Source organism: Vibrio sp. 397, from assembly GCF_033339395.1.
GTDB lineage: Bacteria > Pseudomonadota > Gammaproteobacteria > Enterobacterales > Vibrionaceae > Vibrio > Vibrio alginolyticus.
In genome coordinates this window covers 57672-115342 of sequence record NZ_JAWOUN010000012.1, presented here as the reverse complement: position 1 = coordinate 115342, position 57671 = coordinate 57672, and the positions used below count along the sequence as shown (strand labels likewise).

The following is a 57671-nucleotide window of genomic DNA, read 5'->3' as shown; positions in this document are numbered from 1 at the left end:
TATTTGCTTCGATCTTTAAAGGAGATCGCAGTAAAGAAGCTAAATTGGCTTGGATGATCGTGATTGCGACGATTCCAGCTTGTGTGTTCGGCTTATTGATGAAAGACATCATTGAAGTGTATCTACGTAGCGCTTACGTCATCGCGACTACTACGATCGTATTTGGCCTGTTGCTATGGTGGGTAGACAAAAACGCTAAACTCGTTGCCGATGAATACCAAACGGGTTGGAAGAAAGCTGTATTTATCGGTATTGCTCAAGCCTTAGCGATGATTCCTGGAACTTCACGTTCAGGGGCGACCATCACAGCAGCGCTTTACCTTGGCTTTACTCGAGAAGCGGCTGCCCGATTTTCGTTTTTAATGTCGATCCCAATCATTACATTAGCTGGTAGCTACTTAGGCATGAAGTTAGTGACCAGTGGTGAACCTGTCCATGTTGGTTTCTTAATGACTGGCATTATCACATCGTTTATCAGTGCGTACATCTGTATCCACTTCTTCTTGAAGATGATTTCACGAATGGGCATGACACCGTTTGTGATTTACCGTCTCATTTTGGGCGTCGGTTTGTTCGCTTTTCTATTAAGTGCATAATTGATGTTAACGAAAAACGCCCGCGAAATCCGCGGGCGTTTTTGTTTGTTCGTTACTTCTTAAGTGCTGCTTTCACTGCTTCAATACGTCGTTTTTCTTGCTCGTCACGAATCGCAGGGCCTTTAAAGCCCTCTTTGATAATGGCTTGAACGTCAACTGCCGCTGCTGCTTGGTAGGCTTGCCTAAAAATATCCGCCTGTGGATATGGTTGCGTTTCCAGTCCTTTACGACCAGCGTGATCCGCTTGGCAGCAAAGCAAGATATCTTGCAGACGTTCGGACTTACGCCACACATCAAGTTTATTGAGTATTTTAATTATGGTTTGTGGTTTAAGTTCAGCCGCGCGATGAATATTGGAGTGCTGTTCGCACACCATCAAGGCTAAATCACGAAACTCATTTGGTACCCGGACACGTTCGCACAGCTTTTTGAGCAGTTTTAATCCTGTATGGCAATGCATTTTGTGGCTTGGCCATTCGCTCTCTGGCGTCACGCCTTTACCCAAGTCATGCACTTGGGCGGCAAACCTGACGGGGAGTGAGTTACTCAATTTTGCGGCTTGCTCTGCCACCATCAAAGTATGGATGCCAGTATCGATTTCTGGATGCCACTTCTCAGGTTGAGGTACGCCAAATAGTGCATCAATTTCAGGTAACACCACGGTTAATGCACCACAGTCTCGTAGAACCGATAAGAAAATATCAGGGCGAGGAGTAGAGAGAGATTTATGCCATTCTTGCCAAACACGCTCGGGAGTCAGTGTGCTCAGCTCTCCGAACTCTGCCATGTGACGCATTAACCGCATAGTTTCGTCGGCAACCGTAAAGTTTAGATCAGCAAGCTTTGCAGCGAAGCGAGCGACACGTAAAACGCGTAGAGGGTCTTCAATAAAGGCGTCTGATACATGGCGTAGCAGTTTATCGTTGAGATCTTGCTGGCCACCATATGGGTCATGGATCGTGCCATCACTCTCCATTGCCATCGCGTTAATGGTTAAATCACGACGTATCAAATCTTCTTCTAAGGTGACGTTTTGATCGAAGAAACATTCAAAACCAGTGTAACCAGAACCTGACTTTCTCTCTGTTCGTGCAAGGGCATGTTCTTCTTTACTTTTGGGATGCAGAAATACAGGAAAGTCTTTACCAACGGCGGTGTACCCTTGGGACAACATCATCTCAGGCGTCGCGCCTACGACCACCCAATCATTGTCATAACTATCAATTCCGAGCAATTTATCTCGAACTGCGCCACCTACTAAATAAACTTGCACGAATTACCTCTTAATTTATGGATATGCCGTTGGACATTGTAGCAAGCAATGGTACTTTTCTTTACTCCCGAGAGTAGATGCGGCTATGTTTATATTATATCTGACTATTCTCAGGTGGTTTTTTAGCTGGAGAGCCTAATGTATAAGGACTTTTTTGGGTTTGTCGAACAACCATTTTCGATTGTTCCAAACTCACGTTATTTGTATTTAAGCCAACGTCACAAAGAGGCAATCACACATCTCCAAGCTGGGCTAGGCGATGGCGGTGGCTTTGCTATGCTTACTGGCGAAGTAGGTACAGGCAAAACGACCGTCGCAAAAGCGATGCTGGCGAATTTGGGTGATAACACCAAAGCGGGTCTTATTCTCAATCCCACGTTTTCGAGTAGAGACTTGCTCGAAGCCATTTGTGATGAGTTCAAAATCACCTATCCGCCAGACGCAAACCTCAAACAGCTAAACCAGGTTATCCATCAATATTTGCTGCGTAATTATCGTTCAGGCTGGCAGACATTGCTGGTCATTGATGAGGCTCAACACCTTGCTGCCGACGTTTTAGAGCAGTTGCGCTTGTTGACTAACTTGGAAACCGATACCAGAAAACTGCTCAAAGTGTTGTTGGTCGGGCAGCCTGAATTGCAGCGGTTATTACAAACAACACAACTACGCCAACTTGCCCAGCGTATTACCGGGCGTTATCACCTGTTGCCGTTGGATGAAAAAGAGACAGAAGATTACATCGCATTTCGACTACATACAGCTGGTGGCGACCAGCAACTGTTTAATCGTGCTTCTTGTAAACTTATAGCCAAATACAGTCACGGTATACCGCGGCTCATCAACCTTATCTGTGACAAATCCCTCAACATCAGTTATCACCAGGGTAATGTGGTTGTGGATAAGCAAACCGTTCAGCAGGCCTGTGAAGAGGTGATGCAGTTTCAGGCAGATATTTATCAGCAAGATAAAAAAGAGCGCCGGACTTTCCGTTGGCCTGCTTGGGGCTCTGTCACGGTAGGCCTTATTGCTGCATTAAGTACGGGGTGGGCGATCGTGAATTATATGCCAGCTCAAGCGACGTCAGTGTTGACACAAGTGACGGAGCCAAGAGTAGAGCCAACACCAACCGTCGTCAGCCAACAGTTAACGGATGAGCAGCGTAATTTATTGTTAACACAAAAACAGTCGAACCTCGCTGTAAATGATTTGTATCGTTTGTGGGGGTATCAAGCATCGGTTCGCGATAATCTTTGTTTGTCAGAACCGCAGTCGACTATGCGTTGTGAGCGTAAAATGGCGACTTGGCCGCTGTTGATGCAACAAAATCGCCCTGTGATCTTGGAGTTGAATTATCAAGGTGATGTTGGGTATGTCATTCTATATGCCGTCGGTAATGATCAAGCTGAAGTGCTCAATGGTAAGCAGCGTCTCCGTCTGCCAATTTCATGGCTAAAGCCGTTGTGGCAGGGCAATATTATCGAACTGTGGCATGCTCCGCTGAATGAAACATTACGTTTAGACATGGAAGGCCCTGCGATTGAAGTATTAGACCGATTATTAGCAGAAGCGGTGAGTGAGCCACTGCTTGAAACGTCTATTTTTGATGGTGCGATGAAAGAGCGAGTCGAATTATTTCAACGTTGGCAAGGAATTGGTGTCGATGGTATTGCAGGTAAGCGAACGCTAGACCGACTTCAGCAAAATGTTCAGCCAGATGCGCCTCAACTGGCGAGAATAGAAAAGGAGGACGCATAATGTCAGCTGTGAAACATATAGGTCTGTTCTTGCTGCCAATCACTGCTTCTGCTATTGGAGTCGCTTGGTACTTAGATCTCTTTGCACCGAGTGTTGAAGTAGAGACAACGTCCCCGATAGAAAAGGTCGAAGTGGTATCACCTTTCAAAGTATTGGACTATCCAGAGAACACCCAGTTGGCCCAATTGCCAAGAGAGTGGCCAAGTGCAGAGCTATCGCGTGATTTTGGTACATTTACCACCCCCGATGAATACACGAGCCATACACCAAGCAGAGATGAAACACGCAACTCAGCATCAACCCAAACGACTTCTGCTGCTGAAGAGGACCTCGGGTTGTCTTTGGATGATCTGGATTTATCCTCATTATCTCCTGATTTAGCTAGGAAGGTCGAAAATGCCTTATCCCGAGATGATGACAATTCGTCATCACAAACGGCACGCGTGAACGATTTAGAGCACAACGCTCACCAGTGGCAAGGGCGTCTACCTGCGCTTAATTTGCAAACCCATATGTACGCTAGTGATGAAAATCGCCGTTGGGTGAAAATTAACAATGTTGAGTATCATCAAGGGGATGTCGTTGATGATCAGGTCACTCTAAGAGAAATACAACCGCAAGCTGTGATTGTTGAGTTCCAAGGTGAGCAAATTCGTATACCAGCGTTGTATGAGTGGAAAGGGTAACTCTTGTAGAAACACATCAAGCCAGCGAAATCATATCGCTGGCTTTTTATTTTTCAGAGCATCTTTTGCATCTATTCTGGTGATGATTTTTAGATACTCAAACAAGCAAAATATAGCTTTTCTCAGTCGTTTAAATAGCACCAATATCATTCATCTATTGATAGCGCGATTCCAGTCAGCGTTGTGTAAAAAGACACCATCTTCACGAACTTCGGAGTAATGACTTGGTCCACGTTAGACCCCTTCACATAATAGGAGTCTAAACAGAGACACATGCGTATTCTGATTTTTTCTTTAAGTATTGTTGCATCGACAAGCTATGCAGCAAAGCCAGACCCATTCCCAGTTACACCAGATAGTTGCGGGCAAGATTTCATGGTCAGTGCGACGAATCCTTACGTGAGTAGTACCGGTTACTCAATATTGAAAGAAGGCGGTAACGCTGTTGATGCTATGGTCGCGATGCAGATGGTGATGTCTGTCGTTGAGCCAGATATGACCGGAATTGGCGGCGGGACTTTCGCGCTGTTTTATCAACATGACGAGAAAAAATTTCTGGCCCTTGATGGTCGAGATGAAGCACCCTCTAGCGCGAACCCTGAAATGTTTGTTGAGAATGGGGAAGTACTCAGTCGCAACGAAATATTAGGCCCTCGTTCTGTTGCGGTTCCGGGCACGTTGCGGTTGCTTTACACCACTCATGAACAATACGGCAAGTTGCCATGGGCAGAGCTGATTAAGCCGGCGATTACATTGGCGAGCAATGGGTACGCGATGAACAGCTACACCTACGACATCGTAGTAAGAGAGCAAAGCCGACTCGAGCAAGATCCGGAAGTGAAAGCCTTGTATTGGCAAGGGGACGATATTAAGCCGACGGGAACCTTGATGAAGAACCCTAAGATGGCTGAGACGCTGAGGAAGATCGCGCAACAAGGCGATAGTTACCTTTATGGTGGTGAGCTTGGTCAGCACATCGTAGAGACGGTTAATAGTCGTATTGACGACCAACACGAGAAGTTGTCTTTAGAAGATTTTAAACATTACCAAGTGAAGCAGCGTGACATCATTGAGAACGACTACCGTGGTAATAAAATCGTCTCTTTTGGTTACCCAGCTTCGGGCGGTGTGATGGTCGCTCAGAGTCTTGAACTGCTTGCACCCTATGACATTGCCCATATGGCGAAAACGGATGTGGAACCTTGGCGTCTCATGACTGAAGCGATGCGAATAGCAAAAGCCGATCGTATTGCGTATGCCGGAGATCCGGATTATGTGGAAGCGCCAGTTGAACAGTTATTGTCTAAAGCCTATCTAGATCAGAGACGTGATTTAATCCCTGATAATGGCACTTTAAAAGAGGATCCAAAAGCAGGACAGATAACGCAAACTCAGTATGCGCAATATCAAGGCTTCGAGAGCAAAGATACAGGGCATATTTCTATCGTCGATAGAGATGGAAATGCAATTGCGATGACCAGCACGGTAGGAACGGGTATGGGCTCGGGTGTGATGGTCGATGGCGTTATCTTGAATGCGCAGATGGCTAACTTCTCACCTCAGCCAACGGTTAACGGCAAGCCTACGCAAAACTCAATTGAAGCGGGCAAGCGTCCACGTTCGGCTATTACGCCATTAATGGTGATGGACAGTGATGATAACTTGCGTTTGGTGGTTGGGTCACCAGGTAGTTCACAAATCCCGGGGTATGTACTCAAAACCGTGGTTGGGGTGCTGGATTGGAATTTATCAGCGCAAGAGGCTATTGACTTACCAAACATCCAGTATGGCACTAAGATAGACCGCACCAAGTCTTATGACCCAACTGGTTTGCTGGTGGAAAAGAAAACGTTCGCAGAAATGTTGGTGCCTGAGTTTATGGAGCTTGGCTACCCAGTGCACGTTATTCCAGTGGTAAGCGGTTTGAATGCAATTGAGCTAAAAGATGGCAAGCTTTATGGCGCAACGGATCGTCGTCGAGCCTCTAGTTCAATGGGGGAGTAGTACTCACTTCTATCAAACGAAGCAAACTAAAAAGCCAGTCAATATCGACTGGCTTTTGCGTTCTTTTTAAAGATAAAAGCGTAAGGGTTTATGCCCAACCCGCAGGAGAGCGCTTTCTACGAGGCATGACATGCGGAAGAATCAAACCAAATAGTAAACCTAAACCTGCAACACCGCCGCCATAAGTGAAGTACTTAAGCAGCATGTCATCTTTTTGTGTATCCAGCTTTGCGCGTAGCTCGCGGTTTTCTGTTTCAACAGAAGTAAGCTGATCACTGATCTCAGAGTATTTATTTTCTAGATCTGAAATTTGTTGGTTACGTGTTTCGAGAGAGGTAACAAGACCTGCTTTCTCTGCATCAGAAGTTTGACGAGCATTAGCAAGCTGCTCTTTTACTTCGGCTAGCTCTTTCTCAATGCGAGGAAGGCGAATTGCCATGCTCTCTTGGTTTGTCACAAACTTGCTTTGTACCCAACCAGTGCGACCACGGTCATCACGAACTTGCGTGTAGCCAGTATCTCGGTTGGTTTTAATCAGTTGTACTTTAGAACCGGCGTTAACACTACCAATAATACGGTAGGTGTTATTTGGACCTGAGTGCATAAAAGTGAAGAGGTCATCAGAAATATAACGGTCTGCTGCTAGGGCCGCTGGCGCTGCTAGCAAAGTAAACAAAACCGTGATGATTAGTTTTTTCACAGTAAATCCCTTAACGATTTTTCTTGGAGACAGCGTTGGCACCGAATGATTGGAGCCGGAAATAGACGAATAGTATGCAGTTTCAAACTTCGGTGCAACAAAGAAGGGAGGCAAAGCCTCCCTTTCTGTGCGTTTGAGTCAATAATGACAAAGCGCTTACATTCTATTGACGAGTGTCTTAAGCGAACATCGCTTGAAGTCCGTAGAAGAATACTACGGCCAATAACGCACCCGCTGGTAGTGTAACGATCCATGATGCCACGATGTTACGAACTACGCCTAGGTTCAGTGCTGCGATACCACGAGCAAAGCCAACACCGAGAACCGCACCAACCAATGTTTGAGTGGTTGAAATTGGCAGGCCTGTACCAGACGCTAGAACTACCGTACATGCTGTTGCTAGCTGTGCTGCAAAACCGCGGCTAGGCGTTAGCTCAGTGATGCCTGTACCAACGGTTGCCATTACTTTGTGACCTAGTGTTGCAAGACCGACCACGATACCAATACCACCAAGAGGTAGAATCCACCAAGCGATGGTGCTTTTCGTGCTGATTTCGCCCATGTGTTCAACAGTCGATACGACAGCAGACAGTGGACCAATGGCGTTTGCAACGTCGTTTGAACCGTGTGCAAATGCCATCGCACAAGCGGTGATAACCATCAGAACGCTGAAGATACCTTCCACGCCAGAAAAGCTGCGGTCTTCTTCGCGATTAGCGAATTTTTTCTGGATGTATACGTAGCCGCCAATCATCACAAGTGCTGAAACTGCTGCTGCCCACATCCAGGCTTCACCATTGGTCAGGTGAAGACCAACGTGTTTTAGACCTTTTTTGATGGTTACAAGTGCAATCACCATTGTTGTGATGAACATGTAAACAGGTACAAAACGTTTCGCATTAAACAGAGGGTTCTCTGTATCAAAAATCAGGCGTTGTGCGCTGACAAAGATAACGTAAGCAAAGAAACCTGAAATCACTGGCGTAATAATCCAGCTACCAACAATGCCTTGAACGCTGCCCCAGTCAACCGCTTCAGTACCTACAGATACGCATGCAAAACCAATGATTGCACCGATGATTGAGTGAGTCGTTGATACTGGCCAGCCCATGTAAGAAGCAAGAAGCAGCCATGTACCTGCTGCTAAAAGCGCAGACATCATGCCGTAGACAAGAACATCTGGTTGACTAGCAAATAAAGAAGTTTCGATTACACCTTTACGGATAGTGTCGGTTACTTCACCGCCTGCAAGGTAAGCACCTGCAAATTCGAAGATCATCGCAATGATGATAGCTTGTTTTACAGTTAGCGCTTTTGAACCTACAGATGTACCCATCGCATTAGCAACGTCGTTCGCGCCAATACCAATCGCCATCATGAAACCAAAAATCGCTGCAACAATAATCAGGACAGTGCCGTAGTTCGCAAGGATATCCATCGTAATACCTAGTTGTTTTATAACAAGCGGAACAAAATTTTACGCGCGCCAAACCATAAGACGATGAAAATAGCCATCGTCCCTATGACACGTGTTAATTATGCTCTTCGTTATGTCGTTAACTTTATGTTTTAAGATCGAGATAGCATGACTTCCAAACGAGCACCTACGCGCTGCGCTTGGTCGGCAATACCACCTACCCATTCAAGAATCTTGTACAGGAACATGACATCGATAGGGTTCATGTCAGCTTCAATCACCATCAACTGTTGGCGAAGTTCAATCTGCATGGCATCGGTATCATCTTCGATAACGTCTAATTGATGAATCATTTCAGCGACGAGCGTCACTTCACGGCCTTTGAAGCCGGTTTCTAGCAATTCATCAAGTTCATTGATTACCTTTTGCGCCTGATCGGCAGCATCAAGACAACGTTGAACGTAAGCGAGGAAGTTTGGTTGGAGAGCCTCAGGGATGACAAGTTGACGACCATATACACGGCCAGCAATGTCTTTTGCCAGGTTTGCAAGTTTGTCCTGTTGAGTCAAAAGCTCAAGCATGTCAGTACGGTCGACTGGCATGAACAAACCGCGAGGCAGTTTTAGACGGATTTCACGTTTCAGCACATCCGCTTCTTTCTCTAGGTGAGAAATTTGTGCACGGATTTCTGCTGCTTTTTCCCAATCACCCTTTGAAGATACTTCAAAGAATTTCACCAAGTGTGAACAACATTCGTTGACACACACAACGTGGCGTTGCAAAGGCTTAATTGGGGACTTTGCAAATAACCCCATAATTGTATTTACTGGCATGGTCATTCAACCTAATAACTATAACCTTAAAAAAACATACACCATTTCTGAGTGCTTGGCGAAATGTTGAACGATGGCTATAAAGGCGCGCATGGTAACGCATTAAATCGCTCATTAAAACTGTTTTAGATCATCATTCCGGCGATATTTCTCTCTTGCCGTGTGAGAAATTACGCAATATCCTGTTTCTATCTGCTTTGAAAGGTATAGCTATGGAAACCGAAATAGAACTGAAGTTTTTTGTTTCTCCTGAATTTTCAGAAACTTTAAAAGAAAAAATTTCTGAGACAAAAGTACTTCAGCATAGTTGTCGTGACTTGGGTAACACCTATTTTGATACTGCCGATAAATGGCTCAGAAAGCACGACATTGGTTTAAGAATTCGCCGTTTTGATGATGTATTCGTCCAAACCGTAAAGACAGCAGGACGCGTCGTCGCAGGCTTACATCAAAGACCAGAATACAATGCTGAGCACACTAGCGACGAGCCTAATCTGTCGCTTCATCCTCTAGATATTTGGCCTCCAGGTAAAGATGCAGAAACGCTGCAATCCGAGCTTATGCCATTATTCTCGACCAACTTCACACGTGAACAATGGCTGATTGGCATGCCCGATGGCAGTCAGATTGAAGTTGCTTTTGACCAAGGCTTAGTTGTAGCCAAAGGTGAAGACGAAGAAGAGAAGCAAGAGCCAATTTGCGAAGTTGAACTGGAACTTAAGTCTGGCCAAACCGAAGCTTTATTCACACTGGCACGCAGCTTTTGCGAGCAAGGTGGTATGCGCTTGGGTAACTTGAGCAAAGCGGCGAAAGGTTATCGACTTGCAAGCGGTTATGCGGGTGATGAAGTAAAATCATTGGCACTTGTGGACAGTAGTCCGACGGATACCGTTGAATTTTGCTTGATCAACTCTTTAGAGCACGCTTTGTCTCATTGGCATTATCACGAGCAAATTTATGCTGAGCGTGACAGCGTGGAAGCACTGCGTGAAATCAGTAATGCCATTCGTTTCATTCGTCAAACATTGACCATTTTTGGCGGGATTGTCCCTCGTCGCGCGAGCGCGATTCTGCGCCAAGAGCTTAAATGGTTGGAAGAAGAACTGAGTTGGTTGGATGAGCATGCACACCTTGAAGAGCTTTTAGATGACAAAGGCAATGTGCTGCGCAAGTTGGATGCACGTAAGTTCTTAGTATCTGAGTTGACTCAGCAGTTACAAGAGTTGCCAAGCCGTGAAGAAGTGCTAGGGTTGCTCAATTCCGCGCGTTACACAGGGTTACTGCTGGATCTAAGCCGCTGGATCTTAGCGCGCGGTTGGCAGCCATTTCTTGATGAAAAAGCACGTGAAAAAATGGCAAGTAATATCATGCCGTTTTCAGTTACTCAGCTCGATCGCACTTGGGCTGAGCTAATGGAAGCTTTCCCAGCAGAGCGCGATTTGACGGCGCAAGAGTACGTTGATCAGCGTTATCGCTTATTGCGTAACCTCTATACTGGTATTGGTTTCGCGAGTTTGTATAACTCGGATGAGCGTAACAGCTTCCGTTTACCATGGGCGGATCTGGTGCATGGTATCGATGATCTGCTAATGCTGAACCACTTGCTCCCGTTGGTTGATATGCTGGAAGACGCAGAAAAAGAGCAGTTAGAACGCTGGTTGCACCGTCAAGAGCGCTCAATTTTGCATGCAATGGATCAAACCCGAGCGATCAGTGTGGAAGTACAGCCTTATTGGCGTGAATGATCGTTCTGGTGGTAACGACAAAAAAATAGGACCGCATGGTCCTATTTTTTTGTCTCTGTTTTACGTTGTTGTAGCTCTTTTTCCATGAAATCGAGTCGTTCTAGTATTTGCGCTTGTTGGGTTAGGAGCTGCTCGAGCATACGTTCTTTATTGATTGAACTGTGCGTCTGTTGTTTCGTTGGAGCAGTAAGGATAGAGGTGATAAGACCCGAGATCATACCAAAGATACCCACCCCGCAAACAATGATGATGACAGCCAAAAACTTTCCTATGGAGGTCACAGGATAATGATCGCCGTAACCAACCGTTGAGATCGTTACAAATACCCACCACAAAGCATCGGCGCCAGTGCGAATATTCGCTTCTGGGTTTTTCGCTTCGATAAACAGCATTGCACTAGAACCGAGCGTTATGAGGATAACCATCAATAGCAGTATAGAGGCGACCGTAGTTTCGCGGCGGTTTTCTTTGAGCTGATGCAAAATGAACTTTGACGAACGCAGTACTAATACCACTCGCATAATATGAAAAATACGAGCAAAGCGCAGGGGCTCTATCAATGGGATGCTCGCCACGAAATCTATCCAATGACGTTTAAGGAATAACCAGCGATCTGTGGACCGGATCAAATCAATGGTGAGCTGTAGTAGAAAAATACTACAGATTATGAAATCCAGACCGATAAGAACTTGACGGGTTTCGTGATCGATCGGGAAAAACAACAAGCCAGAGATCACAAATAGTGCCATAAAAGACAATATTAGTGACAACAGGCCCATCGGTCGTGTGCTGTCTTTGATATCATTGTTTTTCATACGAAGCTCAAAATAAATCGCGTAACCACGCAAAGCGCGAACATAACTATAAGTAATATAAAGATTATAGATAAAGACTATATAAGACTCGGTGGAGAACTGACAATGGAAAAGCTGGCATTTAAGCCATGGGAAAGGGTCATATCCGACATTCGACTGGTGCCTAAAATGGTCATGTTGATGGTCTTCAGTACTGTCCTGATCGTGGCAAAACAACTGTGGGACGCAAACACTTTTTACGACTCACTTTTAGCGGCGACACAAAACGCGCAAGTTGCCCAACAGCATTATGAAGCATATTTAACGCAAGTTGCTTGGCAAACCGCCTTATTGATTGTGGTTTTTGTCGTGCTCTTATTAGCGGCGGCTAGAGTGATGTTGCGTCAAACACAGTATCTGAGCGACGCGATCAAACTGATGGCGAGCAAGAACCTCTCTGTTCCATTTGGTATGGATTGTAAAGATGAATACGGAGACGTGGCACGTGAATTAGAAAAGACACGTCGACAATTGCACGATGTTATTCAAATGCAAATTAATGCGTCTGATGAATTATCAACGCTCACCGAAGTCATGACGCTGAGCATGTCGGAAACGAAGGAATCGGCGCAAGAAGAGTTTAACGAAATTGATCAACTTGCTACGGCGATGAGTGAAATGTCGTCGACGGTCCAAACGGTTGCGGAACATGCCCAGACGGCATCTTCTCTAACAGAGCAAGCTTCCGCACAAGCAATTTCTGGTCAGCAGTTCTTGCAAAGTACAATGGCGAAAATGAGTGAACTTTCGTCGGATATCGCTTCATCGGCACAAGCGGTTAACCAAGTTGAAGAACGTGTTGAAGCCATTGGTAGCGTTGTAGGGACGATTCAAGGCATTTCTGAACAAACCAACCTGCTTGCACTGAATGCGGCGATTGAAGCGGCGCGAGCTGGCGAGGCTGGGCGGGGTTTTGCTGTGGTTGCAGATGAAGTTCGTAACCTTGCCCAACGTACACAACAAGCGACGGTAGAAATTCAAGAGATGATCGCACAGCTGCAAACCAGTGCTGAATCTGCGGTAGAACTCATGGAAAAAAGCGTTGTAGAAGCGGCAGATGGAAACGAGCTGGTTTCTAATGCTGGATCTGAGCTCGATGGTATTGTTGGGCAAGTGACGCAAATCAATGACATGAACTTCCAGATCGCGACGGCGTCTGGTCAGCAAAGCAGTGTTGCAGAAGAGATGAGCCAAAACCTCACCAATGTACGTGAGTTGGTTGAAGCCTCAGTTGTTGTTGTTACCGAGCTGCTAGAAACCTCTGAAATGATGCAAAATAATGCAGGTGAGCTAGACAAGAAGATCAAATCTTTCCAAGTTTAATATTCGATCCCGAACTTTTGATAAAACGCCCACAAACCTTTTGTGGGCGTTTTTATTTGCTTTCAGTCTGGTATAAAGAATGAGTTACCGTGCTTTTCAAACAAGGAAGAAAAATGCAGCTGCCTTCGCCACTGATTTCTATCGCTGAATCTGCCGTACAAAACGCCCAAGACGCAGGTTATTTTCCCCTTTGGCCCGATGAGGTTGCGCAGCAATTTCGTTATGTGGCGGGCTTAAGCCAGTTTATAACTGAAGCCATTCATCGCGATGAAGTCCTAGCCCGTGAGTTGCCAAGTATGTTAGCGCAGCCAAGTCGTCAGGAGTCTTACCGCTCACGCCTTGCTGAACTGTTGGAACAATGTCCTGATGAGATGTCTGGTCATCGCGTATTGCGTCAGTTTCGCAATCGAGAAATGGTGTACATTGCGTGGAAGGATTTCACGCATGCATGGTCTCTAGAGACGTCTTTAAGCCACTTATCTGAGTTGGCAGAAGCGATGATTTTTGAAACCTATCAATGGCAATATCAAGTGTGTTGTCAGGAGTGGGGCACGCCAACAAGTGAGGACGGTGAAGTGCAGCCGATGTTAATTATCGGCATGGGGAAACTGGGTGGTGGCGAGCTAAACTTTTCTTCCGATATTGATCTAATTTTCACGTACCCAGAGAATGGTGAAACCCAAGGCGCACGCCGAAGCATTGCCAATGCCCAGTTCTTTACTCGTCTTGGTCAACGCATCATCAAAGCGCTCGACCAACAAACCTTCGATGGTTTTTGCTACCGCGTCGACATGCGACTTCGCCCATTTGGAGAAAGTGGCCCCTTGGTAATGAGCTATGCCGCACTTGAAGATTATTACCAAGAACAGGGGCGAGATTGGGAACGTTACGCGATGATCAAAGCTCGGGTGATGGGATGTGAGATGTACCCGCAGTATCAAGAGCTACGCCAAATGCTGCGCCCTTTTGTTTTTCGTCGTTATATTGATTTCAGTGCGATTCAATCTTTGCGACGAATGAAGTCGATGATCAGTAGCGAGGTTCGCCGCCGAGGGTTGAATAACAACATTAAGCTAGGTGCGGGTGGCATCCGAGAAATTGAATTTATCGCTCAAGTTTTTCAATTGATTCGAGGTGGTCGAGAGCCTTCTTTGCGTAATCGAGGGCTGTTGGAAACGCTGCAAGGCATTGAAGAACTGGCATTGCTTACTCCAAAAGAAATCAGCGATCTAGAAGCTGCATACAAGTACTTGCGTCAATTAGAAAACTTGTTGCAAGCAATGGCGGATAAGCAAACCCAGACGCTGCCTGATTGCGAAACCGAACGCTTAAAGCTCGCCACTGCGATGAAAATGAGCTGTTGGGAGCAATTAATTGAGCAAACCCAGCAGCATATGGCAAATGTTCACCAAGTTTTTGAATCACTAATTGGTGATGATGAAGAAGACGAGGGGACTACTGTTGCTCGTCATTTTCATGAGCTATGGGATATGGCCGACAAACAAGACGTTCTTGAGCATATCTTGCAGCAGGATATTCAGATTGAAGACTTTGCTTCATGCGCGAAAACCATCATCAACTTTAAAACCGATCTGGCCAAAAAAACGTTAGGCCCACGTGGACGCGAAGTGCTCAATCGTTTGATGCCGAAAGTGTTTGATGCGGTCTTTGCCCATCCTGATGCACAGTTTGGTTTATCTCGTGTACTTCACTTGCTACACAACATCTGCACTCGCACAACTTACTTGGAATTATTGGATGAGCATCCAGCGGCTCTGGTGCAGCTCGTACGTTTGTGTACCGCAAGCCCAATGATTTCAGAGCAGCTGTCTCGTTATCCTATCTTGCTTGATGAGTTGATCGACCCTGCGCAGCTATACAATCCCATTCCATTAGACAGTTACCGTACAGAGCTGCGTGATTATTTGGCGCGTATTCCTGAAGATGATATGGAACAGCAAATGGAAGCGTTGCGTCAGTTTAAGCAAATTTGTATTTTGCGTATTGCAGCGGCAGATATTGCTGGCGCATTGCCAGTGATGAAAGTGAGTGACCATTTAACTTATTTAGCGGAAGCTATCGTGGATGCGGTGATCAGTCAGGCTTGGTTGCAAGTATCTGAAAAGTATGGCGAGCCAACGCATGTGAAAGATCGTGAAGGCAAAGGCTTTGCTGTAATTGGTTATGGTAAAGTCGGAGGGTGGGAGCTCGGCTATAACTCCGATTTGGATATTGTCTTCATGCATGACTGCCCAGTCAATGTCTACACTGACGGCAAAAAAGAGATTGATGGTCGTCAGTTCTACCTTCGTTTAGCACAGCGTATCATTCATATTTTCTCCACTCGCACCGCTTCCGGTATTTTATACGAGGTCGATACCCGATTGCGTCCGTCCGGTGCATCGGGTTTGTTGGTTAGCCCAACGGACGCGTTCGACGACTATCAACATCAAGACGCGTGGACATGGGAGCATCAAGCACTTGTCCGCGCGCGCATGATTTATGGTGATGAACCACTGGCGATCGCATTTCACAATACGCGGCATGATGTGTTGTGCAAAGCACGCGATCAAGCTGAACTGAAAAAAGACGTTGTCGAAATGAGAGAAAAAATGCGCGGTCATCTTGGGGGGAAAAAGCCAGGCCGCTTTATGCTCAAGCAAGATGTGGGTGGGATTACCGATATCGAATTTCTCGCTCAGTACCTAGTGCTCAACTATAGTCACGATAAGCCGAAATTGACGCGTTGGTGTGATAATGTGCGCATCTTTGAAACGCTCATTGCGCAAAATGTCATGGACGAAGACCAAGCAATGCAGTTGATACGTGCTTACACGACAATGCGCAACGAAATACACCGCCGAAATCTACTCAATTTAGACGCTGATGTGGTGGAAGACAAGTTTGTTGCCGAAAGGGAGTGGGTAAAACAGGCTTGGAATCAGTGGTTCAGTTAAGACCATATATTTAGCCTCGATAAGGGCTGTGATAAACTCACTTCGATTTAATTTTTGGAGACCAACAATGAAACCAATTCTACCTGATTACAACAGCGCTGGTGTGCTCATCATCGGTGATGTCATGCTAGATCGTTACTGGTATGGCCCAACCGGGCGCATTTCTCCTGAAGCGCCGGTTCCTGTTGTAAAAGTAGAAAACAATGAAGAGCGTCCTGGTGGTGCTGCGAACGTTGCGATGAACATCGCATCACTAGGTGGCCATGCTCACATTGTTGGTCTAACTGGGGAAGATGAGCCTGCAAAAGTGCTGACGGAGACGCTGAGCTCACTCAATGTGAAGTGCGATTTCGTTGCACTGCCTGATTACCCAACGATTACGAAGCTTCGTGTAATGAGCCGTGGACAACAGCTTATTCGTCTCGACTTCGAAGACAAGTTTGAAAACACAGATTCTGCGCCAGTGTTATCTCGAATGGATGCCGCACTGCCAAACGTTAAAGCCGTGATTATGTCTGATTACGCAAAAGGTTCGTTAGAGCATGTTCAGGCATACATTCAAAAAGCGCGCGCAGCAAATATTCCGGTTTTCATTGACCCGAAAGGTGCGGATTTTGAACGCTACCGTGGCGCAACACTTCTTACGCCAAACATGAAAGAGTTCGAAGACGTTGTAGGTAAAGTGAAATCTGACCAAGAGCTAGTAGAGAAAGCACTGGCTTTGGTTGAAGAGTTTGAATTTGAAGCGCTTTTAGTGACACGCAGCGAAAACGGAATGACCTTGATTCGTCGTGGTCAGGAACCGTTCCACCTTCCAACTCAAGCGAAAGAAGTGTACGACGTGACAGGTGCGGGCGACACAGTTATCTCTGTATTGGCAGCGTCTGTTGCCGCAGGCAAATCATTTGAAGAAGCGTGTGCACTAGCAAACGCAGCGGCAGGTGTTGTAGTTGGTAAACTAGGCACGTCAACGCTTTCTGAGATTGAATTAGCAGAAGCGGTACATGGCAGCCAAGACACGGATTACGGTGTGATTTCAGAAAAAGCACTGATCGAAGCGGTGAAAAAAGCACGAGCTCGTGGCGAGAAAGTCGTTATGACAAATGGCTGCTTTGATATTCTGCACGCTGGGCATGTGTCTTACTTAAACCATGCTGCTGAACTGGGCGATCGCCTAATCGTTGCGGTAAATACCGATGAGTCAGTAAAACGCCTTAAAGGCCCTGGTCGTCCGGTAAACCCAACCGATCGCCGCATGGCGGTGTTGGCAGGTTTGGGCGCTGTGGATTGGGTTGTACCATTTAGTGAAGATACGCCGCAGCGTTTGATCTCAGAAGTTCTACCAAGCTTGCTAGTAAAAGGCGGTGACTACAAACCAGAAGAGATTGCTGGTGGTAAAGAAGTCATTGCGGCGGGTGGTGAAGTTCGTGTATTGAACTTTGAAGATGGCTGCTCGACCAGTGAAATCATTAATGCAATCAAAGGCGGTAAGGGCTAAGCCTGCTGTTTGTTAGCATTGAAATGCTATTTGCTCATAAAGGTCGCTAAGTGCGGCCTTTTTGATACTTGATGCTCAGAGACACTTATAGGCTCTGAACTATAAGTAATAAAAAACGCCAGCTGATAACTCAACTGGCGTTTTTTATTTATTAAGGACTGAAGTATTCAGTTCGCGGTTATTTTGCCGCTTTCAAACCTGCATCAACATCCAAGATGTCTTGTTCGCTTAGCGTACCAACGGCTTGGCGTAGCTGAAGAACACTTAAAATGTAGTCGTAACGAGCGTTCGATAGGTTTTTGTTCGCATCGTATAGACGACGAGTCGCGTCCAGTACATCAACGATAGTACGAGTACCTACATCAAAGCCAGCTTCTGTTGCTTCTAGTGCAGAGCGTGCAGAAATAACCGCTTGCTCATACGCACGTAATGCGCCGATAGAGGCGTTAATGTTGTTGTTTTGTGCGCGAACATCTTTGACTACGCTACGGTACTGTGCTTCAAGATCTTCGCTTGCTGCCACGTACGCGTATTCAGCTTGTTTGGTTTGAGAGGTTACGTTACCACCTGTGTATAGCGGTACAGCAAGGTTCACACCAATATTGAAGTTGTCTGTCGTGTTGTCACGAGAGCTATGAGAAGTATCACCGTAGTTGTAACCACCGTCTAGAGAGAGCGTTGGTAGGTGGCCAGAGCTTGCTAGTGAAATATTGTCACGCGCAATGTCTTGAAGAATACGTGATGATAGCAAGGTCAGGTTTTTGGTTTTTGCTTCATCAATGAGCGATTCAGCTGGTACGGTCGATGGGCTAGCAGTGAAGCGGCCAGTGTCCAAAATGTTGAGGTCTTTGTGCTCTTGGCCTGTAATTTCACGCAGTGACTCGTAGCTATTAGTTAGCGCGTTTTCTGCCAACACTTCGTCCGCTAGCACTTGGTCGTACTGAGCTTGTGCGTCATGCACGTCAGTGATTGCAGACAAACCTACTTCAAAACGCTGTTTAGTTTGCTCAAGTTGACGGCCGACCGCGGCTTTTTCTGCACGTACGAAAACAAGATTATCTTGTGCGCGTAGAACTTCAAAATACGCTTGTGACACGCGAAGAATCAGTGCCTGTTGCGTCGCTGCGTAAGTTGCGTCTGCTTGGCGAGCACTTTTCTCAGCAGTATCTAGAGAGATCCAAGATGCGCGGTTGTAAAGTGCTTGTGAAAAGCTAACGCCAGCGGTTAGCGCGTTGCCATCGTTTGATACGTCACTAATTAGATTTGAATCGTATTCAGTATCACCACGAGTTAAATTGTAACCCGCAGTAAGGTTGATCTGTGGTAATAGAGCACTACGGCTTGAGGTGATTGCTTCGAAAGCTTGGTCACGTTGTGCTGCTACACTGAGCAATTGTGGATCATTTTGTTTTGCCAAGTCGTAGATTTCAGCCAAAGAGTCTGCGAACGCAGACGTACTCATGCTACCTAGCGCTGCACTGATAAATAGTGGAAGCAATTTTTTCATTTTCTATTCCCGCGGTCCATAGATTGGTTAATTCTCAGTAGTTTAACTCAATTTGCACGATATTTACTCTAAAGTTTGCACTTTTTTACACGTAATTATCCACTTGTGCAATAAATTTTTAGCAAAGACTTAAATTAATTTGTAACTATTATACAAAAAGTTGAGCCAAGTCCTTTGAGCAAGCGAATAACAATGAGTAAACTACAGGATTCACTCAGAGAGGTGTTGAATGCAACAGCGTGACAAACAACAACAAGATTTTACTTCGCGAGATGTAAAAGTCATCTCGAAAGAAACCTTATTTGAAGGTTTTTTCAAAATGGTGAAATACCGCTTTCAGCATAGGCTATTTGCTGGTGGTTGGAGTGGAGTTGTCGAACGAGAAATGTTCGAGCGTGGTCACGCAGCAGCGATGCTTCCTTATGATCCAAAGACGGACCAGGTCGTAATCATTGAACAGATTCGTATTGGCGCGTTGGAACATGAACACCCTTGGCAGCTAGAAATTGTCGCCGGTATGATTGACCGCGATGAATCTGCTGAAGCCGTAATTCGTCGAGAGGCTGTCGAAGAAGCGGGGATTCAGGTGGGGCGCGTTGTACCTGTCACTTCTTATTATCCTTCGGCTGGTGGTTGCTCGGAAAAGCTAGACGTCTTTGTTGGTGAAGTGGATGCGTCTAAAGCGCACGGCATTCATGGTTTAGACTATGAGAATGAAGATATCCGGGTTCATGTCATGAGTCGTGAAACGGCGTATCAATGGGTGAAGGACGGGAAATTTGAAAATGGTGCGTCGATTATTGCGTTGCAATGGCTGCAATTACACCATCAAGAGTTAAAGTCAGAATGGGGACAATCCCAAACGGTGGAGAGTGAGTAATGGCACAATTGGCTGAAAAACAACAATATCATGTTGATTTAGCTGGTCTTATGAGAATCTATGAGACCAACTACGCTAAATTGAATGCCTTATTGCCTGCTTCTGCTGAAGTTGGGGATGTACGTTGCTACCAAGCGGCGAACATGGTTTACCAATTGACCGTGAATGAAATCACAAAATACACCACAGTTGTTGAGATATGTCAGAGTGATGAAACGCCAGTGTTTCCTTTACCGACGATGTCTGTCAGGCTTTATCATGATGCGAGAGTAGCCGAAGTATGCTCAAGCGGAGAGTTCTCTCGCATAAAAGCTAAGTATGATTATCCCAATGACCAACTGATGCAGAAAGATGAAAAGCATCAATTAAACACATTCCTCGGTGAATGGCTGACGTTTTGTTTACGAAGTGGTATCAGTAGAACACCACTTGCCTTCAATTGATCGTCACGTCACTAAAGGAAAATAACAAATAACGATATAGTGGACGAATCAGGTTTTCATTTTGCAATCATCTAGTGACAGCATCAAACTTTTACAAATTACGGATACTCATCTGTTTGCTGCCGATGAGGGAAGTTTGCTAAGCGTAAAAACAGTCGATAGCTTCAATGCTGTTGTTGCTGATGTTTTACGCCGCAACGTGGCGTTTGATTACATCTTGGCGACAGGCGATATTTCCCAAGACCATAGTGCAGAATCTTATCAGCGCTTTGCCAACGGCATTGAACCGCTAGAGAAAGACTGCTTTTGGCTACCTGGTAATCATGATTACAAGCCTAATATGGGCAGTGTTTTGCCTTCGCCACAAATCAAAGCCGCAGAGCATGTGTTGCTTGGCGAGCATTGGCAGTTAATTCTTTTAGACTCGCAAGTTGTTGGCGTTCCTCATGGGCGCTTGAGTGATCAGCAATTAACGCTACTCGAAGAAAAGCTAGCCGAACACCCAGAAAGACACACACTTGTTTTGTTGCATCATCACCCGTTACTGGTCGGAAGCGCGTGGCTTGATCAACATACTTTAAAAGATGCCGAAGCGTTTTGGCAGGTTGTCGAGCGTTTTGATAACGTGAAAGGCATTCTCTGTGGTCATGTTCATCAAGATATGAATGTGCTTCACAAGGGCATTCGAGTGATGGCAACACCCTCAACTTGTGTTCAGTTTAAGCCTAACTCGGATGATTTTGCCCTTGATACCACTTCGCCTGGTTGGCGGGAGCTGCAACTACACGCTTGTGGCGATATTACGACCCAAGTAGGTCGGCTTCCTGATGGCCAGTTCCAACCAGACTTCTCTTCTAACGGCTACTAACGCGCCCGAGCTCTCTGTTCGGGCTCGCTTTTTTGTGCGAGATATCTATGAGTAAACCTTCACTTCTTCTCTATATCCATGGCTTTAATAGCTCTCCACTCTCCATTAAAGCGAATGTGATGAGAGCCTACTGCGAGCAACATAGGCCTGATATTAAGGTGATTGTTCCCCAGTTACCTTGTTATCCTCAGCAAGCGGCGAAAATGTTGTTGGATATTATCGAGCAATATAAAGACGACTATAAAATTGGTCTAGTGGGCAGCTCATTAGGTGGTTTTATGTCAACGTGGCTAAATGACAAGTTTGGGTTTAAAGCGGTAGTGGTCAACCCCGCAGTCAAGCCTTATGAGTTGCTAGTAGATTATTTGGGTAAGCAAACTAACCCATATACGCATGAAACCTATACACTTGAAGCTTGTCATATTGACGAGTTAAAAGCTCTTGATGTACAAAGCATCGCGTCGCCACATTCTTTTTGGTTATTGCAACAAACAGAAGATGAGGTTTTAGACTATCGACAAGCGGTAGATAAGTTTGCAGACGCTAAGCAAACAGTAGAACAAGGCGGTGATCACAGTTTTGTAGGCTTTGAGCGTTATCCTGCACAGATTATCGAATTTCTAGAACTGTAATTCGAAAGCGATTGGAAAAGGCTCATAGTTTTTATTGATATATCCAACCGTTTCTTGACATGGGCGGTATGCTTTCCGACTATGTTTTGCCAAAAGATCTTAAGGGTCGAGGACCCTGGCTACTTTGTTATGCATCATGTTTACAAACTCTTAGTGATGTGAACAGGGTGGCTTTTTCGTTTCCTGAGTATGGGTACGCCCATTGGTGATACTCAGGCAACAAGTAAACTTTGAGAATAATTCCGTATTATGACTGAACAATATAATGCTGGTGCCATTGAAGTACTGAATGGCTTAGAGCCAGTACGTCGCCGACCAGGGATGTATACGGATACAGCGCGCCCAAACCATTTGGGCCAAGAAGTTATCGACAACAGTGTCGATGAAGCGCTAGCCGGACATGCCTCAAAAGTACAAGTCATCCTACATGCTGACCAATCACTCGAAGTGATCGATGATGGTCGAGGCATGCCTGTTGATATCCACCCAGAAGAGAAAGTATCAGGCGTAGAGCTAATTCTATGTAAGCTACATGCGGGTGGTAAGTTCTCTAACAAAAACTACCAATTCTCTGGTGGTTTGCACGGGGTAGGTATATCTGTAGTAAACGCGTTGTCAAAACGCGTTGAAGTAACAGTTCGTCGTGATGGTCAAGTGTATGAAATTGCATTTGAACACGGCGAGAAAGTGTCTGATCTGACCGTAACTGGCACATGTGGTCGTCGCAATCGCGGTACCAGCGTACATTTCTGGCCTGATGCGAAGTACTTCGATTCGGCTAACTTCTCTGTGACGCGCTTAGTCAACAACCTGCGCGCAAAAGCGGTTTTGTGTCCGGGCTTAGAAATCACATTAACCGACAAAGTTAATGGCAAAGACTATAAGTGGTACTACGAAGATGGTTTGAAAGACTATCTTGCGGAAGGTGTAAAAGGCTATCCAGTTATTCCTGAAGAACCATTTACTGGTGAGTTCTTGGCGGATACTGAAGCGGCAAACTGGGCGGTAATTTGGCAGCCAGAAGGCGGTGAGATGATCACCGAAAGCTACGTTAACCTGATCCCAACCGCTCAAGGTGGTACACACGTTAATGGTTTACGCCAAGGCTTGTTGGAAGCGATGCGCGAATTCTGTGAGTTCCGTAATCTATTACCTCGTGGTGTGAAGCTAACGGGTGATGACGTTTTCGACCGCTGTTCTTACGTGCTGTCGGTTAAAATTCAAGATCCACAATTTGCAGGCCAGACCAAGGAACGTCTCTCTTCTCGTCAAACCGCGGCATTTGTCTCTGGCGTTGTAAAAGATGCGTTCAGTCTTTGGTTGAACGAAAAGCCTCAGCTCGCAGAGCAATTGGCAGAAGTCTGTATCGCTAACGCGCATCGTCGTATGCGAGCGGCGAAAAAAGTCGTACGTAAGAAAGTGGCTTCTGGCCCGGCACTGCCAGGTAAGTTGACCGACTGTTCTGCACAGGACTTAAGTCGCACGGAAATCTTCTTTGTGGAGGGTGACTCTGCGGGTGGCTCGGCAAAACAGGCACGTGACCGTGAATTCCAAGCCGTGATGCCACTGCGTGGTAAGATCTTGAACACTTGGGAAGTCTCTGCCGATCAAGTTCTTGCGTCTCAAGAAGTACACGATATCTCCGTTGCTTTGGGTATTGACCCAGATAGCGACAACCTCGAGAGTCTTCGTTACGGTAAGATCTGTATCCTTGCCGATGCGGACTCGGATGGTCTTCACATCGCAACGCTGCTTTGTGCTCTATTTACTCGTCACTTCCGCGCACTAGTGGAAGCGGGGCATATCTATGTGGCGATGCCGCCTCTGTATCGAATCGACTGCGGGAAAGAAGTGTTCTACGCTCTCGATGATGATGAAAAAGATGGCATTTTAGAGCGCTTGTCGAAGAAGAAAGCCAAAATCAACGTGCAACGATTCAAAGGTCTGGGTGAGATGAACCCACTTCAGTTGCGTGAAACCACCATGGATCCGAACACGCGTCGCTTAGTGCAGTTAACCATTGACGACTCTACGGCGACCATGGAAATGATGGACATGCTGCTAGGTAAAAAGCGTGCAGATGACCGTCGTTCTTGGCTACAAAACAACGGCGACTTGGCAGAGGTGTAACGGATGTCTACAGAAATTACCTACGATGGCGTCGAACAATTGCCAATGCGCAAGTTCACTGAAGACGCTTATCTGAACTACTCGATGTACGTAATTATGGACCGCGCCTTGCCATACATTGGTGATGGCTTAAAGCCGGTTCAACGACGCATCATTTATGCGATGTCAGAGCTTGGTCTCTCTGCATCAGCAAAATACAAAAAATCTGCACGTACCGTTGGTGACGTGCTAGGTAAATACCATCCGCACGGTGATTTAGCGTGTTACGAAGCGATGGTATTGATGGCTCAGCCATTCTCTTACCGCTATCCATTAGTGGATGGTCAAGGTAACTGGGGTGCGCCAGATGATCCGAAATCATTCGCGGCAATGCGTTATACCGAAGCAAAACTGTCTAAGTTTGCTGAAGTATTGCTAGGCGAACTGGGTCAGGGTACGGTTGAATGGCAACCTAACTTTGATGGCACAATGAAAGAGCCACAAATGTTGCCAGCACGTCTGCCTCATATCCTGCTTAACGGTGTAACCGGTATTGCGGTTGGTATGGCAACAGACATCCCACCGCATAACGTTCGTGAAATCGCAGATGCGACTATTCATTTGATCGACAACCCGAAAGCAGAACTGCCGGACGTGATGCAGTATGTTAAAGGTCCGGATTACCCAACAGAAGCAGAAATCATCTCGCCGCAAGCGGATATTGAGAAGATTTACCGCAACGGTCGCGGCAGCATCAAGATGCGCGCGGTGTGGCACAAAGAAGGTTCTGATATCGTTATCACCTCTCTGCCACACCAAGTATCGGGTGCAAAACTGCTTGAGCAAATCGCCAACCAGATGCGTGCGAAGAAGCTACCAATGGTTGACGATCTTCGTGACGAGTCGGATCACGAGAACCCAACGCGTATCGTTGTGGTACCTAAGTCAAACCGCGTCGACTGTGATTTGTTGATGAACCACTTGTTCGCATCAACGGATCTTGAGCGCAGCTACCGCGTTAACTTGAACATGATTGGTTTGGATAATCGTCCTCAAGTTAAAGGTCTGGTGCAAATTCTGTCAGAGTGGATTGAGTTCCGTCGCACGACCGTACGTCGCCGTCTACAACACCGCCTAGACAAAGTCATGGCTCGCTTACACATTTTGGAAGGTTTGTTGGTTGCTTACCTAAACCTAGATGAAGTGATTGAGATCATCCGTACTGAAGATGATCCTAAAGCGGTATTGATGGCACGTTTTGGTATTACCGATATCCAAGCGGATGCGATTCTAGACACCAAACTTCGTCACTTAGCCAAACTAGAAGAGATGAAGATTCGTGGTGAGCAAGACGAGCTAGAGAAAGAGCGTGAGAAGCTAGAACAGCTACTCGGTTCTGAGCGTCGTCTGAACACACTACTGAAAAAAGAAATCAAAGCAGATGCAGAGAAATACGGTGATGACCGTCGCTCTCCAATGGTTGAGCGTGCAGAAGCAAAAGCGCTGACTGAACGTGACCTCGTACCAAGTGAGCCAATCACGGTTGTGCTTTCTGAGAAAGGTTGGATTCGTCACGCGAAAGGCCATGACGTGGATGCCGAAGGCTTAAACTATAAGTCGGGTGATAAGTATTTAGCGCATGCTCGAGGTAAGAGTAATCAGCCTGCGGTATTCCTAGGTAGTGACGGTCGAAGTTACTCTCTGGAATCGCACTCACTGCCTTCTGCTCGTAGTCAAGGTGAGCCGATTACCGGTCGCTTGAATATTACGGCTGGTAGCAGTATTCGCCAAGTCATCATGAGTGAAGAAGATCAGCTGTGGCTGGTGGGCTCAGATGCAGGTTACGGCTTTGTATGTAAAGGCGCGGACTTGCTGTCTAAAAACCGCAGTGGTAAAGCGCTCGTCACTTTACCTGCCAACTCTGAGATAATGACGCCAAAAGAGATTGAAGATTTAGACTCTGATGAAATCTTAGCAATCACTAACCAAGGTCGCATGCTGCTGTTACCAATCAAAGACTTGCCACAACTGGCGAAAGGTAAGGGGAATAAGATCATCAACATTCCTGCTGCTAAAGCAAAAGAGCGAGAAGAAGTACTATCTCACTTAATGTCTTTACCAAAAGGTGCATCGTTAACGCTGTACGCGGGTAAGCGAAAGTTGGGTCTTAAACCGTCTGACCTTGATAACTTCCGTGGCGAACGTGGTCGCCGAGGTGGGTTATTACCGAGAGGTTTGCAGCGAGTCACTCGCATTGAAGTTGAGCTAGATGATTCCGATACGACGGAAACACCGAGCGATAGCGAGTAACGCACAAATAAAAATCCCAGCCAATGGCTGGGATTTTTTATGCTTCTTGCTTGTCTTCGGCAATGGTGACTTTCAAGGTCATCTCTTTTCCTTTGCGAATAATGCCGACATCCACGGTGGTGCCAGGACGTAAATCGGTGACGATATCCATAACGCTCTGACGCCCTTGCACTTTATTGCCATCAATACTGATAATGATGTCCTGCTTTTGGAAGCCTGCCGCATTGGCTGGACCATTTGGATCAATACCAAGTACGACAATACCACCTATGTGTTCATTTCCAAGTAAGCGAGCAGTGACCGCATTAATGTCTTGGCCGTCGATTCCAATGTAACCACGAATCACGCGGCCATCAGCGATGATTTTCTGCATGATCTTACTCGCTAGCGGCGCAGGGATCGCAAAAGAAATACCGTAAGTTTCTAAGTCTGTCGCTTGCTGAAAAGAGGCGGTGTTAATGCCGACGAGCTCGCCTTGTGTGTTTACTAGGGCTCCACCAGAGTTACCTTCATTGATGGCGGCATCGGTTTGAATGAATGCTTGACGACCATCGCTAATAGATGAACGACCTGTGGCAGAAATAATGCCGAACGTTGTGGTTTGTCCAAGGTTGTATGGGTTACCGATGGCTAGTACTACATCGCCCACTTGTGGTTTGTAATTAGAGTTCAGAGGGATTACGGGCAAATTCGAACCTTCGACACGCAGCACGGCTATATCAGTACGTTTATCTGTCCCTACGAGCTGAGCCGCTGCGGCTCTACCGTCTTGTAATGCCACAACAATTTGATCAGCTTGAGCAACCACATGATAGTTAGTAATGATGTAGCCTTTCTCACTAACAATGACACCTGACCCCAGACCTTGAGTCGAGAGTTTACTGCGATCATTCTCAACATACTTACGGCTGTAGATGTTTACCACTGCAGGCGCTGCTCTTCGGACCGCTTGATTAAACGTCAATTCGACTGATGCGATATTAACAGGTTGAGGATCAAGCGCGGCAGGAATTACGTTGTTGCGCAAAGATGGAACCGCCAGTAATACCACTGCGGCAGTAGCCAAGCCTAAAAAGACAGAACGTAATAAAAAGCTGAGCATATCCTCTCCATGCGTGAGCGCCAAAATGGCATCGAAGATGAAGAATAGCATTACATTGAAAAATAACAAAAGGGCAGCGCGTCATCGCGTTGCCCTTTTCATTAGTTATTGAGCGATAAGGAAAAGTGTTCGAGCCTTATCACTCAGTACTATGCATCGAAAACCTTATTTTCTATCACTTTGAAAGTGGTTAACGAATGACAAGATAAATAGTACGTTCACCACGTTGAATATTAAGAGCCAGTACACCTTTGTGTTTCTCTACGATTGTACGAAGCTCGGCAAGGTTTTTCACTCGTTGACGGTTCACACCGATAATAATGTCACCTTGTTGTAATTGATATTGAGCAGCCGGAGAGTTATCTGCAACGCTCGATACTTTAACACCTTGGATTACATCACTTGGTGTTGTATTGCTTAACTCCGCACCTTTGAGTCCCTCATGTAATGTCTCCGCTTTAGCTTTCATATTCGTAGATTCGCCAAGCGTTACATCAAAGGTTTTATTCTTACCATCTCGAACCACACCTAATGTGATTTCTTTACCTGCGCCCAGTGTTGCCACTTTTGCGCGGAGCTCTGAGAAAGTATTAATCGCTTTGCCGTTCACCGATACAATTACGTCACCGGCTTTTAACCCTGCTTTATCGGCTGCGCTGTCCGGTACGACTTGACCAATAAAGGCCCCTTTACTCGACTCGTAACCCAATGCATCAGCTAGCTCAGAGGTTACTTCGCCACCTTGCACACCCAACATGCCGCGTTTGACTTCACCAAACTCTAGAATTTGATCAGTGAGGTTTTTCATCATGTTTGATGGAATCGCAAAGCCAATACCCACATTACCGCCGTTAGGGCCTAAAATCGCAGTATTAATACCGATCAGCTCACCATTAAGGTTGACCAATGCACCACCAGAGTTACCGCTGTTAATTGCGGCATCGGTTTGGATGAAGTTTTCGAAGTTTTCAACGTTTAAGCCGCTACGACCAAGGGCTGAAACAATACCCGAAGTCACAGTTTGACCGAGTCCAAATGGGTTACCAATCGCAACCGTATAGTCACCGACACGCAGTTTGTCGGAATCCGCGACCTTAATCTGCGTTAAGTTTTTCGCTTTCTCTAATTTAAGTAACGCAACATCGGCCATTTCATCACCGCCAACGAGCGTAGCGTCATACTCGCGCCCGTCAAAGAGGCGAACTCGAATCTCATCTGCCCCCTTAATCACATGGTAGTTAGTGACAATATGGCCTTTCTTCGCATCAATAATGACACCAGAACCTAAACCTCTGAACGGGCGCTCTCGCCTTTGTTCCATAGGAAAGTCTGGGCCAAAGAAAAATTGAAATTGCTCGGGAATGCGGCTGGTTTGTACTTGTTTACCTTCTACAGCAATACTCACAACAGCTGGGGTCACCTTCTCAAGCATTGGTGCCAAGCTAGGTAACTGTTGGCCATCCACATTCAAAGGTAATGCGGCAGTGGCTTGAACTGGGGCAATAATCGACCCCAAACTCAGAGATAGAACGGTGAGCGCAAGCAGTGGTTTTTTCATCCAATAACTCCTCTTGAAACATGTCTGCCAAAAAGAAATATCCGAACGGTTAGTTCACTTTGTTAACAACTAATATAGGGTCTAGTTCGGACAATCAAAAGGGGAGGCAGTGCACATCCAAGTTAGAGCGAAGGTGAGGTGAAAAAGTTCAAAAAAGGGCCGATACAAATGTATCGGCCCTAGATAGAAGTAAGAGAGGATTATGATGCTTTTGCGGTTACCGCTTCGGGAGCATTAATGATTTCTTTCTCTTGATCCTTCAAAAGACCGGTGGCGCCATTAGCGTAGTCTTTTGGTTGTTCGTTAAACTCTGGTTGATCTTCTGCAATGGTTTCAGACGACATTGCCGTTTTCTTATCAAACGGGTTGTCTTGTTCTGGTAAGTTTGGCAAAAGCTCAGAAGAGGTCTTGGCCATATGTTGGTATAGCTTGGTGTAATCTTTACCTAGGGTGTCCAACATCTCTGCGGTTTGTGCAAAATGATCGACGAGCTCTTGACGTTGTTGCTCTAATTCAAACTTGGCCGCTTCAAGTTCTTTCTGCACAGACTTTTGTTTCTTGTATTCAGGGGTGGTTAGTCTACTAATGACTACGCCTACGATTGTACCGACCAGCAAACCCACAATGGCATAAATCCAAGGCATAACTGCTCCTTATAGTTGTTTTAACAAGTCTTTTACTACTTAGTTACACGCGGTGCTTGTCCATGTTACTATGGCTTGAACAGCCGATAAAGAAAAATAGCAGTATGTCTTCGGGGACTGATAACTACTTCTCTCTATTCTCAAAGTTGACCCCGAGGCAACCCTTTTCTCTATACCTCTATACGACTTAATACGATGACACCACTACAACAATATCAAAAAGACATAGCAGAACACGGGTTTCAGCGTGATGAAGCTCAGTATCAAGCGGTCGTTGCATTAGACAAGCTTTACCATGCTATCGTTGAATTTCAGTCAGCGCCTGTGCCTCAGCTTTCCAAATGGCAAAAGCTAATGGGGAAAAAAATCGACAAGCCTGAACCACCAAAAGGCCTTTACTTTTGGGGTGGGGTAGGTCGCGGAAAAACCTACCTTATGGACGCATTTTTTGATGCTTTACCGACCCAAAGAAAAATGCGCGTCCACTTCCATCGATTTATGTATCGAGTACATGATGAGTTGAAGCTGTTAGGTGACGTCGAAAATCCTCTATCAAAAGTGGCGGATAAATTTAAAGAAGAAGCAGATGTGGTTTGCTTTGATGAATTTTTTGTTTCCGACATTACTGATGCGATGATCCTTGCAACGCTACTTCAAGAAATGTTCAAGCGGCAGATGATCCTAGTCGCGACTTCAAACATCGAGCCGCAGAACTTATATCGTAACGGTTTGCAAAGAGCGCGCTTTTTGCCCGCTATCGATATGATTTTGGCACGTTGTGAAGTGTTGAATGTCGATAGTGGCGTTGATTATCGCTTAAGAACGTTAGAACAGGCTGAAATATACCATTACCCGCTTGATGAGCAGGCTAGCATAAACCTTAACAAATATTATCAGCAGCTGACTGGAGAGCGTCAGTTTGTTGCTCATCAAATCGAAGTTAACCACCGTCAACTAGCGGTGATTGAAGCAAGCGACGGGGTGCTGCATGCGTCGTTTGCTCAGTTGTGTCAAACTGCTCGCAGTCAAAATGACTACATTGAATTGTCTCGTATTTACCACACTGTATTACTGGCAGATGTTCAACAAATGAACCGAAAAATAGATGATGCGGCGAGACGCTTTATCGCGCTAGTCGATGAGTTTTACGAGCGCAATGTTAAGTTGATTATTTCTGCTGAAGTGCCAATGTCCGACTTATATACTGATGGGCAGTTAGAGTTCGAATTTAAGCGCTGTTTGTCTCGGCTTACTGAGATGCAAAGTCATGAGTATCTCGCGCGTGAACATTTGGCCTAGATCCAAAGGATTCTTAAAAAAGTGAAGAAAAAATTAGTGATTTGGCGCAAAAAAAGGTGATTTTTTCTTCGCTCTTCTCTATAATCCTGCGACCCACCGTTACTGCAGACCTGATTATCGAAGTTATTTCGAAATTGAAGGTCGAGAGTACCAACGACTCGAAGGGGTGATGACTGGGCTCTTAGACAGTGTGGGAGCACTATTGGGTGTTCCTTTAAAGTTTAAAATTTAATTAACGGGTTATTGTTAGCATGAAAACTTTCGTTGCTAAACCAGAAACTGTAAAACGCGACTGGTACGTTGTAGACGCTGAAGGTAAAACTCTTGGCCGTCTAGCAAGTGAAATTGCATCTCGCCTACGTGGCAAACATAAAGCTGAATACACTCCTCACGTTGACACTGGTGATTACATCATCGTTATCAACGCTGAGAAAGTTGCTGTAACTGGTAACAAAGCTAAGAACAAAGTGTACTACCGTCACTCTGAATTCCCAGGTGGTCTAAAATCTATCACTTTTGAAAAGTTGATCGATCGTAAACCTGAGATGGCTCTTGAGCTTGCAGTTAAAGGCATGCTTCCACGTGGTCCTCTAGGCCGTGCTATGTACCGTAAGCTAAAAGTTTACGCGGGCGCTGAGCACAACCATGTTGCTCAACAACCACAAGTACTAGACATCTAATTGGGGATTTCGAAAATGGCAGAGAATCAATACTACGGCACTGGCCGTCGCAAAAGCTCAGCTGCACGTGTTTTCATTAAACCAGGCAGCGGTAACATTGTAGTAAACAAGCGTAACCTTGACGAATACTTCGGTCGTCCAACAGCACGTATGGTTGTACAACAACCTCTAGAGCTAGTTGAACTAACTGAAAAGCTAGACCTTTACGTAACAGTTAAAGGCGGCGGTATTTCTGGTCAAGCTGGTGCTATCCGTCACGGTATCACTCGCGCGCTTATGGAATACGATGAGTCTCTACGTCCTGCTCTACGCGCAGCTGGCTACGTTACTCGTGACGCTCGTTGCGTTGAACGTAAGAAAGTTGGTCTACGTAAAGCACGTCGTCGTCCACAGTTCTCTAAGCGTTAATTTCCTCTTATCGGGAATTATGCTTTTCAGAGTTACTCTGGAAACTGTGTACCAAAAGCTCGGCTCTATGCCGGGCTTTTTTGTATTTAAAGACATCATACTTGTCTTCAAGCAACGAACAGTCTTCATTTATCATCACATTCCGAGTAGGCCTTCTTATTCGTCCTCTTCGTCGAAAGGTTGCCAGTGCCGTTTTATATGTGTGCCTTATTTAATCGCGACTCACCACGCTTTCTCTTGCGATGCAGCATAGATGTATTCATCAGCAAGAATGTCTTTGTATCTTATTCTCCCTGTAACATGTTTTAAAATGACTTACGTTCCTTTTTGAGCATTCTGCGTGCTACAAAATTGAAAATATAAACACAGCAAGCTGAACGCGTAATACGAAATATTTCTCTGTGTAATTAACTGAAAACTACCAAGATAAAAGGTTTTATCCGCTGTCAGCGGGGCTTCTATGTGGTGCTTTCTTGTTACAAATCACATCAATTTTTTATAATTCTGCCGCTTTTGTGACGACGCGAGCGATTTGCCTCACAAATGTTACAAAAAGGTAGCTTTATCTTGTCAAAAAGTAGGGTTTTCTTTATCATTTCCCTCCAATAAATAGAACTAAATTCATTATTTGTTAGCCATGCTCTTATAAGCGGAATAATAACGATCCAAAGGGAGCAAATGGGAGAATGTTTGGATGAGCAACGCGCCTTTAAATAACGGTCGCAGGCGTTTTCTAACCGCTACAACGGCAGTTGTTGGTGGGTTAGGGGCAGTCGCCGTCGCCGTGCCTTTTATCAAATCATGGAATCCGAGTGCTAAAGCCAAAGCGGCGGGCGCACCGGTGGAAGTGGATATAAGTAAAATTGAACCAGGTCAGCTGGTTCGTGTTGAGTGGCAGGGAAAACCTGTATGGATTGTTCGCCGCACTCAAAGCGTTCTGGATAACTTAAAATCGATCGGTGATAAGCTTCGCGATCCACAATCTGAAATGGAGCAGCAGCCTGAGTACGCTCAGAATGAGTTTCGTTCGATTAAGGAAGAGTTTTTCGTCGCAGTTGGTTTCTGTACCCACTTAGGTTGTTCACCAACCTATCTACCTGACTCTTTCTCAGAGCAGGTGCAGGGCGTAAGATCTGGCTTCTTCTGTCCTTGTCATGGTTCTAAGTTCGACATGGCTGGTCGAGTGTTCCAAGGAGTACCTGCTCCGTTGAACCTTGTCGTTCCTAAGCACATGTATTTGAGCGATACAAAGCTCATTGTGGGTGTTGATGAGGGAGATGCATAATGCAAGCAATGTTAGATTGGGTTGAAAAGCGTATTCCTGCAATGAATGCTTATAAAAAGCATTTGTCTGAATACCCAATGCCTAAGAACTTCAACTTTTGGTACCTTTTCGGTTCTCTGGCGATGCTGGTTCTTGTTAACCAAATCCTAACGGGTATTTGGCTAACGATGAACTATGTTCCTTCAGGTGACGGTGCATTTGCGTCTATCGAATACATTATGCGTGATGTAGAGTACGGTTGGCTTCTGCGTTACATGCATTCCACTGGCGCGTCAGCGTTTTTCGTTGTTGTGTATCTTCACATGTTCCGTGGTTTGATCTACGGTTCATACCAAAAACCTCGTGAACTGTTGTGGATCTTCGGTATGTTGATCTTCCTAGTTCTCATGGCTGAAGCGTTCATGGGTTACCTACTTCCATGGGGTCAGATGTCATACTGGGGTGCGCAGGTAATCATTTCCCTGTTTGGTGCTATTCCTGTTATCGGTGATGACCTAACACTTTGGATTCGTGGTGACTACATCATCTCTGGTGCAACGCTAAACCGTTTCTTCGCACTACACGTTATTGCACTGCCTATCGTTTTGCTTCTTCTTGTTGTTCTGCACGTATTGGCGCTGCACGAAGTAGGCTCAAACAACCCGGATGGTATCGAAACTAAGCTGCCAAAAGGCTCAATGGGCGACGATTACAAAACGCAATTCAAGTTCCACGATTACTACACGAAGAAATATGACATCATTGATTCGATTCCTTTCCATCCGTACGGCACGGTTAAGGACTTGGTCGGTGTCGCTGGTTTCTTGTTCTTCTTCTGTTACGTGCTGTTCTTTAACCCAGAGATGGGTGGGTACTTCCTTGAGCCGCCTAACTTTGAAGCTGCAAACCCACTGAAGACACCAGAGCATATTGCTCCGGTATGGTACTTCACGCCGTTCTACGCAATCTTACGCGCGGTTCCAGACAAACTATTAGGTGTTATCCTAATGGGCGCGTCAATTGCAGTGCTGTTTGTTCTACCTTGGTTGGATCGTTGTAAAGTTCGTTCATACCGTTACCGTAGCAAACTTCATTTATTGAATATTGTACAGTTCACTATCGCCTTTATCGCTCTGGGTATTTTAGGTGCGTTACCTGCTACACCAACGTACACACTACTATCTCAGATCTTTAGCTTGTGTTACTTCATGTTCTTTGTGTTGCTGTTCTTCTACAGCAAAAATGAAGCAACCAAACCATTACCAGAGAGGGTGACATTCAAATGAAGAAGTGGATTGTAATTCTATTTGCTATGTTGCCATCACTAGCGATGGCAGCTGGGGCCAATGTTCCGCTGGATAAAGCGAATGTTGACCTTACAGATAAAGCTTCGCTACAAAACGGCGCGAAGTTGTTCATGAACTACTGTTTTGCTTGTCACTCTACGCAATACCAGCGTTACGAGCGTGTAGCAACAGACTTGGAAATTCCAACAGACTTAATGAAAGAAAACCTGATTTTCAATCCTGAAGCGAAAATCGGTGATCTAATGGTCAATGCTATGCCACCGAAGCAAGCGGCAAACTGGTTTGGTGCTCCACCACCAGATCTTACGTTGGTTGCACGAGTTCGTGGTGCTGATTGGTTATACACTTACTTACGCTCTTTCTATGTTGATCCATCTCGTCCATTCGGCGTGAACAACATCGTATTCCCGAGTGTTGGTATGCCGCATGTACTTGAAGAGCTACAGGGCATCCCGACGCCGATTTACGATACGAAAATCGTAGATGGCGAAGAAGTACAAGTTGTTGTTGGTACTGAAACCGATGGCACGGGTGAGCTGAGTGAAGGCGAATATGACAAAGCGGTTGGCGATCTCGTTAACTTCTTAGTTTATTCAGGTGACCCAGTGCAGCTTGAGCGTCATGCTCTAGGCTGGTGGGTAATGGGCTTCTTAGTGCTTCTAACCATCGTTGTTGTGATGCTCAAGAAAGAGTATTGGCGCGATGTGCATTAATTGTGCTAAAATGCCGTGCTAATTCCCAATTTTAATTGATGTACAATGGAGGCTTAGCCTCCATTGTTTTTATTTGTAAGTGTACTGGAGGGCTCCATGGCTGTAGCTGCCAATAAACGTTCTGTGATGACTCTTTTCTCAAGTGCATCAGATTTGTATAGCCATCAGGTTCGCATTGTACTAGCTGAAAAAGGCGTAAGTGTTGAAGTTGAGCTTGTTGACGAAGCAAACCTTCCTGCTGAGCTTGTTGAGCTAAACCCATATAAATCAGTGCCAACTCTTGTTGACCGTGAGCTAGCTCTTTACGATTCAAAAATCATCATGGAGTACTTGGACGAGCGTTTCCCTCATCCACCTCTAATGCCGGTTTACCCTGTTGCTCGTGGCAACAGCCGCTTGATGATGTACCGTATCGAACGCAACTGGTATTCACTCGCTGAAAAAGTGATGAAAGGTAATACGGAAGAATCAGAAAAAGCACGCACAAAGCTGCGTAATGATCTTCTGACGTTAGCGCCAATTTTTGCTGAATATGAGTACTTCATGAGCGAAGAATTCAGCTTGATCGATTGTTACCTAGCTCCACTATTGTGGCGTTTGCCTCAACTTGGTATCGATCTTGTTGGCCCTGGTTCAAAAGAAATCAAGGTATACATGAACCGCGTATTTGAACGTGATTCGTTCCTTGCTTCTTTGACTGAAGCTGAACGTGAAATGCGCCTAGTTCGTTAAGCGATTTAAAACACGTTATGGATATTGCAAAAATGACTGCTCGCCGCCCGTATATGCTTCGCGCATTTTACGACTGGTTAGTAGACAATGACTTGACTCCTCACTTGGTTGTGGATGCAACAATGCCAGGGGTGCGTGTCCCGGTTGAATTTATTCAAGATGGTCAAATTATTTTGAATATTGCGCCACGTGCAGTGGGTAATCTTGAGTTAGGTAATGATGCGATTACCTTCCATGCTCGCTTTAGCGGTCGTCCGCACTCAGTGATTGTGCCTGTGTATGCTGTTCAAGCTATTTATGCACGTGAGAATGGTGCTGGTACTATGTTTGAACCAGAAGAAGCGTACACTCACATCGAAGAAGAAGCGATGACCGAGGAAGAATCATCCCCATCGTTCACAACGGTTAGCGATGAGCCTTCTGAGTTAGTTTCTGATTCAGATGCCGAAGAGGACGATGCTCCTCGACCAAAAGGCAAACCAAGCTTAAGAGTGATTAAATAATAAAAAAGCAGCGTAACGCTGCTTTTTTCTTTTTAACTTTTGTTGAAGGTGATTTCAAGCCAAGCTTTGGAAATTACTCACTAATCGTAAAGACTTCGACGTTCTCTTCATTTTCTGTGCTTGCCTCACTTTCTATTGTTTGTACACCGTCACTCGGTAAGTCCACTTCAACAGGCTCCATTTCGCCGTATTGGAACCCTTTAATGACTTGTTTTACGCCTGAGATATTACGTGCGATTTCTGTCGCTCGATCGCCTTGCTCTGGCGTGACATAACCAAACAGAAAAACGTCGCCATCTTCGGTGATCACTTTAACCTTAACACCATTAAGCTCAGAATCAGTAAGCAAAGCTGACTTTACTTTGGTTGTGATCCAGCTGTCATTGCTAATCTGGGTAACAGTGAGTGGCTCTTTTTGTTTGATTTGATTGTGTATGACTTTTACACCACTAACTTCTCGAGCCCTTCGCTCTAAAGCAAGGATAAGGTCTTGTGTCGGAGCTTGTCCCATAAGGACTACAGTCCCATTATATGAACTGGCAACGACACGAACTTCACCTTTAAACGGTGCTTTATTGCCGATCGCCGCAACTTCGAATTCAATGTTATTGTCCTGCCAGATTTGTTTTGTCGTGCGTGTGTCCGTGACAATATTCGCTGTGGTTGCTGCACCTGCGATAAACAAACCTGCGCAACCACTTAAACTCAATGCTGTTAATAAGATAACAAGGCTACGTATCATAATTCTGACTCTCAGTCTTGGTTACTCTTCGTGAGCAGGGAAAAGCACCTGGTCAATAAGATCACAAAGACAATGGAGTGTTACCATATGTACTTCGTGAATACGTGCAGTGCGGTGTGATGGAATACGAATTTCGACGTCGTTCTCACCGAGCAGTCCTGCCATCTCTCCGCCATCTTTTCCTGTTAGCGCGATAATCGTCATGTCTCGAGTTACGGCTGCTTCCATCGCTTTGATAATATTTTTACTGTTACCGCTAGTCGACATGGCAAGCAAAATGTCGCCTGGTTGACCAAACGCTCGTACCTGTTTTGAGAAGATTTCCTGGTAGTGGTAATCGTTGGCCACTGCGGTTAGGGTGGTATTATCGGCGGTTAAGGCCATTGCTGGTAGGCTAGGGCGCTCAGTTTCAAAACGGTTTAAAAGACAAGAAACAAATTGTTGAGCGTTTGAAGCACTGCCGCCATTACCACAACATAAAATTTTATTGCCATTAAGCAGGCTCGACACCATCGCTTGAGCTGCATGAGTAATGGCATCAGGCAGCGCCTCTGCTGCTGCGATTTGAATTTGAATACTTTCTGTAAAGCTGTCTTTAATGCTGTCTAGCATCGCTTATCCTTCAGAGATTGCGTTTTCTATCCAGTTGATATCTCGCCCATTATCATGAATGGCGATGACATCAAATCGATAATCGATATTGTGTTTTAAGCGCTTTTGTTGGCTAAGCCAAACTTGTGCGGTTTTGACTAGCTTGCGCATTTTAGTGTGCGTCACCATTTCTGCTGCCGAGCCAAAGTGATTGTTCTTACGGTATTTGACTTCAACAAACACAATAGTTTCACCTTGTTGGAAGATTAAATCAATCTCACCGACCTTAGTCAGAAAATTTTGTTCAATAAAGTTTAAGCCCTGGCGTTGTAAATACTGCTTCGCCAGAGCTTCATATTGATTTCCGATTTGGCGCTTGCTAAAGAGCCCCACGCTCAGCCCAGCTTAGCTCACGCTGTACAACACAATTATTGTCGATACTTAAAATACCGGTTTGGCCGCCAACTGAGTAGCCCGGAACGACCTTCATTTGTGGCAGCTCCCCAATCAATTTATACGCATCCATACCCAGTGCTTTCAAACGTTTTTCCATGTTAGATTGCTCTGACCACAGCTCGTTCATTTCAGCGGTCACGCTAGGGTCTGGGTCAATCAGTAATGGAATATCGCTGTAGATGATGCCTGTTAGATCTTCGTAAGTCGCGCCGCCACTGTTGCTACGCGAGCTAGAGAAAATTTGTGGCGCTTTGGCGTCTGGGTTAATCGCTACCTCAATAAACGGCTTGATCAAAGTCAGTTCCGTGCTTCTAGCAACAATATAAACCGCATCGACATCACGACGGCTACGTGGCTGTGTTTCAAGCTTGATACGCATTAGTGATTGCATCTGAGCAATACGTTGTTTGCTTTCTTGCAGACCAAATACTTCATTGATGTCTTTTTGAAGTTGGCGCTTGTCACCAAAATAACTTGCTGCGACTTTATTAGAGCTGTACTTGCGCCACTCTTTGTTGAACGCTTCAGTTACACGTTCACCAAAGCTGCCCTTTGGTGCCAGAATCAGAGGGAAGTTATAGCCTTCGCTGAACAAGTGTTTCGCTGCTTGTGCGGCTTCTTGTTCCGGTGATAATGCCAAGTAGCAAATATTGCTATCTGGTTGCACATCTTCGGGAATATTTAGCGCAAGGGCTGGAATCGTAGGACCATTTTCTGAGCCATCCATGGTTGTGTGCAATAGCTCAACGTTCTCTTTTTCTAGAGGACCAACAACAAAATCGATGTTTTCATTGATCAAACGTTGTTTAATTTGGTCGGCGTTATACGCATTAGTGTCTATTACCGTGAGGGTAGCGCTTGGATCACGGTTACGATCATTCATCATCGCAAACACAAAACCATCACGAATTAATTGCGCTTGTGGCGAGAATTTACCAGTAAGCGGCAGTAACAAAGCGGTGTTGTTTGGTTTAACGATGTCTAGAGAGAGAATGTTTTGAATCTCTTCTGGTGTGTAGATAGCGGCTGGGTGCGATGGGTTCTCGTTTAACCAGCGTCCTAGGGTATTTTTTAGTTGAGATAAGTTGCCCGACAACGTTTTCGCATAAATAGCGAGTTGTAGCCAACCATCCAAAACATCTTCATTTGGCTCTGTTTCTAATGAGGTCAGTTCGTACTCGGAATAGCTGCCAAAGTTCATCCAAATACGGCTAGAAATCTCTCTCTGCTCCGCGGACGATGCATATTGGCCAAATGCAACCAGTTGGCGGTTTGCCTCAAACGCTTGGTTAAGACCTTGATAAGCGTCGGCACGCATCAAGTAATAGTCTTTCCATTGCTCATTTGGTAACTTCCACCAAGGTTTAAAATTCAACAATTGCAGCAACTGAGAGTAATTACCCTGTTTTTGCTGTATGGTCGCACGCGCTAGTTGCCACTCTGCTTGCTGAACTTCGGTTAACTGTTGACGAGCCAGGCGCTTGATCAACATTTCTGCTTGATCAAACTGGTTTGCTTGAATCGCGGCTTTGGTTGCCATGATCAACCAGTCATTTTGTAAACTGCCTTCCGTGCTATCAGCTTGGATCATATAGTTCTGAACAGACTGAGTAGGCTCAAGTGTTACATCAACGCCATCAGGCTGTCTTGGACCTGAAGAACAGGCGGCGAGCGTAATTGCTAGTGCAACAGGAGTAAGTATGCGTGGTACACTGAGTCTCTTATGGTTAATCATTGCCGTGAGTTCTCTATAATTTTGTACAAAATTGTCTCTATATTAATCGTTGAAGTGATGGTAAACAAATGACAGATAAAAATAAGTTGCCGAATGAGGGGCCAACTCTCTATATCGTACCGACTCCAATCGGAAATTTAGCGGATATCACCCAACGTGCTATCGAAATTCTGTCGACTGTGGACATCATTGCCGCTGAGGATACTCGACATACGGGCAAATTACTGTCTCACTTCAATATTCAAACCAAAACTTTTGCTCTACATGACCACAATGAGCAGCAAAAAGCACAAGTTTTGGTAGAAAAGCTGCTTTCCGGTCAGTCTATCGCATTAGTTTCTGACGCTGGTACGCCACTTATCAGCGACCCAGGATACCATTTGGTGACAAAATGTCGTCAAGCGGGCGTTAGAGTTGTGCCTCTTCCAGGTGCCTGTGCGGTCATTACGGCGTTAAGTGCCTCTGGCTTGCCATCGGATCGCTTTAGCTTCGAAGGTTTTTTACCACCGAAAAGCAAAGGTCGTAAGGATAAATTCCTAGAGATTGCTTCGGTAGAGCGTACGTGTATTTTTTACGAGTCACCGCACCGTATTTTAGACTCTCTACAAGACATGTTAGACGTTCTTGGCCCAGATAGAGAAGTTGTGTTGGCAAGAGAGCTAACAAAAACCTTTGAAACCATTCAAGGCATGCCGTTAGGTGAGCTGATTGAATGGGTGAAAAGTGACGATAACCAACAGCGTGGTGAAATGGTATTGTTGGTACATGGCCATCGTGAAACAACAGACGACTCACTACCTGAAGATGCTTTACGCACGTTAGGGATTTTGACCAAAGAGCTGCCTTTAAAAAAAGCAGCTGCTTTGGTGGCAGAAATACATAACTTGAAGAAGAATGCGCTATATAAATGGGGCTTAGAAAACTTAGACTAAGTGCCGCTAGCGAGATAAATGGTCAATGAGGGCTGATGTTTAGGCATCGGCCTTTTTATTATCTATTTTTGGCACGTTGACTAAAAAGTCATCACTTAGTGCATTCATTTCATCATATCTGTGATCTAACTAGACTCTGAAGTGAGAACTCTATACAATCCGCCCTCGGAGCTGACTGGGTAGTCGCTGCTTTGTTGATGTCCTTCGGGAGACTGACGTCGAAGTCCCTTTGGGAGACTGACGTTGACGTCCTTCGGGAGACTGACAAAGGGGAGGAAAGTCCGGGCTTCATAGAGCAAGGTGCCAGGTAACGCCTGGGGGGCGCAAGCCTACGACAAGTGCAGCAGAGAGAAGACCGCCGATGGCCCGTAAGGGTACAGGTAAGGGTGAAAGGGTGCGGTAAGAGCGCACCGGACGACTAGCAATAGTTCGTAGCAGGGTAAACTCCACCTGAAGCAAGACCAAATAGGCCTCCACATTGCGTTGCTCGCGTAAGGAGGCGGGTAGGTTGCTCGAGCCAGTGAGTGATTGCTGGCCTAGACGAATGGCTACCGCCGCGCAAGCGGAACAGAACCCGGCTTATGTGTCGGCTCCACCTATTCGAGACCCATCTCTACTTCGGTAGTGATGGGTTTTTTGCATTTAATTGACGCAAACTATGTCATTACCAATAAACTTGGCGTAAATCACGTCTAACTTTAGACTTGTGGTGGCGATGATGTAGGAAATCAGTACACTAAAGAATCGCTTCAAGATCATTCAACGAGAAAGCTATGACCGAAACCTTCCAACATATTTCCGTGTTATTAAATGAATCCATTGATGGCTTAGCTATCAAACCAGACGGCGTCTATATTGATGGAACATTTGGCCGTGGCGGTCACAGCCGGACAATTCTATCTAAACTCGGTGAAAATGGCCGACTGTACAGTATCGACCGTGACCCTCAAGCGATCGCTGAGGCAGGAAAAATCAATGACCCTCGCTTCACCATTATTCATGGTCCATTTTCTGGTATTGCTGAGTATGCTGAAGAGTATGGGCTAGTTGGAAAAGTGGATGGTGTTCTGCTGGATTTAGGCGTTTCTTCTCCTCAGTTAGACGACGCAGAGCGTGGCTTTAGCTTTATGAAAGACGGTCCGCTAGATATGCGTATGGACCCGACATCAGGTGTTCCAGTATCTCAATGGTTGATGGAAGCAGACCTCGATGATATCACTTGGGTCATTCGCGAGTTTGGGGAAGATAAACATGCGCGCCGTATTGCAAAAGCGATTGTTGCCTACCGTGAAGATGAAGAAAATGAGCCAATGGTTCGCACAGGTCAGCTGGCAAAATTGATTTCAGATGCCGCACCGAAAAGTTTTAAAGAGAAAAAACACCCTGCGACTCGTGCTTTCCAGGCTTTTCGTATTTACATCAACAGTGAGTTAGAAGAAATTGATACGGCACTTAAAGGCGCGGCGAGCATTCTGGCTCCTGAAGGCCGTTTATCTGTGATTAGCTTCCACTCTCTGGAAGATCGTATGGTCAAACGTTTTATCCGTAAAGAGAGCAAAGGGCCTGAAGTGCCACACGGTATTCCAATGACGGAAGAGCAAATTCGTGCTCTTGGTAGTGCGAATATGAAAGCGGTGAGCAAAGCGATTAAGCCAAGCAAACAAGAAATTGAAATGAACCCTCGTTCGCGCAGCTCTGTGTTAAGAATTGCAGAAAAGCTTTAATTATTATGACGAAATCCACTCCTAATCTTGCTAAGTTGATTGCAACGGATCTCCTCACCGTTGGTCGCTGGCCATTACTGTTGTTGCTATTGATCGTGGCATCGGCAATGGGAGTGGTATTTGCTACCCACCATGCGCGTCAAGCGATCACTGAGAAAGATCACACGTTGGTTGAACGAGAACGGTTAGATAGCGAATGGCGTAACTTAATGTTGGAAGAAACTGCCCTCGCGGAACACAGTCGTGTTCAAGACCTTGCCAAAAAAGAACTTGAAATGAAACGACCTGATGGCGATAAAGAAGTGGTTGTCACGCTCAAATGATTAGAAAAAAATCCAACACGAAACAAGCCAATAAGCGTAAACCTGTAGCAAAAGAGAAAGCGGCTACGGGGGATAAGAAAACCGATAACAAAGCAGTCAAAGTGGCGGTCGAAGAATCTTTCTTGATTCGTTGGCGCTTCCATCTATTACTGTTTTTTGTTTTTTGTGCATTTGCCCTTTTGGTGGCACGCGTAGCCTACATCCAAATCATTGAGCCAGATAACCTGATTAAACAAGGTGACCTACGTTCGGTTCGTGTTAAATCCATTCCTTCTGCTCGCGGTATTATTTCGGATCGAAATGGTGAGCCGCTTGCTGTCAGTGTGCCGGTTGAGGCGGTTTGGGCAGATCCTGCCACTATATTTAAAGAAAACGCGTTAAGCCAGACCAAAAGTTGGCATGCATTAGCGGATGTTCTTGGTATTGACCGACAAGGGTTAATAGACAAAATTAAGCGCAATGAAAAACGTCGCTTTATCTACTTGCAGCGCCAGGTCAGTCCGGCCATGGCGAACTATATTCGTGAGCTAAAGCTGCCAGGTGTTGGCCTTAAGTCGGAATCTCGTCGTTATTATCCTGCAGGTGAGGTTAGTGCTCACTTAGTCGGTGTAACAGGCATTGACGGGCATGGCCTAGAAGGTGTGGAGCGTAGCTACGATGAGTGGCTCACTGGCGCGGCGGGTAAGAAAACTATTCGTAAAGATCGCTATGGTCGTGTTGTGGAAAACATTGCTTGGCAAGACAAGCAAGAAGGTAAATCACTTCAGTTAACCATCGATCAGCGCCTACAGGCGATTGCGTATCGTGCGATTAAGCAAGCCGTTGCGGACCACCGCGCCACTTCAGGTTCCGTTGTCATGTTGGATGTAAAAACGGGCGCCGTATTGGCCATGGTTAATGCTCCTTCTTACAACCCTAACAATCGTAGCGATTGGCAAAGCTATCAAATGCGTAACCGAGTGATCACGGACTCAATGGAGCCCGGTTCGACCATTAAGCCTTTCGTTATTTTAGCCGCCTTAGAAAATGGGATAGCCGATAAAGATACTATCGTAGATACCGGTAATGGTGTCCTACGTTTAGGTGGTAGTCGAGTCAGAGATGTCTCTCGCGTAGGTAAAGCGAGCTTGACCACGATCCTTAAAAAGTCGAGTAATATCGGTGTGACGAAGCTAGCAATGCAAATGCCGGTAGAGGCGCTTCTTGGGCTGTACAGTTCAGTGGGTTTTGGTGAGCTTTCTGGCCTAAACCTAGTTGGGGAAGTGACGGGTATTTTTCCTACACGAACTCGTTGGTCGCCAATTGAGCGCGCCACGATTGCGTTTGGTTATGGTCTATCAATTACACCAATCCAGCTAGCCCATGCTTATGCGACGCTTGGAAACCTTGGCAAATACGAGCCTATTCATATTATCGAAAGCAATGATCATGACATGTCACGCCAAGTGGTGAGTGCGAAGTATGCGCGTCAAGTATTAGACATGTTGGAAACCGTAACTCAAAAAGGGGGCTCGGCTCGCAGAGCGGCAGTTCCTGGTTATCGAGTAGGAGCGAAAACGGGTACATCACGTAAAGCTTCTGCCGGTGGGTACAGCGACGAGTACATCACCTACACGGCTGGGCTTGCTCCGGTTAGCGATCCGCGAATTGCTTTAGTAGTGATCGTAAACGAGCCTCAAGGCGATGACTACTATGGTGGTTCGGTAGCGTCTCCTGTCTTCTCTGAAATCATGAAAGGCGCGCTACAAATACTCAATGTTGCACCTGACGAAAACAAATTCCAACAGTAAGCCCTGTGGTTTACTGAGCAAACAAAATTAAGAAAACCTGAGCCAAAGCTCGGAGAACAAATATGACTAAAGCCATCAGTATGGACGTGCTGCTTTCCCCTTGGGTGGATTGCCCTAGCTTATCGTCCGTTCTTGTTTCTGAATTGGAGCTCGACAGCCGAAGAGTTCAACCTGGAACCACGTTTGTAGCAGTGATTGGCCATGTTGTGGATGGGCGTAAATTCATTGCCTCTGCAATTGAGCAAGGTGCAAATGCAGCCCTGGCGCAAGCCTGCGATGTCAAAACACATGGTACGGTGGAAATCATTGATGATGTTCCCGTCATTTACATTGATAGGTTGGACCAACGTTTATCCGCAATTGCTGGAAAGCTTTATGCTTACCCTGATATGGATTTGATTGGTGTCACCGGCACCAACGGCAAAACCACCATTACCCAGTTAATAGCGCAATGGCTAGAACTGCTTGACCATAAAGCGGCGGTAATGGGAACAACAGGAAATGGCTTCCTCAATAACTTGCAACAAGCTGCGAATACAACGGGGAATGCCGTTGAAATTCAGAAAACGCTCTCCTCTCTCGCAAATCAACAAGCCACATACACCGCGCTAGAAGTATCTTCCCATGGCCTGACGCAAGGTCGTGTCAAAGCATTATCATTTGCGGCGGGCGTGTTTACTAACTTAAGTCGTGACCATCTTGATTACCATGGCACGATGGAAGAGTATGCCAATGCAAAGCTTGGGTTGTTCACGCAACACCAATGTGAACGTGCCATTATCAATGTTGATGATGAAGTAGGTCATCAATGGGCGTCGCAGTTAAGTAATGCGGTCGCTGTTTCGCTCAAACCGAACACTGAATTTGAAAGCGCAATTTGGGCGACGGAAGTCAGTTACGCGGAGTCAGGGATTACTATTAAGTTCGATGGTAAATTTGGTTCAGGTGAATTGCACGCGCCATTGATTGGTGAGTTTAATGCAACCAACTTAATGCTCGCTTTTGCGACCTTATTAAGCTTAGGTAAAGAGAAACAAGCGTTACTCGAAACCGCAGGTCAACTGCAACCTGTACTCGGCCGAATGGAGTTATTCCAAACTGAGGATCGTGCCAAAGTCGTGGTTGATTATGCCCATACTCCTGATGCTTTAGAAAAAGCGCTGCAAGCTTTACGAGTTCATTGTGAAGGCCAGCTGTGGGCTATTTTTGGCTGCGGTGGCGATCGCGATGCAGGTAAGCGCCCAATGATGGCGGAAATTGCAGAGCGTCTAGGCGACAGAGTGGTGTTGACTGACGATAACCCACGCAGCGAAGACCCGGTTCAGATTGTGAAAGACATGTTAGCTGGGCTGTCAAAACCTGCTGAAGCGATTGTTCAGCATGACCGCTTCAAAGCACTGTCTTATGCCATTGAAAATGCTTCGCCAAACGACATTATCTTGTTAGCTGGGAAGGGTCATGAAGATTATCAGATTCGTAATGGCGAAACGATTCATTACTCCGACCGCGAGTCCGCAATGCAACTTTTAGGATTGACCTCATGATCAAAGTAACGTTATCTCAAATTGCAGACATCACTCGTGGCGAGCGATTCGGCGACGATCTACTTATCGACGCGGTTTCTACTGATACACGAGCGATTGAGCGTGGGGCTCTATTTGTGGCGTTAGTAGGGGAGCGCTTTGATGCGCACAACTTTTGCCAACAAGCGGTAGATGCAGGTGCCGGTGCTTTACTCGTGGAAAAACGCTTAGATGTGAATGTGCCGCAAATTGTGGTGTCGGATACCAAACTTGCATTGGGTGAGTTTGCTTCTTGGGTGCATCAAGCATGCCAAACACCTACCGTTGCCATCACCGGAAGTTGCGGTAAAACGACCGTAAAAGAAATGGTTGCGAGTATCCTGCAATTGAAAGGCAAAGTGCTATTCACGGCGGGTAACTTCAATAATGATATTGGTGTTCCGTTGACATTATTGCGCTCACAGCAGGATGATGATTATGCCGTGATTGAGCTTGGTGCTAACCATATAGGTGAAATTGCTTACACGACTCAGTTAGTAAAACCAGATATCGCGTTAGTGAACAATGTAGCTGCCGCTCACCTTGAAGGCTTTGGTTCTATCGATGGCGTGAAACAAGCCAAAGGTGAAATCTACCAAGGCCTTTCAGCTGGTGGTATTGCGATTGTTAACCTAGACAGCAATGGTGAAGCTAAGTGGGATGAAGTGTTAGCAGATAAGAATAAGAAAGTCATTACTTTTTCACAAAGTAATACTGATGCAGACTTCTTCGCTTCTAACATCGTATTGAACGCCGCAGGTGAAGCAAGCTTTGACTTACATATCGCAGCAAGCTCACAAGAAATTGAACTGTCTCTGGGTATTATAGGTCAACACAACGTTGCGAATGCGATCGCTGCTTCTATTATTGCGTTACAAATGGGCGCCACATTAGAAGAGGTTCGTGCTGGCCTTAAACATTTGAACAAAGTGAAAGGTCGCGTCGAGGTTGAAGCGCTGAGCGAAAAGATAAAATTGATTGACGACAGCTACAACGCGAGCGTGCCAGCCATGAAAGCGGCAGTTGATTTATTGGCCGCTTTCCCAGGTCAACGCTGGCTGATTTTAGGTAATATGGCGGAATTGGGCGAGGAAAGTCTTGCACTTCATCGTCAAGTCGGGGAACATGCTGCCCCACAAAAATTTGAACATGTTCTCACATATGGTGCAGACGCCAAGGTGATCAGTGATCTTTGCCAAGGCATTCATTTTGAGACGCACCAAGAGATAATTGAATACATCAAGCAGCATCTAGACCAAGCCGTTCCTGAAAGCCATACGATGTTGGTGAAAGGAGCGAACGGTGCACGTATGTTTGAAGTCGCTGCTGCTTTGAAGGAGTATTATTAATGATTATTTGGCTTGCCGAGCTGCTACAGCCATACCTGTCTTTTTTCCGATTGTTTGAATACTTGTCTTTTCGAGCAATCCTAAGCGTATTAACCGCTCTAGGTCTGTCATTATGGATGGGACCAATCATGATCAAGCGTTTGCAAATGCTGCAAATTGGTCAGGTAGTGCGTAACGAAGGTCCTGAATCTCACTTTAGTAAGCGTGGTACCCCAACAATGGGCGGTATCATGATCTTAGCGGCCATCTCAATCACGATTTTGCTATGGACAGACTTATCCAACCCTTACGTATGGGCGGTACTGACAGTCTTACTTGGCTACGGTGCGGTCGGATTTGTTGATGATTATCGTAAAGTGGTACGCAAAAATACCGATGGCTTGATCGCGCGTTGGAAGTACTTCTGGCAGTCGTTGATCGCGTTTGTCGTCGCTTTCGCATTGTATGCTTACGGTAAAGACACAGCAGCAACTCAGCTAGTGGTGCCATTCTTTAAAGACATCATGCCGCAGCTTGGTTTGATGTATATCATTCTGACTTACTTTGTCATTGTAGGTACAAGTAACGCGGTTAACCTGACTGATGGTCTAGACGGTTTGGCAATCATGCCAACGGTTCTTGTTGCAGCAGGCTTCGCGGTTATTGCATGGGCGACCGGTAACGTTAACTTCTCTGAATACCTTCATATACCATACTTACCGCATGCTTCTGAGTTAGTTGTCGTATGTACAGCAATCGTAGGTGCAGGCCTTGGTTTCTTGTGGTTTAACACTTACCCAGCACAAGTGTTCATGGGCGATGTAGGTTCACTAGCGCTTGGCGGTGCATTGGGCACCATTGCTGTTCTAGTTCGTCAAGAGTTGGTGTTAGTGATCATGGGTGGCGTATTTGTAATGGAAACGCTATCAGTCATCCTGCAGGTAGGTTCTTACAAATTACGTGGTCAGCGCATTTTCCGTATGGCACCAATTCACCACCACTACGAATTGAAAGGTTGGCCAGAACCTCGCGTAATCGTGCGCTTCTGGATTATTTCTATGGTTCTTGTTCTGATTGGTCTTGCGACATTGAAAGTGCGTTAATCGCACTTTCCAAGAATAAGATTTACAGTGTGATCAAATATGGAACGTTGGCAAAACATACATAGTGTTGTCGTCGTAGGGCTCGGTATTACCGGGCTCTCTGTCGTTAAACACCTAAGAAAAAATCAGCCACAACTTGTGGTCAAAGTCATTGATACTCGTGTAAACCCTCCAGGTGCAGAGCGCTTGCCGGAAAGTGTTCAACTACATAGTGGTGGTTGGAATACAGACTGGCTTTCTGACGCGGATCTTATCGTGACCAACCCTGGTATTGCGCTAGCGACACCAGAGATCCAAGCCGTATTAGCAAAAGGTACGGCAGTAGTAGGTGATATCGAGTTATTCGCTTGGGCGGTGCAGAAACCGGTGATTGCGATTACGGGCTCAAACGGTAAGAGCACAGTAACCGACCTCACAGGTGTGATGGCTAAGGCTGCAGGTTTGGATGTTGGCGTTGGTGGTAACATCGGTGTGCCTGCTCTGGATTTGTTAGAACAAGACGCAGACCTATATGTACTCGAACTCTCGAGCTTCCAGTTAGAAACGACGTCAAGCTTAAAGCTCAAAGCCGCTGCGTTTCTGAATCTTTCTGAAGATCATATGGATCGTTATCAAGGCATGTCTGACTATCGACAAGCCAAGTTGCGTATTTTTAACCATGCTGCTCTTGCGGTCGTGAACCGTGATGATCAAGACACCTTCCCAGACGCAGAGATGCCATTGGTGACATTTGGCAGCGACAATCAGGACTTTGGTCTCGAGGTGGATGGCAACCGTACTTGGCTGCTCGATCACGGTCAACGAGTTGTCGCAAGTGATGAGCTTAAGTTGGTTGGTAAGCACAACTTATCTAACGCTCTGGTTGTTTTAGCGCTATTAAAAGCTGCGGACGTAAACTATCACAAAGCATTGAATGCACTTAAAAATTACACGGGACTGACACACCGATGCCAGGTGGTTGCGGATAATCAAGGCGTCAAATGGGTGAATGACTCTAAAGCAACTAATATTGCCAGCACTATGGCTGCGCTATCTGGTTTGGAATCGACAGGCAAGCTCTACTTACTCGTTGGTGGTGTTGGCAAAGGTGCTGACTTCTCGCCATTAAAGCCGATCTTCGCGACGCTTAACTTGCAACTGTGTTGCTTTGGCGCTGATGGCGATGAATTTATGCCACTGCATGAATCTGCAATACGTTTCGACACTATGGAAGATGTGATTCAACAAGTATCTTCGCAGTTAAAACCAGGTGATATGGTGATGCTGTCTCCTGCATGTGCTAGCTTTGATCAATTCGACAACTTTATGGCAAGAGGTGATGCTTTCGCTGCTCTTGCTCAGAAATATGCATAATTAAAGGTTACACACTTCGTGGGTTTAGGTAACGTTAAACGCAGTATTGGCAATTGGCTCAAGCATCCAGCCCCAGAGGCGATGTTTGATCGTCAGTTAGTGTGGATTGCACTGGGTTTGATGTTGACTGGTTTGGTCATGGTAACCTCTGCATCATTTCCAATCAGCTCTCGATTAACGGAACAGCCGTTCCACTTTATGTTTCGTCATGCGACGTTTCTCGTGCTGGCGTTAGGGACCTCCGCTGTTATTTTGCAAGTGCCTTTGCAAGAGTGGTTTAAGAAGAGCCATTACTTACTTTGGGCTTCTTTCGCACTGTTGATCATCGTGCTTTTGGCGGGTAAGTCGGTTAATGGTGCGTCTCGTTGGATTCCCCTCGGGCTGTTTAACCTTCAGCCAGCGGAGGTCGCGAAGCTATCGCTGTTTATCTTCATGTCTGGTTACTTAGTTCGAAAGCAAGACGAAGTACGACAAACGTTCTTTGGTGGCTTTATGAAGCCAATCATGGTGTTTGCCTTCTTCGCAGTATTACTACTTGGTCAGCCAGACTTGGGGACGGTGGTCGTGATGCTGGTCACGCTGTTTGGCATGCTTTTTATCGCAGGTGCAAAACTAACCCAGTTTCTCGCCTTGATGGTGGCAGGTATCGGTGCTGTCGTTGGTTTGATTCTCGTCGAGCCATACCGTATGCGACGTGTAACCTCCTTCCTTGACCCGTGGGAAGACCCGTTTGGTAGTGGCTATCAGTTGACTCAGTCTTTGATGGCGTTTGGTCGTGGTGAATGGTTCGGACAAGGTCTCGGTAATTCAATTCAAAAACTGGAATATCTACCGGAAGCGCATACCGACTTTGTGTTTGCCGTACTTGCTGAAGAGCTTGGTTTCGTAGGCGTAGTGCTGGTCTTAATGCTGATTTTTAGCTTGGTGCTAAAAGCGGTTTACATCGGCAAGCGTGCATTTGAAGAAGGCGAAATGTTCGGAGGTTATCTGGCTTTCGGAATTGGTATTTGGTTTGCGTTTCAAACCTTGGTTAATGTTGGAGCCGCCGCCGGTATTGTTCCAACTAAAGGTTTAACACTTCCACTCATCAGTTATGGTGGTTCTAGTCTAATAATTATGTCCGTCGCAGTGTCCATATTACTGCGTATCGATTACGAATGCCGCTTGAAACGCGAGCAACAACAATCAGAACAACAAGCTAATGAAACAAAATAAACGTTTGATGGTGATGGCTGGTGGTACTGGCGGTCACGTATTCCCAGGTTTGGCGGTAGCAAAACAGCTTCAAGAACAAGGTTGGGAGATCCGTTGGTTAGGTACGGCGGATCGAATGGAAGCGGATTTGGTGCCAAAACATGGCATTGAAATCGACTTTATCAAAGTGAAAGGGTTACGAGGTCAAGGCGTTAAACGTCTTCTTGCAGCACCATTTCAAATTATCAATGCCATTATGCAGGCTCGTGCTCACATGAAACGCTGGCAGCCAGACGCAGTGCTTGGTATGGGCGGTTATGTTAGCGGCCCGGGCGGTATTGCCGCTTGGATGAGTGGCATTCCTGTTGTTCTGCATGAACAAAATGCAGTAGCAGGTTTAACGAACCAATGGTTATCGAAAATCGCTAAGAAGGTTTTTCAGGCTTTCCCCGGCGCTTTTCCAAATGCCGAAGTGGTTGGGAACCCAGTTCGTGAAGACGTGACTCAATTAGCAGCGCCAACTGAGCGCATGCAAGAGCGCCAAGGTCCAATTCGCATTTTGGTGATGGGTGGCAGCCAAGGCGCACGTATTCTTAACCAAACTCTGCCAGACGTGATGTCGAAATTGGGCGAAGATTACTGTATTCGTCATCAAGCGGGTAAAGGTGCTGCCGAAGAAGTGAATGCAGCATACCAAGCTAATGGTGTGGTAAATGCAGAAGTAATGGAATTCATTGATGACGTGGCAGAAGCTTACGCATGGGCTGACCTTTTAGTTTGTCGCTCTGGAGCGTTAACCGTATCTGAAGTCTCGGCGGCAGGTGTAGGCGCTATTTTTGTTCCATTAATGCACAAAGACCGCCAGCAAGCACTTAATGCAGACCTCTTGGTGGATTGCGGCGCGGCGAAAATGATTGAACAACCAGATTTAACCGTTGAGTCTCTGACTCAGCAGATCCAACAATTGGATCGCCAAGCTTTACTTACAATGGCTGAGCAAGCGCGTGGCGCTGCAAAATTGAATGCTGACCGAGTTGTCGCACAAGCCATTGTCGCTTTGACCGAAAAGCGTTAACCGAATTATTGAGAATAGAATTGATGACAATCCAACATACACAAGACTTAGCTCAGATTCGCGCAATGGTGCCAGAGATGCGCCGCGTGAAATCCATCCACTTCATCGGTATTGGTGGTGCGGGCATGAGCGGCATTGCAGAAGTGCTGTTGAACGAAGGCTATCAAATCACAGGTTCTGATCTATCAGAGAACGCTGTGACAGAGCGTTTGGTATCAAAAGGTGCGACGGTATTTATCGGTCATCAAGCCAGTAATGTAGAAAAAGCCAGTGTGGTTGTTGTGTCAACGGCGATCAACGAAGAAAACCCAGAAGTGATGGCGGCACGTGAATTACGCATCCCTATTGTACGCCGCGCAGAGATGTTGGCTGAATTGATGCGATTCCGTCACGGTATTGCCGTTGCGGGTACACACGGTAAAACCACGACGACCGCTCTTGTTACTCAAATCTATTCTGAAGCCGGTCTTGATCCAACGTTTGTGAATGGCGGTTTGGTGAAAAGCGCAGGTACAAATGCGCGTCTAGGCTCGAGTCGTATTCTAATTGCAGAGGCAGATGAAAGTGACGCGTCATTCCTGCACTTGCAACCAATGGTGAGCATTGTTACCAATATCGAAGCCGATCATATGGATACCTATGGTGGTGACTTTGAAACCTTAAAGCAAACCTTCATCGACTTCCTTCATAATCTACCGTTTTACGGCCAAGCAATTGTTTGCATTGACGATCCTGTGGTTCGAGAGTTAATCCCACGTATTAGTCGTCAAGTGATAACTTACGGTTTTTCTGAAGATGCCGACGTACGTATTGAAGATTATCGTCAAGAGGGGCAGCAAGGCAAATTTACGGTAGTACGTAAAGGGCGAGCTAACTTAGATATCACGCTGAATATTCCAGGTCGTCACAATGCATTGAATGCGTCTGCTGCGATTGCGGTTGCTACTGAAGATGACATTGAAGACGATGCGATCCTAAAGGCAATGGCTGGTACGCAAGGTACGGGAAGACGTTTTGATCACCTTGGCGAGTTTGATACTGGCAACGGCCATGCAATGCTTGTTGATGATTACGGCCATCATCCCACAGAAGTGGATGTAACCATTAATGCAGCACGCAGTGGTTGGCAAGACAAGCGTTTGGTGATGATTTTCCAACCGCACCGTTATAGCCGTACTCGTGATTTATACGATGATTTCGCGAATGTGCTTGAACAGGTAGATGTATTGATCATGCTGGATGTTTACGCAGCGGGTGAAAAGCCGATTGCAGGGGCTGATGGGCGCGCTTTATGTCGCACAATTCGCAGCCGAGGCAAGGTAGATCCGATTTTTGTTCCAGAAATCGAGCAATTACCTTCAGTTTTAGCTAACGTTATACAAGACGGCGACCTAATCTTAACGCAAGGTGCGGGTGATATTGGTAAAGTGGCGAAACAGCTGGCAGGTCTTAAATTGAATATAAACAAGATGCTTGGCTGACACATATTGTTGACGCGAAGGACAGATAAAGACTCAGATCTCGATTTTGCGTCAATATCATTGTGATTTATTGCTATCAGTGTTTGATAGTTTACAAGAGCTCAGTATAATCCCAAGGTTAAAGTCAAGACTTTTACCTCTGCGTAATTATATGGGTAAAAAGTACACGACAAAAGTCAGGAAACGAAGACGTTGTTGAATATTGCACTGAATGACGAGCGACCAAACACGGGTAACAACCGTGGTCGCCAAGAAAAAATCTTGGGTGCGTTATTTTTCGTTGTGGTTGTGACTTTAATTAGTTCTGTTTTGTACGCGGCGATCAGTTGGATGTGGGATGACCAAAGGTTACCTCTCTCCAAAATAGTACTTCAGGGGAAACTGGAGTATGTCCAAGCTGACGATGTGCAGGCTGCATTTAGTCGAATTGATCACATCGGTACATTTATGTCCCAGGATATTGATGTATTACAGCAAAGTGTCGAAGCTCTGCCATGGGTAGCGCATGCCGCAATCCGAAAGCAGTGGCCGGATACAGTAAAAGTTTTTTTGACGGAGCATCAACCAGAAGCCATTTGGAATGGCAACGAACTGTTAGATAAAAACGGGTTCGTTTTTGATGGAGATGTTGCTCTGTTGCAAGAAGAAAAAGTGAAGCTGTACGGACCCAAAGATAGCGGGCCGGAAGTCTTACAGACTTACCGTGATTTGAGTCCTAAGTTTCAGCAATTGGGTTTAGCGATATCGTCTCTGGTATTAAACGAGCGACGAGCTTGGCAAATCATCCTTGATAACGGTATTCGATTAGAGCTCGGTAAAGAGTCTCTTCTTGAGCGTATAGAGCGCTTTTTTAAGCTCTATAACAAGCTTGGCAGTGACACGCAAAGAATCAGTTATATCGATCTTAGGTACGATACAGGAGCCGCAGTTGGTTGGTTCCCTGAACAAGAGTTAGAAGAGAGTACAGATGACTAAGGCCGCTGATGACAACATTATTGTTGGTCTTGATATAGGCACTGCAACCGTATCGGCTCTAGTGGGTGAGGTTTTACCAGACGGTCAAATTAATATTATTGGCGCAGGTAGTAGCCCCTCACGCGGCATGGATAAAGGTGGCGTGAATGATTTGGAGTCGGTTGTAAAATCAGTACAACGTGCAATTGATCAAGCTGAATTAATGGCAGAGTGCCAGATCAGCCGAGTCTTCATTTCGTTGTCTGGTAAGCATATCGCAAGCCGAATTGAAAAAGGTATGGGCACGATTTCTGATGAAGAGGTGTCTCAAGAAGACATGGATCGCGCTATCCATACCGCAAAATCGATTAAAATCGGTGATGAACAGCGAATTCTTCATGTGATCCCGCAAGAGTTCACCATTGATTACCAAGAAGGAATCAAAAATCCGCTTGGTTTATCTGGGGTAAGAATGGAAGTGAGTGTCCACCTTATCTCATGCCATAATGACATGGCACGCAACATTATTAAGGCGGTAGAACGCTGCGGCCTTAAAGTAGAACAACTCGTATTTTCTGGGCTTGCTGCTAGTAATGCAGTAATCACCGAGGATGAAAGAGAGCTTGGAGTTTGTGTGGTTGATATTGGCGCCGGCACGATGGATGTGGCCATCTGGACTGGCGGTGCGTTACGTCACACAGAAGTATTTTCGTACGCAGGAAATGCTGTAACCAGTGATATTGCTTTTGCTTTTGGCACGCCAGTGAGCGATGCTGAAGAAATAAAAGTCAAATATGGCTGTGCTTTGAGTGAACTGGTCAGTAAGGATGACACGGTTAATGTACCAAGCGTAGGTGGACGACCATCACGTAGCCTGCAACGTCAAACGTTGTCAGAAGTGATTGAGCCACGCTACTCTGAGCTTATGGGACTGGTTAACCAAACTATCGACTCTGTACAAGCAAAATTGCGCGAAGAGGGTATCAAGCACCATCTGGCTGCGGGAGTTGTACTCACCGGCGGTGCTGCGCAAATGGACGGAGTGGTAGAATGTGCGGAACGCGTATTCCGCAATCAAGTAAGGGTCGGCAAACCGCTCGAAGTCAGCGGATTAACTGACTATGTAAAAGAGCCGTACCATTCTACGGCAGTTGGATTACTTCATTACGCAAGAGACATGCAGTCTAGCGACGATAGCGATTATAATGAACCTAAACGCTCATCTGTAACTGGCTTTTTCGATAAATTGCGTAACTGGATACAAAAAGAGTTTTAACCTGAGTTGCAGGATAAACGGAGACAACACATGTTTGAACCGATGATGGAAATGTCTGACGATGCAGTAATCAAGGTCGTTGGGGTTGGTGGCGGCGGTGGTAACGCCGTTGAACACATGGTGCGTGAATCCATCGAAGGTGTGGAATTCATCAGCGTCAACACTGATGCGCAAGCACTTCGTAAGACAAGCGTTGGCAATGTAATTCAGATCGGTGGTGATATCACTAAAGGTCTGGGTGCAGGTGCTAATCCACAGGTTGGCCGTGACGCAGCTCTCGAAGACAGAGATCGAATTAAAGATTCCCTGACTGGCGCCGATATGGTGTTTATCGCAGCTGGTATGGGTGGCGGTACCGGTACTGGTGCAGCGCCTGTTATTGCTGAAGTGGCTAAAGAGCTTGGCATTCTAACAGTAGCGGTAGTAACTAAACCGTTTAGTTTTGAAGGTAAAAAGCGTTTGGCATTTGCTGAGCAAGGTATCGATGAGCTCTCTAAGCATGTTGACTCTTTGATCACGATTCCAAACGAAAAGCTACTTAAAGTACTTGGTCGTGGTGTAACACTACTAGAAGCTTTTGCAAGCGCTAACGATGTTCTTAAGAATGCCGTTCAAGGTATTGCTGAGCTAATTACTCGCCCTGGCATGATCAACGTCGACTTTGCGGACGTAAGAACTGTAATGTCTGAAATGGGTCACGCAATGATGGGTAGCGGCATCGCCAAAGGTGAAGACCGTGCTGAAGAAGCGGCTGAAATGGCAATTTCTAGCCCACTTCTGGAAGACATCGATCTAGCGGGCGCTCGTGGTGTTCTTGTCAATATTACTGCTGGTCTGGATATGCGTCTTGACGAGTTTGAGACGGTTGGTAATACAGTGAAGGCATTCGCTTCTGACAATGCGACTGTTGTTATCGGTACTTCTCTAGACCCTGATATGACTGACGAAATCCGCGTAACAGTTGTAGCGACAGGTATTGGTAATGAGAAAAAGCCAGATATCACGCTAGTTGCGGGTGGTAAAGCTAAAGTGGCACCGACGCCGCAAGCTCAACCACAGCAACAAGCAGCGGCAACGCAAGCTGAAGAAAAACCGGCACAGACCTTGCAAAATAATCAAGTGCAAGAGAAGCCACAGGTAACTCCTCAGCCGACAAACACTGCTCCTTCTTCTCCAGCTTCGTCGAGCCAAAGTTCTGCGGCTCCAAAGCAAGAAAAGGAAAGTGGTTATTTAGATATACCGGCATTTTTGCGTCGTCAGGCTGATTAATCTTTAACCCATAAATTTGACATGGCTCAAAATTATGGTAGCATTCACGGTCGACGTTACAGACGGCCGTGTTTTGTAGCAAATTTTTGAGAGGCAAGCAGATGATCAGACAACGTACTCTGAAAGAAATAGTGAAAACAACTGGTGTGGGTCTCCACTCTGGTCGTAAAGTCACACTTACTC

At 45.9% G+C, this 57671-nt stretch carries 50 protein-coding genes and 1 other RNA gene (2 of these 51 cut by a window edge); 38 read left to right on the top strand and 13 right to left on the bottom strand.

The features are described 5' to 3' along the window. Window positions 1-596: the 3' portion of an undecaprenyl-diphosphate phosphatase gene (locus R7P36_RS18445; RefSeq protein WP_017820255.1), read on the top strand. Its footprint begins 208 nt before the window's first position; only the last 596 of its 804 coding nucleotides appear in the window; its start codon lies beyond the left edge, outside the window; its stop codon occupies window positions 594-596. A gap of 52 nt (window positions 597-648) precedes the next feature. Here R7P36_RS18445 and R7P36_RS18440 read toward each other — a convergent pair whose 3' ends face one another. Next, window positions 649-1869 (bottom strand): multifunctional CCA addition/repair protein, encoded by a 1221-nt coding sequence (locus tag R7P36_RS18440; RefSeq protein WP_213899714.1) that lies wholly within the window; start codon window positions 1867-1869, stop codon window positions 649-651. 138 nt (window positions 1870-2007) lie between these two features. Here R7P36_RS18440 and R7P36_RS18435 point away from each other — a divergent pair, with 138 nt between their 5' ends. The 3 genes from R7P36_RS18435 (at window position 2008) to ggt (ending at window position 6314) form a co-directional block, all read left to right on the top strand. After that, window positions 2008-3624 carry an ExeA family protein gene (locus R7P36_RS18435; RefSeq protein WP_213899715.1) on the top strand — a complete coding sequence of 539 codons (1617 nt, stop codon included), beginning with the start codon at window positions 2008-2010 and terminating at the stop codon, window positions 3622-3624. Further along, window positions 3624-4310: a general secretion pathway protein GspB gene (locus R7P36_RS18430; RefSeq protein WP_213899716.1), complete on the top strand. Its 687-nt coding sequence runs from the start codon at window positions 3624-3626 to the stop codon at window positions 4308-4310. Before R7P36_RS18435 ends, R7P36_RS18430 begins: the two co-directional genes overlap by 1 nt. Window positions 4311-4583: 273 nt before the next feature. Continuing rightward, window positions 4584-6314, top strand: a complete 1731-nt coding sequence (ggt, locus tag R7P36_RS18425; RefSeq protein ID WP_318099359.1) for a gamma-glutamyltransferase — start codon at window positions 4584-4586, stop codon at window positions 6312-6314. A gap of 88 nt (window positions 6315-6402) precedes the next feature. On the opposite strand, the gene R7P36_RS18420 is transcribed toward ggt, so the two are convergent. From R7P36_RS18420 to R7P36_RS18410, 3 genes are all read right to left on the bottom strand, one after another. Further along, the gene (locus R7P36_RS18420; protein WP_005379900.1) at window positions 6403-7014 is read right to left on the bottom strand and encodes a TIGR04211 family SH3 domain-containing protein; all 612 of its coding nucleotides are present in this window, start codon (window positions 7012-7014) and stop codon (window positions 6403-6405) included. A gap of 178 nt (window positions 7015-7192) precedes the next feature. Next, complete coding sequence (locus R7P36_RS18415; RefSeq protein ID WP_005379898.1) at window positions 7193-8452, bottom strand: inorganic phosphate transporter; 1260 nt, start codon at window positions 8450-8452, stop codon at window positions 7193-7195. 131 nt (window positions 8453-8583) lie between these two features. After that, complete coding sequence (locus R7P36_RS18410; RefSeq protein WP_005379896.1) at window positions 8584-9264, bottom strand: TIGR00153 family protein; 681 nt, start codon at window positions 9262-9264, stop codon at window positions 8584-8586. 212 nt (window positions 9265-9476) lie between these two features. Between R7P36_RS18410 and R7P36_RS18405 the strand changes: the two genes are divergently transcribed. Further along, window positions 9477-11009, top strand: coding sequence for an inorganic triphosphatase (locus R7P36_RS18405; RefSeq protein WP_005379894.1), 1533 nt, complete (start codon window positions 9477-9479; stop codon window positions 11007-11009). A 41-nt stretch (window positions 11010-11050) separates the two neighbouring features. Here R7P36_RS18405 and R7P36_RS18400 read toward each other — a convergent pair whose 3' ends face one another. Then, window positions 11051-11824 (bottom strand): potassium channel family protein, encoded by a 774-nt coding sequence (locus R7P36_RS18400; protein ID WP_025768395.1) that lies wholly within the window; start codon window positions 11822-11824, stop codon window positions 11051-11053. Window positions 11825-11929: 105 nt separating this feature from the next. Between R7P36_RS18400 and R7P36_RS18395 the strand changes: the two genes are divergently transcribed. From R7P36_RS18395 to hldE, 3 genes are all read left to right on the top strand, one after another. Then, window positions 11930-13186: a methyl-accepting chemotaxis protein gene (locus R7P36_RS18395; RefSeq protein ID WP_005379890.1), complete on the top strand. Its 1257-nt coding sequence runs from the start codon at window positions 11930-11932 to the stop codon at window positions 13184-13186. A 113-nt stretch (window positions 13187-13299) separates the two neighbouring features. Continuing rightward, on the top strand, window positions 13300-16143 hold the full coding sequence (glnE, locus tag R7P36_RS18390; RefSeq protein ID WP_085569660.1) for a bifunctional [glutamate--ammonia ligase]-adenylyl-L-tyrosine phosphorylase/[glutamate--ammonia-ligase] adenylyltransferase: 2844 nt from the start codon (window positions 13300-13302) through the stop codon (window positions 16141-16143). 67 nt (window positions 16144-16210) lie between these two features. Continuing rightward, window positions 16211-17641, top strand: a complete 1431-nt coding sequence (gene hldE / locus R7P36_RS18385; RefSeq protein ID WP_017633601.1) for a bifunctional D-glycero-beta-D-manno-heptose-7-phosphate kinase/D-glycero-beta-D-manno-heptose 1-phosphate adenylyltransferase HldE — start codon at window positions 16211-16213, stop codon at window positions 17639-17641. A 178-nt stretch (window positions 17642-17819) separates the two neighbouring features. Here hldE and tolC read toward each other — a convergent pair whose 3' ends face one another. Further along, the gene (tolC, locus tag R7P36_RS18380; protein WP_005379884.1) at window positions 17820-19148 is read right to left on the bottom strand and encodes an outer membrane channel protein TolC; all 1329 of its coding nucleotides are present in this window, start codon (window positions 19146-19148) and stop codon (window positions 17820-17822) included. Window positions 19149-19377: 229 nt separating this feature from the next. Here tolC and nudF point away from each other — a divergent pair, with 229 nt between their 5' ends. The 6 genes from nudF to parC all read left to right on the top strand — a co-directional run bounded on the left by nudF (window position 19378) and on the right by parC (window position 26390). After that, window positions 19378-20028 carry an ADP-ribose diphosphatase gene (nudF, locus tag R7P36_RS18375; RefSeq protein WP_017820247.1) on the top strand — a complete coding sequence of 217 codons (651 nt, stop codon included), beginning with the start codon at window positions 19378-19380 and terminating at the stop codon, window positions 20026-20028. Then, on the top strand, window positions 20028-20471 hold the full coding sequence (locus tag R7P36_RS18370) for a DUF1249 family protein (RefSeq protein WP_318122250.1): 444 nt from the start codon (window positions 20028-20030) through the stop codon (window positions 20469-20471). The genes nudF and R7P36_RS18370 overlap by 1 nt, the downstream gene beginning before the upstream one ends. Before the next feature lie 61 nt (window positions 20472-20532). Continuing rightward, a complete protein-coding gene (gene cpdA / locus R7P36_RS18365) occupies window positions 20533-21339 on the top strand; it encodes a 3',5'-cyclic-AMP phosphodiesterase (RefSeq protein WP_005387419.1) in 807 nt (268 codons plus the stop codon). Between the two features lie 47 nt (window positions 21340-21386). Beyond that, on the top strand, window positions 21387-21971 hold the full coding sequence (yqiA, locus tag R7P36_RS18360) for an esterase YqiA (protein ID WP_064353617.1): 585 nt from the start codon (window positions 21387-21389) through the stop codon (window positions 21969-21971). Window positions 21972-22220: 249 nt separating this feature from the next. Then, a complete protein-coding gene (gene parE, locus R7P36_RS18355; RefSeq protein WP_005387417.1) occupies window positions 22221-24101 on the top strand; it encodes a DNA topoisomerase IV subunit B in 1881 nt (626 codons plus the stop codon). 3 nt (window positions 24102-24104) lie between these two features. After that, window positions 24105-26390: a DNA topoisomerase IV subunit A gene (parC, locus tag R7P36_RS18350; RefSeq protein WP_318122249.1), complete on the top strand. Its 2286-nt coding sequence runs from the start codon at window positions 24105-24107 to the stop codon at window positions 26388-26390. A gap of 37 nt (window positions 26391-26427) precedes the next feature. On the opposite strand, the gene degS is transcribed toward parC, so the two are convergent. The 3 genes from degS to zapG all read right to left on the bottom strand — a co-directional run bounded on the left by degS (window position 26428) and on the right by zapG (window position 29694). Beyond that, window positions 26428-27492: an outer membrane-stress sensor serine endopeptidase DegS gene (gene degS, locus R7P36_RS18345; protein WP_017633606.1), complete on the bottom strand. Its 1065-nt coding sequence runs from the start codon at window positions 27490-27492 to the stop codon at window positions 26428-26430. Between the two features lie 190 nt (window positions 27493-27682). Beyond that, complete coding sequence (locus tag R7P36_RS18340; protein ID WP_213899720.1) at window positions 27683-29050, bottom strand: Do family serine endopeptidase; 1368 nt, start codon at window positions 29048-29050, stop codon at window positions 27683-27685. Between the two features lie 200 nt (window positions 29051-29250). After that, window positions 29251-29694 (bottom strand): Z-ring associated protein ZapG, encoded by a 444-nt coding sequence (gene zapG / locus R7P36_RS18335; protein WP_005379861.1) that lies wholly within the window; start codon window positions 29692-29694, stop codon window positions 29251-29253. A 195-nt stretch (window positions 29695-29889) separates the two neighbouring features. On the opposite strand from zapG, the gene zapE reads away from it, so the two are divergent. The 8 genes from zapE (at window position 29890) to sspB (ending at window position 36600) form a co-directional block, all read left to right on the top strand. Continuing rightward, a complete protein-coding gene (gene zapE / locus R7P36_RS18330) occupies window positions 29890-30993 on the top strand; it encodes a cell division protein ZapE (RefSeq protein ID WP_054578498.1) in 1104 nt (367 codons plus the stop codon). A gap of 251 nt (window positions 30994-31244) precedes the next feature. After that, window positions 31245-31673: a 50S ribosomal protein L13 gene (gene rplM / locus R7P36_RS18325; protein ID WP_005372872.1), complete on the top strand. Its 429-nt coding sequence runs from the start codon at window positions 31245-31247 to the stop codon at window positions 31671-31673. 15 nt (window positions 31674-31688) lie between these two features. Beyond that, window positions 31689-32081 (top strand): 30S ribosomal protein S9, encoded by a 393-nt coding sequence (gene rpsI, locus R7P36_RS18320; RefSeq protein ID WP_005372876.1) that lies wholly within the window; start codon window positions 31689-31691, stop codon window positions 32079-32081. 694 nt (window positions 32082-32775) lie between these two features. After that, window positions 32776-33366, top strand: coding sequence for a ubiquinol-cytochrome c reductase iron-sulfur subunit (gene petA / locus R7P36_RS18315; protein WP_005372877.1), 591 nt, complete (start codon window positions 32776-32778; stop codon window positions 33364-33366). Then, the gene (locus tag R7P36_RS18310; protein WP_005372880.1) at window positions 33366-34631 is read left to right on the top strand and encodes a cytochrome b; all 1266 of its coding nucleotides are present in this window, start codon (window positions 33366-33368) and stop codon (window positions 34629-34631) included. Before petA ends, R7P36_RS18310 begins: the two co-directional genes overlap by 1 nt. Beyond that, window positions 34628-35365, top strand: a complete 738-nt coding sequence (locus tag R7P36_RS18305) for a cytochrome c1 (RefSeq protein WP_005372881.1) — start codon at window positions 34628-34630, stop codon at window positions 35363-35365. The genes R7P36_RS18310 and R7P36_RS18305 overlap by 4 nt, the downstream gene beginning before the upstream one ends. Window positions 35366-35461: 96 nt before the next feature. Next, window positions 35462-36097, top strand: a complete 636-nt coding sequence (gene sspA, locus R7P36_RS18300) for a stringent starvation protein SspA (protein ID WP_213899721.1) — start codon at window positions 35462-35464, stop codon at window positions 36095-36097. A gap of 17 nt (window positions 36098-36114) precedes the next feature. Next, a complete protein-coding gene (sspB, locus tag R7P36_RS18295; protein WP_005387408.1) occupies window positions 36115-36600 on the top strand; it encodes a ClpXP protease specificity-enhancing factor in 486 nt (161 codons plus the stop codon). A gap of 73 nt (window positions 36601-36673) precedes the next feature. On the opposite strand, the gene R7P36_RS18290 is transcribed toward sspB, so the two are convergent. From R7P36_RS18290 to R7P36_RS18275, 4 genes are read right to left on the bottom strand one after another with little or no spacing between them, the layout of a single operon-like run. Then, complete coding sequence (locus tag R7P36_RS18290; protein WP_025768401.1) at window positions 36674-37342, bottom strand: BON domain-containing protein; 669 nt, start codon at window positions 37340-37342, stop codon at window positions 36674-36676. A gap of 21 nt (window positions 37343-37363) precedes the next feature. Next, window positions 37364-37954: a phosphoheptose isomerase gene (locus R7P36_RS18285; protein ID WP_005372901.1), complete on the bottom strand. Its 591-nt coding sequence runs from the start codon at window positions 37952-37954 to the stop codon at window positions 37364-37366. 3 nt (window positions 37955-37957) lie between these two features. After that, window positions 37958-38326, bottom strand: a complete 369-nt coding sequence (locus R7P36_RS18280) for a YraN family protein (RefSeq protein WP_213899722.1) — start codon at window positions 38324-38326, stop codon at window positions 37958-37960. Then, window positions 38313-40124, bottom strand: coding sequence for a penicillin-binding protein activator (locus tag R7P36_RS18275; protein ID WP_213899723.1), 1812 nt, complete (start codon window positions 40122-40124; stop codon window positions 38313-38315). Before R7P36_RS18275 ends, R7P36_RS18280 begins: the two co-directional genes overlap by 14 nt. A gap of 68 nt (window positions 40125-40192) precedes the next feature. On the opposite strand from R7P36_RS18275, the gene rsmI reads away from it, so the two are divergent. From rsmI to lpxC, 16 genes are all read left to right on the top strand, one after another. Beyond that, window positions 40193-41056: a 16S rRNA (cytidine(1402)-2'-O)-methyltransferase gene (gene rsmI / locus R7P36_RS18270; protein ID WP_005372907.1), complete on the top strand. Its 864-nt coding sequence runs from the start codon at window positions 40193-40195 to the stop codon at window positions 41054-41056. Window positions 41057-41223: 167 nt separating this feature from the next. Continuing rightward, an RNA gene (gene rnpB / locus R7P36_RS18265) (RNase P RNA component class A) lies at window positions 41224-41654 on the top strand. A gap of 175 nt (window positions 41655-41829) precedes the next feature. Next, window positions 41830-42780 carry a 16S rRNA (cytosine(1402)-N(4))-methyltransferase RsmH gene (gene rsmH, locus R7P36_RS18260; protein WP_005372918.1) on the top strand — a complete coding sequence of 317 codons (951 nt, stop codon included), beginning with the start codon at window positions 41830-41832 and terminating at the stop codon, window positions 42778-42780. Window positions 42781-42785: 5 nt separating this feature from the next. Then, window positions 42786-43103 carry a cell division protein FtsL gene (ftsL, locus tag R7P36_RS18255; RefSeq protein WP_005372920.1) on the top strand — a complete coding sequence of 106 codons (318 nt, stop codon included), beginning with the start codon at window positions 42786-42788 and terminating at the stop codon, window positions 43101-43103. Next, entirely contained in the window at window positions 43100-44893 is a 1794-nt protein-coding gene (locus R7P36_RS18250; protein ID WP_086046525.1) for a penicillin-binding transpeptidase domain-containing protein, read from the top strand. Before ftsL ends, R7P36_RS18250 begins: the two co-directional genes overlap by 4 nt. Window positions 44894-44955: 62 nt before the next feature. Further along, the gene (gene murE, locus R7P36_RS18245; RefSeq protein WP_054578500.1) at window positions 44956-46437 is read left to right on the top strand and encodes a UDP-N-acetylmuramoyl-L-alanyl-D-glutamate--2,6-diaminopimelate ligase; all 1482 of its coding nucleotides are present in this window, start codon (window positions 44956-44958) and stop codon (window positions 46435-46437) included. Beyond that, the gene (locus R7P36_RS18240; RefSeq protein ID WP_154204845.1) at window positions 46434-47804 is read left to right on the top strand and encodes a UDP-N-acetylmuramoyl-tripeptide--D-alanyl-D-alanine ligase; all 1371 of its coding nucleotides are present in this window, start codon (window positions 46434-46436) and stop codon (window positions 47802-47804) included. Before murE ends, R7P36_RS18240 begins: the two co-directional genes overlap by 4 nt. Next, a complete protein-coding gene (gene mraY / locus R7P36_RS18235) occupies window positions 47804-48886 on the top strand; it encodes a phospho-N-acetylmuramoyl-pentapeptide-transferase (protein WP_005372931.1) in 1083 nt (360 codons plus the stop codon). Before R7P36_RS18240 ends, mraY begins: the two co-directional genes overlap by 1 nt. A 39-nt stretch (window positions 48887-48925) precedes the next feature. Next, the gene (gene murD / locus R7P36_RS18230; RefSeq protein WP_318122248.1) at window positions 48926-50239 is read left to right on the top strand and encodes a UDP-N-acetylmuramoyl-L-alanine--D-glutamate ligase; all 1314 of its coding nucleotides are present in this window, start codon (window positions 48926-48928) and stop codon (window positions 50237-50239) included. Between the two features lie 18 nt (window positions 50240-50257). Continuing rightward, the gene (gene ftsW, locus R7P36_RS18225) at window positions 50258-51454 is read left to right on the top strand and encodes a cell division protein FtsW (RefSeq protein WP_005372933.1); all 1197 of its coding nucleotides are present in this window, start codon (window positions 50258-50260) and stop codon (window positions 51452-51454) included. Further along, window positions 51441-52508, top strand: coding sequence for an undecaprenyldiphospho-muramoylpentapeptide beta-N-acetylglucosaminyltransferase (gene murG / locus R7P36_RS18220; protein WP_318122247.1), 1068 nt, complete (start codon window positions 51441-51443; stop codon window positions 52506-52508). The genes ftsW and murG overlap by 14 nt, the downstream gene beginning before the upstream one ends. 23 nt (window positions 52509-52531) lie before the next feature. After that, window positions 52532-53989, top strand: a complete 1458-nt coding sequence (murC, locus tag R7P36_RS18215) for a UDP-N-acetylmuramate--L-alanine ligase (RefSeq protein ID WP_005387395.1) — start codon at window positions 52532-52534, stop codon at window positions 53987-53989. Window positions 53990-54181: 192 nt separating this feature from the next. Then, entirely contained in the window at window positions 54182-54964 is a 783-nt protein-coding gene (locus tag R7P36_RS18210) for a cell division protein FtsQ/DivIB (RefSeq protein WP_005387393.1), read from the top strand. Beyond that, window positions 54957-56219 (top strand): cell division protein FtsA, encoded by a 1263-nt coding sequence (ftsA, locus tag R7P36_RS18205; RefSeq protein WP_005372946.1) that lies wholly within the window; start codon window positions 54957-54959, stop codon window positions 56217-56219. Before R7P36_RS18210 ends, ftsA begins: the two co-directional genes overlap by 8 nt. Before the next feature lie 30 nt (window positions 56220-56249). Continuing rightward, window positions 56250-57488 (top strand): cell division protein FtsZ, encoded by a 1239-nt coding sequence (gene ftsZ / locus R7P36_RS18200; RefSeq protein WP_017633617.1) that lies wholly within the window; start codon window positions 56250-56252, stop codon window positions 57486-57488. 101 nt (window positions 57489-57589) lie between these two features. After that, a protein-coding gene (lpxC, locus tag R7P36_RS18195; RefSeq protein WP_005381871.1) for a UDP-3-O-acyl-N-acetylglucosamine deacetylase crosses the window boundary here: on the top strand, window positions 57590-57671 show its beginning. The gene runs 836 nt beyond the window's last position; the window shows 82 of its 918 coding nt (coding positions 1-82); the start codon lies at window positions 57590-57592; the stop codon falls past the right edge of the window.

Bases quoted from the DNA above. Each gene is read 5' to 3' on its own strand.
- R7P36_RS18435 (WP_213899715.1), top strand. From the start codon at position 2,008: ATGTATAAGGACTTTTTTGGGTTTGTCGAACAACCATTTTCGATTGTT.
- R7P36_RS18430 (WP_213899716.1), top strand. From the start codon at position 3,624: ATGTCAGCTGTGAAACATATAGGTCTGTTCTTGCTGCCAATCACTGCT.
- ggt (WP_318099359.1), top strand. From the start codon at position 4,584: ATGCGTATTCTGATTTTTTCTTTAAGTATTGTTGCATCGACAAGCTAT.
- R7P36_RS18415 (WP_005379898.1), bottom strand. From the start codon at position 8,452: ATGGATATCCTTGCGAACTACGGCACTGTCCTGATTATTGTTGCAGCG.
- R7P36_RS18410 (WP_005379896.1), bottom strand. From the start codon at position 9,264: ATGCCAGTAAATACAATTATGGGGTTATTTGCAAAGTCCCCAATTAAG.
- R7P36_RS18405 (WP_005379894.1), top strand. From the start codon at position 9,477: ATGGAAACCGAAATAGAACTGAAGTTTTTTGTTTCTCCTGAATTTTCA.
- R7P36_RS18400 (WP_025768395.1), bottom strand. From the start codon at position 11,824: ATGAAAAACAATGATATCAAAGACAGCACACGACCGATGGGCCTGTTG.
- R7P36_RS18395 (WP_005379890.1), top strand. From the start codon at position 11,930: ATGGAAAAGCTGGCATTTAAGCCATGGGAAAGGGTCATATCCGACATT.
- glnE (WP_085569660.1), top strand. From the start codon at position 13,300: ATGCAGCTGCCTTCGCCACTGATTTCTATCGCTGAATCTGCCGTACAA.
- hldE (WP_017633601.1), top strand. From the start codon at position 16,211: ATGAAACCAATTCTACCTGATTACAACAGCGCTGGTGTGCTCATCATC.
- tolC (WP_005379884.1), bottom strand. From the start codon at position 19,148: ATGAAAAAATTGCTTCCACTATTTATCAGTGCAGCGCTAGGTAGCATG.
- nudF (WP_017820247.1), top strand. From the start codon at position 19,378: ATGCAACAGCGTGACAAACAACAACAAGATTTTACTTCGCGAGATGTA.
- R7P36_RS18370 (WP_318122250.1), top strand. From the start codon at position 20,028: ATGGCACAATTGGCTGAAAAACAACAATATCATGTTGATTTAGCTGGT.
- yqiA (WP_064353617.1), top strand. From the start codon at position 21,387: ATGAGTAAACCTTCACTTCTTCTCTATATCCATGGCTTTAATAGCTCT.
- parE (WP_005387417.1), top strand. From the start codon at position 22,221: ATGACTGAACAATATAATGCTGGTGCCATTGAAGTACTGAATGGCTTA.
- parC (WP_318122249.1), top strand. From the start codon at position 24,105: ATGTCTACAGAAATTACCTACGATGGCGTCGAACAATTGCCAATGCGC.
- degS (WP_017633606.1), bottom strand. From the start codon at position 27,492: ATGCTCAGCTTTTTATTACGTTCTGTCTTTTTAGGCTTGGCTACTGCC.
- R7P36_RS18340 (WP_213899720.1), bottom strand. From the start codon at position 29,050: ATGAAAAAACCACTGCTTGCGCTCACCGTTCTATCTCTGAGTTTGGGG.
- zapG (WP_005379861.1), bottom strand. From the start codon at position 29,694: ATGCCTTGGATTTATGCCATTGTGGGTTTGCTGGTCGGTACAATCGTA.
- zapE (WP_054578498.1), top strand. From the start codon at position 29,890: ATGACACCACTACAACAATATCAAAAAGACATAGCAGAACACGGGTTT.
- rplM (WP_005372872.1), top strand. From the start codon at position 31,245: ATGAAAACTTTCGTTGCTAAACCAGAAACTGTAAAACGCGACTGGTAC.
- rpsI (WP_005372876.1), top strand. From the start codon at position 31,689: ATGGCAGAGAATCAATACTACGGCACTGGCCGTCGCAAAAGCTCAGCT.
- petA (WP_005372877.1), top strand. From the start codon at position 32,776: ATGAGCAACGCGCCTTTAAATAACGGTCGCAGGCGTTTTCTAACCGCT.
- R7P36_RS18310 (WP_005372880.1), top strand. From the start codon at position 33,366: ATGCAAGCAATGTTAGATTGGGTTGAAAAGCGTATTCCTGCAATGAAT.
- R7P36_RS18305 (WP_005372881.1), top strand. From the start codon at position 34,628: ATGAAGAAGTGGATTGTAATTCTATTTGCTATGTTGCCATCACTAGCG.
- sspA (WP_213899721.1), top strand. From the start codon at position 35,462: ATGGCTGTAGCTGCCAATAAACGTTCTGTGATGACTCTTTTCTCAAGT.
- sspB (WP_005387408.1), top strand. From the start codon at position 36,115: ATGGATATTGCAAAAATGACTGCTCGCCGCCCGTATATGCTTCGCGCA.
- R7P36_RS18290 (WP_025768401.1), bottom strand. From the start codon at position 37,342: ATGATACGTAGCCTTGTTATCTTATTAACAGCATTGAGTTTAAGTGGT.
- R7P36_RS18285 (WP_005372901.1), bottom strand. From the start codon at position 37,954: ATGCTAGACAGCATTAAAGACAGCTTTACAGAAAGTATTCAAATTCAA.
- R7P36_RS18275 (WP_213899723.1), bottom strand. From the start codon at position 40,124: ATGATTAACCATAAGAGACTCAGTGTACCACGCATACTTACTCCTGTT.
- rsmI (WP_005372907.1), top strand. From the start codon at position 40,193: ATGACAGATAAAAATAAGTTGCCGAATGAGGGGCCAACTCTCTATATC.
- rsmH (WP_005372918.1), top strand. From the start codon at position 41,830: ATGACCGAAACCTTCCAACATATTTCCGTGTTATTAAATGAATCCATT.
- ftsL (WP_005372920.1), top strand. From the start codon at position 42,786: ATGACGAAATCCACTCCTAATCTTGCTAAGTTGATTGCAACGGATCTC.
- R7P36_RS18250 (WP_086046525.1), top strand. From the start codon at position 43,100: ATGATTAGAAAAAAATCCAACACGAAACAAGCCAATAAGCGTAAACCT.
- murE (WP_054578500.1), top strand. From the start codon at position 44,956: ATGACTAAAGCCATCAGTATGGACGTGCTGCTTTCCCCTTGGGTGGAT.
- R7P36_RS18240 (WP_154204845.1), top strand. From the start codon at position 46,434: ATGATCAAAGTAACGTTATCTCAAATTGCAGACATCACTCGTGGCGAG.
- mraY (WP_005372931.1), top strand. From the start codon at position 47,804: ATGATTATTTGGCTTGCCGAGCTGCTACAGCCATACCTGTCTTTTTTC.
- murD (WP_318122248.1), top strand. From the start codon at position 48,926: ATGGAACGTTGGCAAAACATACATAGTGTTGTCGTCGTAGGGCTCGGT.
- murG (WP_318122247.1), top strand. From the start codon at position 51,441: ATGAAACAAAATAAACGTTTGATGGTGATGGCTGGTGGTACTGGCGGT.
- murC (WP_005387395.1), top strand. From the start codon at position 52,532: ATGACAATCCAACATACACAAGACTTAGCTCAGATTCGCGCAATGGTG.
- ftsA (WP_005372946.1), top strand. From the start codon at position 54,957: ATGACTAAGGCCGCTGATGACAACATTATTGTTGGTCTTGATATAGGC.
- ftsZ (WP_017633617.1), top strand. From the start codon at position 56,250: ATGTTTGAACCGATGATGGAAATGTCTGACGATGCAGTAATCAAGGTC.